Annotated in this window: 59 protein-coding genes and 1 tRNA gene (2 of these 60 running past the window's edge); 34 read left to right on the top strand and 26 right to left on the bottom strand. The window is 68.0% G+C overall.

Features of this window, described 5'->3' with window-relative positions; genetic code table 11:
• Window positions 1-305 carry the 5' portion of a 5'-deoxyadenosine deaminase gene (locus tag DEQ92_RS18720; RefSeq protein ID WP_050459838.1) on the bottom strand. 1009 nt of this gene lie to the left of the window's left edge, so 305 of the gene's 1314 nt are visible here — the first part of the coding sequence; its start codon is at window positions 303-305; its stop codon lies off the left edge, out of view.
• A gap of 300 nt (window positions 306-605) precedes the next feature.
• Between DEQ92_RS18720 and DEQ92_RS18715 the strand changes: the two genes are divergently transcribed.
• On the top strand, window positions 606-1325 hold the full coding sequence (locus DEQ92_RS18715; RefSeq protein ID WP_004974252.1) for a helix-turn-helix domain-containing protein: 720 nt from the start codon (window positions 606-608) through the stop codon (window positions 1323-1325).
• Between the two features lie 223 nt (window positions 1326-1548).
• Here the strand turns inward: DEQ92_RS18715 and DEQ92_RS18710 are convergent.
• From DEQ92_RS18710 to DEQ92_RS18685, 6 genes are all read right to left on the bottom strand, one after another.
• Window positions 1549-1623: transfer RNA gene (locus DEQ92_RS18710), tRNA-Glu, on the bottom strand.
• 84 nt (window positions 1624-1707) lie between these two features.
• Window positions 1708-2865 (bottom strand): amidohydrolase family protein, encoded by a 1158-nt coding sequence (locus DEQ92_RS18705; RefSeq protein WP_115804955.1) that lies wholly within the window; start codon window positions 2863-2865, stop codon window positions 1708-1710.
• Between the two features lie 102 nt (window positions 2866-2967).
• Window positions 2968-3849, bottom strand: a complete 882-nt coding sequence (locus DEQ92_RS18700) for an MOSC domain-containing protein (protein WP_115821234.1) — start codon at window positions 3847-3849, stop codon at window positions 2968-2970.
• Window positions 3850-4596, bottom strand: coding sequence for a proteasome subunit alpha (gene psmA2, locus DEQ92_RS18695; RefSeq protein ID WP_004974258.1), 747 nt, complete (start codon window positions 4594-4596; stop codon window positions 3850-3852).
• A gap of 158 nt (window positions 4597-4754) precedes the next feature.
• The gene (locus DEQ92_RS18690) at window positions 4755-4937 is read right to left on the bottom strand and encodes an HVO_2922 family protein (protein ID WP_004974266.1); all 183 of its coding nucleotides are present in this window, start codon (window positions 4935-4937) and stop codon (window positions 4755-4757) included.
• Window positions 4938-4999: 62 nt separating this feature from the next.
• A complete protein-coding gene (locus DEQ92_RS18685) occupies window positions 5000-5914 on the bottom strand; it encodes a hypothetical protein (RefSeq protein WP_115821232.1) in 915 nt (304 codons plus the stop codon).
• Between the two features lie 206 nt (window positions 5915-6120).
• On the opposite strand from DEQ92_RS18685, the gene DEQ92_RS18680 reads away from it, so the two are divergent.
• Window positions 6121-6606, top strand: coding sequence for a hypothetical protein (locus DEQ92_RS18680; protein ID WP_115821230.1), 486 nt, complete (start codon window positions 6121-6123; stop codon window positions 6604-6606).
• Window positions 6607-6636: 30 nt separating this feature from the next.
• Here DEQ92_RS18680 and DEQ92_RS18675 read toward each other — a convergent pair whose 3' ends face one another.
• The 3 genes from DEQ92_RS18675 to thyA are packed head-to-tail and all read right to left on the bottom strand — an operon-like array spanning window position 6637 to window position 8430.
• Window positions 6637-6840 carry a DUF4177 domain-containing protein gene (locus tag DEQ92_RS18675; RefSeq protein ID WP_115804959.1) on the bottom strand — a complete coding sequence of 68 codons (204 nt, stop codon included), beginning with the start codon at window positions 6838-6840 and terminating at the stop codon, window positions 6637-6639.
• On the bottom strand, window positions 6833-7435 hold the full coding sequence (locus DEQ92_RS18670; protein WP_115804960.1) for a dihydrofolate reductase: 603 nt from the start codon (window positions 7433-7435) through the stop codon (window positions 6833-6835). The genes DEQ92_RS18675 and DEQ92_RS18670 overlap by 8 nt, the downstream gene beginning before the upstream one ends.
• Entirely contained in the window at window positions 7432-8430 is a 999-nt protein-coding gene (gene thyA / locus DEQ92_RS18665; RefSeq protein ID WP_115804961.1) for a thymidylate synthase, read from the bottom strand. Before thyA ends, DEQ92_RS18670 begins: the two co-directional genes overlap by 4 nt.
• A gap of 108 nt (window positions 8431-8538) precedes the next feature.
• Between thyA and DEQ92_RS18660 the strand changes: the two genes are divergently transcribed.
• Entirely contained in the window at window positions 8539-9117 is a 579-nt protein-coding gene (locus tag DEQ92_RS18660) for an MBL fold metallo-hydrolase (RefSeq protein ID WP_115804962.1), read from the top strand.
• Between the two features lie 43 nt (window positions 9118-9160).
• Here the strand turns inward: DEQ92_RS18660 and DEQ92_RS18655 are convergent, their stop codons facing one another.
• Together DEQ92_RS18655 and DEQ92_RS18650 are read right to left on the bottom strand one after the other, a co-directional pair.
• A complete protein-coding gene (locus tag DEQ92_RS18655) occupies window positions 9161-9919 on the bottom strand; it encodes an SDR family oxidoreductase (RefSeq protein WP_115821228.1) in 759 nt (252 codons plus the stop codon).
• A 104-nt stretch (window positions 9920-10023) separates the two neighbouring features.
• Window positions 10024-10314 (bottom strand): DUF5827 family protein, encoded by a 291-nt coding sequence (locus tag DEQ92_RS18650; RefSeq protein ID WP_008094761.1) that lies wholly within the window; start codon window positions 10312-10314, stop codon window positions 10024-10026.
• A gap of 151 nt (window positions 10315-10465) precedes the next feature.
• On the opposite strand from DEQ92_RS18650, the gene DEQ92_RS18645 reads away from it, so the two are divergent.
• The gene (locus DEQ92_RS18645) at window positions 10466-10891 is read left to right on the top strand and encodes a hypothetical protein (RefSeq protein ID WP_115821226.1); all 426 of its coding nucleotides are present in this window, start codon (window positions 10466-10468) and stop codon (window positions 10889-10891) included.
• 106 nt (window positions 10892-10997) lie between these two features.
• Here the strand turns inward: DEQ92_RS18645 and sod are convergent, their stop codons facing one another.
• From sod to DEQ92_RS18630, 3 genes are all read right to left on the bottom strand, one after another.
• Window positions 10998-11597 (bottom strand): superoxide dismutase, encoded by a 600-nt coding sequence (sod, locus tag DEQ92_RS18640; protein WP_049967874.1) that lies wholly within the window; start codon window positions 11595-11597, stop codon window positions 10998-11000.
• A gap of 137 nt (window positions 11598-11734) precedes the next feature.
• Window positions 11735-12340 (bottom strand): DJ-1/PfpI family protein, encoded by a 606-nt coding sequence (locus DEQ92_RS18635; RefSeq protein WP_115821224.1) that lies wholly within the window; start codon window positions 12338-12340, stop codon window positions 11735-11737.
• A 99-nt stretch (window positions 12341-12439) separates the two neighbouring features.
• A complete protein-coding gene (locus DEQ92_RS18630; protein ID WP_115821222.1) occupies window positions 12440-13888 on the bottom strand; it encodes a deoxyribodipyrimidine photo-lyase in 1449 nt (482 codons plus the stop codon).
• A gap of 389 nt (window positions 13889-14277) precedes the next feature.
• Between DEQ92_RS18630 and DEQ92_RS18625 the strand changes: the two genes are divergently transcribed.
• The gene (locus DEQ92_RS18625) at window positions 14278-15045 is read left to right on the top strand and encodes a hypothetical protein (protein ID WP_082220696.1); all 768 of its coding nucleotides are present in this window, start codon (window positions 14278-14280) and stop codon (window positions 15043-15045) included.
• Between the two features lie 64 nt (window positions 15046-15109).
• On the opposite strand, the gene DEQ92_RS18620 is transcribed toward DEQ92_RS18625, so the two are convergent.
• Complete coding sequence (locus tag DEQ92_RS18620; protein ID WP_115804965.1) at window positions 15110-15793, bottom strand: 6-hydroxymethylpterin diphosphokinase MptE-like protein; 684 nt, start codon at window positions 15791-15793, stop codon at window positions 15110-15112.
• 188 nt (window positions 15794-15981) lie between these two features.
• Complete coding sequence (folP, locus tag DEQ92_RS18615; protein WP_115821220.1) at window positions 15982-17121, bottom strand: dihydropteroate synthase; 1140 nt, start codon at window positions 17119-17121, stop codon at window positions 15982-15984.
• Window positions 17122-17298: 177 nt separating this feature from the next.
• Between folP and DEQ92_RS18610 the strand changes: the two genes are divergently transcribed.
• Genes DEQ92_RS18610 through DEQ92_RS18590 form a run of 5 tightly spaced genes read left to right on the top strand, consistent with a single transcriptional unit; the run spans window position 17299 to window position 22401 of the window.
• On the top strand, window positions 17299-17868 hold the full coding sequence (locus DEQ92_RS18610) for a response regulator (RefSeq protein WP_050459828.1): 570 nt from the start codon (window positions 17299-17301) through the stop codon (window positions 17866-17868).
• A gap of 22 nt (window positions 17869-17890) precedes the next feature.
• Window positions 17891-19942: an ATP-binding protein gene (locus DEQ92_RS18605; RefSeq protein ID WP_115821218.1), complete on the top strand. Its 2052-nt coding sequence runs from the start codon at window positions 17891-17893 to the stop codon at window positions 19940-19942.
• A 55-nt stretch (window positions 19943-19997) separates the two neighbouring features.
• A complete protein-coding gene (locus DEQ92_RS18600; protein WP_050459952.1) occupies window positions 19998-20990 on the top strand; it encodes a PstS family phosphate ABC transporter substrate-binding protein in 993 nt (330 codons plus the stop codon).
• A gap of 44 nt (window positions 20991-21034) precedes the next feature.
• The gene (locus tag DEQ92_RS18595; protein WP_115821216.1) at window positions 21035-21625 is read left to right on the top strand and encodes a hypothetical protein; all 591 of its coding nucleotides are present in this window, start codon (window positions 21035-21037) and stop codon (window positions 21623-21625) included.
• Window positions 21622-22401, top strand: a complete 780-nt coding sequence (locus tag DEQ92_RS18590) for an RNA methyltransferase (RefSeq protein ID WP_004974300.1) — start codon at window positions 21622-21624, stop codon at window positions 22399-22401. The genes DEQ92_RS18595 and DEQ92_RS18590 overlap by 4 nt, the downstream gene beginning before the upstream one ends.
• A 38-nt stretch (window positions 22402-22439) precedes the next feature.
• On the opposite strand, the gene DEQ92_RS18585 is transcribed toward DEQ92_RS18590, so the two are convergent.
• A complete protein-coding gene (locus tag DEQ92_RS18585) occupies window positions 22440-22901 on the bottom strand; it encodes a MaoC family dehydratase (protein WP_004974302.1) in 462 nt (153 codons plus the stop codon).
• 173 nt (window positions 22902-23074) lie between these two features.
• On the opposite strand from DEQ92_RS18585, the gene DEQ92_RS18580 reads away from it, so the two are divergent.
• Together DEQ92_RS18580 and DEQ92_RS18575 are read left to right on the top strand one after the other, a co-directional pair.
• Window positions 23075-23995, top strand: coding sequence for a M48 family metallopeptidase (locus DEQ92_RS18580; RefSeq protein ID WP_050459951.1), 921 nt, complete (start codon window positions 23075-23077; stop codon window positions 23993-23995).
• A gap of 1 nt (window position 23996) precedes the next feature.
• A complete protein-coding gene (locus DEQ92_RS18575; protein ID WP_004974306.1) occupies window positions 23997-24524 on the top strand; it encodes a hypothetical protein in 528 nt (175 codons plus the stop codon).
• A gap of 33 nt (window positions 24525-24557) precedes the next feature.
• Here the strand turns inward: DEQ92_RS18575 and gatE are convergent, their stop codons facing one another.
• The 3 genes from gatE to DEQ92_RS18565 all read right to left on the bottom strand — a co-directional run bounded on the left by gatE (window position 24558) and on the right by DEQ92_RS18565 (window position 28290).
• The gene (gatE, locus tag DEQ92_RS18570) at window positions 24558-26432 is read right to left on the bottom strand and encodes a Glu-tRNA(Gln) amidotransferase subunit GatE (protein ID WP_004974308.1); all 1875 of its coding nucleotides are present in this window, start codon (window positions 26430-26432) and stop codon (window positions 24558-24560) included.
• Window positions 26433-26479: 47 nt separating this feature from the next.
• Window positions 26480-26644: an HVO_2901 family zinc finger protein gene (locus DEQ92_RS23970; RefSeq protein ID WP_191965854.1), complete on the bottom strand. Its 165-nt coding sequence runs from the start codon at window positions 26642-26644 to the stop codon at window positions 26480-26482.
• 236 nt (window positions 26645-26880) lie between these two features.
• Window positions 26881-28290 carry a class II fumarate hydratase gene (locus tag DEQ92_RS18565; RefSeq protein WP_004974311.1) on the bottom strand — a complete coding sequence of 470 codons (1410 nt, stop codon included), beginning with the start codon at window positions 28288-28290 and terminating at the stop codon, window positions 26881-26883.
• A 243-nt stretch (window positions 28291-28533) separates the two neighbouring features.
• Between DEQ92_RS18565 and DEQ92_RS18560 the strand changes: the two genes are divergently transcribed.
• The 4 genes from DEQ92_RS18560 (at window position 28534) to DEQ92_RS18545 (ending at window position 33185) form a co-directional block, all read left to right on the top strand.
• Window positions 28534-29904: an extracellular solute-binding protein gene (locus tag DEQ92_RS18560; RefSeq protein ID WP_050459825.1), complete on the top strand. Its 1371-nt coding sequence runs from the start codon at window positions 28534-28536 to the stop codon at window positions 29902-29904.
• 24 nt (window positions 29905-29928) lie between these two features.
• The gene (locus DEQ92_RS18555; protein WP_004974315.1) at window positions 29929-30999 is read left to right on the top strand and encodes a carbohydrate ABC transporter permease; all 1071 of its coding nucleotides are present in this window, start codon (window positions 29929-29931) and stop codon (window positions 30997-30999) included.
• Complete coding sequence (locus DEQ92_RS18550) at window positions 30996-31955, top strand: carbohydrate ABC transporter permease (protein ID WP_004974317.1); 960 nt, start codon at window positions 30996-30998, stop codon at window positions 31953-31955. The genes DEQ92_RS18555 and DEQ92_RS18550 overlap by 4 nt, the downstream gene beginning before the upstream one ends.
• A gap of 90 nt (window positions 31956-32045) precedes the next feature.
• Window positions 32046-33185 carry an ABC transporter ATP-binding protein gene (locus DEQ92_RS18545; protein WP_004974319.1) on the top strand — a complete coding sequence of 380 codons (1140 nt, stop codon included), beginning with the start codon at window positions 32046-32048 and terminating at the stop codon, window positions 33183-33185.
• 119 nt (window positions 33186-33304) lie between these two features.
• Here the strand turns inward: DEQ92_RS18545 and DEQ92_RS18540 are convergent, their stop codons facing one another.
• Window positions 33305-33568 (bottom strand): BolA family protein, encoded by a 264-nt coding sequence (locus DEQ92_RS18540; protein WP_004974320.1) that lies wholly within the window; start codon window positions 33566-33568, stop codon window positions 33305-33307.
• Between the two features lie 93 nt (window positions 33569-33661).
• Here DEQ92_RS18540 and DEQ92_RS18535 point away from each other — a divergent pair, with 93 nt between their 5' ends.
• Entirely contained in the window at window positions 33662-34099 is a 438-nt protein-coding gene (locus tag DEQ92_RS18535; RefSeq protein WP_115804969.1) for a hypothetical protein, read from the top strand.
• Window positions 34100-34181: 82 nt separating this feature from the next.
• Here the strand turns inward: DEQ92_RS18535 and DEQ92_RS18530 are convergent, their stop codons facing one another.
• A complete protein-coding gene (locus tag DEQ92_RS18530; protein ID WP_004969267.1) occupies window positions 34182-34505 on the bottom strand; it encodes a hypothetical protein in 324 nt (107 codons plus the stop codon).
• Window positions 34506-34631: 126 nt separating this feature from the next.
• On the opposite strand from DEQ92_RS18530, the gene DEQ92_RS18525 reads away from it, so the two are divergent.
• The 4 genes from DEQ92_RS18525 to DEQ92_RS18510 all read left to right on the top strand — a co-directional run bounded on the left by DEQ92_RS18525 (window position 34632) and on the right by DEQ92_RS18510 (window position 38326).
• Entirely contained in the window at window positions 34632-35552 is a 921-nt protein-coding gene (locus DEQ92_RS18525) for a hypothetical protein (RefSeq protein ID WP_115821214.1), read from the top strand.
• 51 nt (window positions 35553-35603) lie between these two features.
• On the top strand, window positions 35604-36521 hold the full coding sequence (locus DEQ92_RS18520) for an A/G-specific adenine glycosylase (protein WP_115821213.1): 918 nt from the start codon (window positions 35604-35606) through the stop codon (window positions 36519-36521).
• Between the two features lie 122 nt (window positions 36522-36643).
• Entirely contained in the window at window positions 36644-37648 is a 1005-nt protein-coding gene (locus DEQ92_RS18515) for an alpha/beta fold hydrolase (protein ID WP_115821211.1), read from the top strand.
• 33 nt (window positions 37649-37681) lie between these two features.
• Entirely contained in the window at window positions 37682-38326 is a 645-nt protein-coding gene (locus tag DEQ92_RS18510) for a helix-turn-helix domain-containing protein (protein ID WP_004974336.1), read from the top strand.
• Between the two features lie 13 nt (window positions 38327-38339).
• Here DEQ92_RS18510 and DEQ92_RS18505 read toward each other — a convergent pair whose 3' ends face one another.
• Window positions 38340-38681 (bottom strand): DsrE family protein, encoded by a 342-nt coding sequence (locus DEQ92_RS18505; protein WP_004974337.1) that lies wholly within the window; start codon window positions 38679-38681, stop codon window positions 38340-38342.
• A gap of 98 nt (window positions 38682-38779) precedes the next feature.
• On the opposite strand from DEQ92_RS18505, the gene DEQ92_RS18500 reads away from it, so the two are divergent.
• The 6 genes from DEQ92_RS18500 to DEQ92_RS18475 all read left to right on the top strand — a co-directional run bounded on the left by DEQ92_RS18500 (window position 38780) and on the right by DEQ92_RS18475 (window position 46114).
• Window positions 38780-39358 (top strand): NADPH-dependent FMN reductase, encoded by a 579-nt coding sequence (locus DEQ92_RS18500; RefSeq protein WP_004974340.1) that lies wholly within the window; start codon window positions 38780-38782, stop codon window positions 39356-39358.
• Window positions 39359-39476: 118 nt separating this feature from the next.
• Entirely contained in the window at window positions 39477-40064 is a 588-nt protein-coding gene (locus DEQ92_RS18495) for a thymidine kinase (RefSeq protein WP_004061202.1), read from the top strand.
• A gap of 83 nt (window positions 40065-40147) precedes the next feature.
• Window positions 40148-40675: a YIP1 family protein gene (locus tag DEQ92_RS18490; protein WP_081605193.1), complete on the top strand. Its 528-nt coding sequence runs from the start codon at window positions 40148-40150 to the stop codon at window positions 40673-40675.
• Window positions 40676-40801: 126 nt separating this feature from the next.
• Entirely contained in the window at window positions 40802-43015 is a 2214-nt protein-coding gene (locus tag DEQ92_RS18485; protein WP_004974346.1) for a DHH family phosphoesterase, read from the top strand.
• A gap of 129 nt (window positions 43016-43144) precedes the next feature.
• On the top strand, window positions 43145-44803 hold the full coding sequence (locus DEQ92_RS18480) for a tRNA uridine(34) 5-carboxymethylaminomethyl modification radical SAM/GNAT enzyme Elp3 (protein ID WP_115821209.1): 1659 nt from the start codon (window positions 43145-43147) through the stop codon (window positions 44801-44803).
• Window positions 44804-44890: 87 nt separating this feature from the next.
• A complete protein-coding gene (locus tag DEQ92_RS18475) occupies window positions 44891-46114 on the top strand; it encodes a mechanosensitive ion channel family protein (RefSeq protein ID WP_115804974.1) in 1224 nt (407 codons plus the stop codon).
• A 9-nt stretch (window positions 46115-46123) separates the two neighbouring features.
• Here the strand turns inward: DEQ92_RS18475 and DEQ92_RS18470 are convergent, their stop codons facing one another.
• Complete coding sequence (locus tag DEQ92_RS18470) at window positions 46124-46567, bottom strand: GNAT family N-acetyltransferase (RefSeq protein WP_004974354.1); 444 nt, start codon at window positions 46565-46567, stop codon at window positions 46124-46126.
• A 74-nt stretch (window positions 46568-46641) separates the two neighbouring features.
• Between DEQ92_RS18470 and DEQ92_RS18465 the strand changes: the two genes are divergently transcribed.
• Entirely contained in the window at window positions 46642-47058 is a 417-nt protein-coding gene (locus DEQ92_RS18465) for a hypothetical protein (RefSeq protein ID WP_004974355.1), read from the top strand.
• Here the strand turns inward: DEQ92_RS18465 and DEQ92_RS18460 are convergent.
• A complete protein-coding gene (locus DEQ92_RS18460) occupies window positions 47025-48374 on the bottom strand; it encodes a hypothetical protein (RefSeq protein ID WP_115804975.1) in 1350 nt (449 codons plus the stop codon). The two genes, DEQ92_RS18465 and DEQ92_RS18460, sit on opposite strands and share 34 nt — an antisense overlap.
• 108 nt (window positions 48375-48482) lie before the next feature.
• Here DEQ92_RS18460 and rqcH point away from each other — a divergent pair, with 108 nt between their 5' ends.
• The 6 genes from rqcH to DEQ92_RS18430 all read left to right on the top strand — a co-directional run.
• Window positions 48483-50591 carry a ribosome rescue protein RqcH gene (gene rqcH, locus DEQ92_RS18455; protein ID WP_115804976.1) on the top strand — a complete coding sequence of 703 codons (2109 nt, stop codon included), beginning with the start codon at window positions 48483-48485 and terminating at the stop codon, window positions 50589-50591.
• Between the two features lie 186 nt (window positions 50592-50777).
• Entirely contained in the window at window positions 50778-51485 is a 708-nt protein-coding gene (locus DEQ92_RS18450; protein ID WP_115804977.1) for a DUF4013 domain-containing protein, read from the top strand.
• A gap of 67 nt (window positions 51486-51552) precedes the next feature.
• Window positions 51553-52257 carry a DUF4013 domain-containing protein gene (locus DEQ92_RS18445; RefSeq protein WP_115804978.1) on the top strand — a complete coding sequence of 235 codons (705 nt, stop codon included), beginning with the start codon at window positions 51553-51555 and terminating at the stop codon, window positions 52255-52257.
• 107 nt (window positions 52258-52364) lie between these two features.
• A complete protein-coding gene (locus DEQ92_RS18440; protein ID WP_004974363.1) occupies window positions 52365-53435 on the top strand; it encodes an mRNA surveillance protein pelota in 1071 nt (356 codons plus the stop codon).
• A 62-nt stretch (window positions 53436-53497) separates the two neighbouring features.
• Window positions 53498-53929, top strand: coding sequence for a hypothetical protein (locus tag DEQ92_RS18435; protein ID WP_115821207.1), 432 nt, complete (start codon window positions 53498-53500; stop codon window positions 53927-53929).
• Window positions 53930-54096: 167 nt separating this feature from the next.
• Window positions 54097-54412 carry the 5' portion of a hypothetical protein gene (locus tag DEQ92_RS18430; protein WP_004974365.1) on the top strand. Its footprint extends 236 nt past the window's final position, so only the first 316 of its 552 coding nucleotides appear in the window; it begins with the start codon at window positions 54097-54099; the stop codon falls past the right edge of the window.

Here is a 54412-nt window from a genome sequence, read left to right as displayed (position 1 = left end):
AGCTCGGCGGCGACGCGCATCCCCGCCGCGTCGAGGCCGGCTTCCATCGGAAGCACGTGGTCGAAGAGCCAGTCGAGAAGCGACGTGTCGTCGGCGATACCTCGTCCGAGCGACTGTACCGAGTGGACGTGCCCGCCGACCAGCCCCGGCGCGATGACGTCGAACTCGCGTCGCTCGTGGTCCGGATACCGCTCTGTCAGGGTAGCGCGCCCTCCGACCGCGACGATGCGGTCGTCGTCGACGACTACGGCTCCCTCTTCGATGATAGTGGACGCGTCGGCGACCACGGTTCCCGCGAGTAACATCCTCGTGCGGGTAGACGACCGGGCGTGAAATAGGTGGTGACCCGGTCGCCGTCCGAGGTTGGTTGGAGTGAGCTTGCGGTCGGTGGCGGTGTGGGTGGTCGGGACCGGTTCTCGCGAGGCGAACGGACCCCGCGTCACTCCGACTCTTGTTCCGCCCGCAACTCCCTCACAATTTCGCTAGTATATGCTAACCAGTTCCGACCCGAGCGGTATCGCTCCAGAAATACTCGGAGAGAACCCCGAACACGCACGGGCGTGATTAGTACATGCTAAGTCAGTTCGCGACAGAGCGGAGACCGAATGCGCGAGTTCGAATTCGTCGTTCGCTTTTCCGAGGGCACCGACGAGCTGATGGACCTGTTTTACGAGTATCCGAGTTTGCGGTCCCGTTCGTCGGTCTGTTCGTCCACCGAGGACGTGATGTGGCGGGTCGACCACGTCGTCGGCACGCCGGAGGCGCTGTCGGCGTTCGAGGGGGTGTTCCTCGACGAGACGCGGTGCAACGAGTGTCTCGACGCGCCCGACTGCCACACCCACCGCGACTACCACGTCCTCGACCGGTCGGACAACTCGATGACCGTCTACACCTACCGCGAGGAGGTGAGTAACTGCCACTCGATTCCGCGGTACGTCCTCGAACACGTCGGACCGGGCGTCATCTTCGAATCGTCCCGCCGTGCGGGCGCGTACCGCTGGCGCATCCTCTACCCCGGCGACCACCCGCTCGGCGAACTGTACGAGACCATCGAGGCGCAACTCAGGGAGGGGCTGCAGCTGGACGTCGAACACCTCACGAGCGCGGGCAACTGGGACGCCGAAGCGCGTATCGCGGCCGACCTCTCGTCGGCCCACTGGGAGGCGCTCGAAACCGCCGTCGAACACGGCTACTACGAGCGACCGCGAAAGGTGACCGTCGAGGACCTCAGCGAGGTGCTCGACGTGCCGCGCTCGACAGTTCAGTACCGTCTGCGAACCGCCGAGGACCTCGTGATGTCGAAACTCGGCGACCGAAATCGGTAAGGAATCGACGACGCTCGGAAGCGGACGCTCGCTGCTCGAACCGTCATCGTATTTCGAACCGAACACGCTCGCTGTCGCTCGCGGTTCGAGAGTTGAGAGAAGTGCTCCGTCAGGGATTCGAACTCACTCGCAACGCGCTGCGTTGCTCGCTGCTCGAACCCTTCTGTTGCACCTCGGACTCGAACACGCTCGCTGTCGCTCGCGGTTCGAGAGTTGGGAGAAGTGCTCCGTCAGGGATTCGAACCCTGGTCATCACCGTGAGAGGGTGATATGATTGGCCGGACTACACCAACAGAGCACGTTGGTACATCCTTTCGTATTGCTCGTGATTGTAAAAGGCTGTCGCTTCAAATCGGGTATGATACCGACTGCCGTGTTGCGATTAGACGACCTGCTCGCCCTCGCGATACACCTGCTCGACCGTCCGCCACGCGCCCGCGTCCTCGCTCGGGTCGGCGTCGAGGACGACGAGGTCCGCGACGTAGCCCTCGGCGACCTTCCCCACGTCGTCCAGTCCGAGCAGGTCTGCGCCGCCGACGGTCGCGGCTTCGAGGGCCTCGGCGGGCGACAGGCCGTACTCGACGAGCAGTTCCATCTCGCGGAGCGCGTTCTGGCCGTGGTCGTTGAACGGCGTGCCCGCGTCGGTTCCCATGGCGATTTTCACGCCGGCGTCGAGCGCGTGTTCCCACGCGCCTTCGAAGCGCTCGACGGCGTCTTCGGCCTTCGCGACCGCCTCGGGCGGGATGCCGGCCTCGACGCCCGCCTCGACGATTTCCCGAACCGCCGAGGCCGTCGGGACCCAGTACGTGCCGTGGTCGACCATGAGCGCCGCGGCCTCCTCGTCCATGAACATCCCGTGTTCGACGCTCGAAATTCCCGCGCGGACGGCGTTCTTGATACCTTCCTCGCCGTGGGCGTGGGCCGCGGTCGGGACGCCCTTCGCGCTCGCGGCGTCGACGAGGGCGCGAATCTCAGCCTCCGTGAACTCGGGCGCGCCCGTGACCGCGCCGGTGGTGAGGACGCCGCCGGTCGCCATGCACTTCACCACGTCGGCGCCGCGTTTCAGTTGTTCTCGGGCGGCCTTGCGGACCTCGTTCGGGCCGTCGGCCTCCCGGCCGAACCAGTGGCCGTGGCCGCCGGTCATGGTGATGTTCTCCCCGGCGGCGAGGACGCGCGGCCCGTCGAGTTCGCCGTCGGCGACCGCGGCCTTCGCGCTCGTCGCGAGGTCGCCGGAGCTCCCGAGGTCGCGGACGGTCGTGACGCCCGCTTCCAGCGTCTTCCGGAGGTTGGCCGCGGCTCGGTAGCAGGCGCGTTCGACCGGCTCAGACTGGTAGGCCGCCACGTCGGGGCGGCCGTCCATCATGAGGTGGACGTGGGCGTCGACGAGCCCCGGCGCGACGACCGCGCCCGGGAGGTCCCGCGTCTCGCCGTCGGTCTCGTCGCCGACGGACGCGATGCGCCCGGTCGACTCGTCTATCACCACGTTCGCCTCGCGGGCCCCGTCGGCGTCGACGACCCGCACGCCGGTCAGCGTGAACATGGGTCTCTCAACCGAGCCGGACGACGTAAATCCGCGGGTGTCGGCGAGGTGGAACCGCCCGACAGCGAGACGGTCGACCAGTACGCGAAAAAACGGACCGACTCACTCGGGAACGACGTCGCCGACAGTGACCGCGTCGCCGACGGACAGCGTCTCGCCCCACGACGACTCCGGGACGGCGGTGTTGACCATGAGCCGGAAGTCGTGGTCGAACCAGTCGCCGCCGGACCACTCGGGGAGCGTCTCGCGGCGCTTCGTCATGAACGTCGTTCGGAAGTCGGGCGTCTCTTCGCCCGTGTCGGGGTCCCGGCTCGGGACGACACAGCGCTGGCAGGGGTTGACGCCCTCGAAGGCCGCGGCACCGATAGCGAACTCGACGACCGTCCCGCGCCGGTCGAACAGGTGGTCCTCCCAGAACGGCTCGGTCGCGTCTACGACGAGGTTCGGCCGGAGGCGACGGCGCATCTCGTCGGCGTCGACGCCGTCGAACCACGAGGCGACCGCTTCGAGCGTTCCCGTCGAGATGACCGTCGGCCCGCTGGCCTCGGTGTCGTCGGGGAACCCGCCGGCCGGGTCGCGCCGGAGTTCGACCGGGTAGCCGAAGTACGCCGAGAGCCAGTCGTCGGCCTCGGCTATCGGCCCGTCGTAGTCGGCCATCTCGGGGGCCGAGAGTTCGACCGTGCCGTCGTCGAGCGAGACGGAACTCCGGATGCGGTGGACCGCCCGCTCGCGCTTCCCGTTGACGTACTCGCCGTCCTCGTCGAAGATGGCGTACTCGCGGTCGCCGCGGAGCCCGCCGTTCTCGACGATATCGGCGGCGTCGACGAACTCGGCGTCGAGCGACTTCACGGGGTAGACCGCGATGCGGTCGAGCGTCACGGCCGCCGCTCCGGCGGTCGCGCCCGCTGCCGAATCCGTGGTCGCGTTCGCTCCCGTCTCGGCCGTCGCCGAGGTGCTATCGTCGTTCGGGCTCCCGTCCGTCATCTACTCCTCGGCTTCGTCCGCGTCGTCGTCCTCGCCTTCGGTCGCGTCGGCGAACAGCTCGGCGATGGTCTCCTCGTCGACGATTTCGTAGCCCGCCTCGGAGACGGTGACGAGATTCAGCTCGTCGCTCTCGATTTCGTCGTCGGCCGCGACGAGCGCCTGGACGGCGAGCGCGAGGCCGTCTTCGAGCGACAGGTCCTCGGCGTACCCGTCTTCGAGGGCGGCCTGCACGTCTTCGCGGTGGCCGCCGATGGCGACCGCCTTCCACTCTTGGGGCGTCCCCGACGGGTCGGTCGCAAAGAGGCGACCCGAGCCGTTCTCGACGCCGCCGATGAGGAGCGACGCGCCGTACGGGCGGGTGCCGCCGGACTGCGTGCTCTCCTGGATGTTGTCGGTGATGGTCTTCGTGAGCGTCTCGACGCCGATGGGCTCGCCGTAGCGCAGGTGCTCGCGCTGGGCGGTCGTCCGCGCGAAGTCGACGAGCTTCCGCGCGTCGGCGACGTGGCCGGCCGTGGCCGCGCCGAGCGCGTCGTCGAGCTTGTGGAGCTTCTCGATGCTTTCGGCTTCCATGAGTTCCGACGGAGTCGACCGGAGGGCCGCCAGAACGACGCCGTCGGCGGTGCGGACGCCGAGGACCGGCGCGCCGCGCTTGACGGCCTCGCGGGCGTACTCGACCTGATAGATGCGTCCGTCGGGGGAGAAAAGCGACGTACCGCGGTCGTAGGCCTGCTTGTCGTTTCGGTTCATCGTGCGACCTCCTCGCTCGCGTCGGCGACGTTCGTCATTACTCCGTGGTCAGTTCCGGAGGCGGAAAAAGCCTCCACACCCGGCATCGGTGTGGGGTTCACGTTCGAATCGCCGGGAAATCCGCGTTTTCAGACGAATCGAGGGCTGGAAGCCCCGAACTACGCTTCGACCACGTCCGCGTCGGGAGCGTTCCGCTTCACGCTCTCGATGCCCTGTTTCGCCTTCTGTTTCGACGCGTAGCCCTCGCCGGAGTCGGCGAGGATGTTCCCGTTGTCGTGGACGAGTCGCCACCGGTACTTGTCCGCCGCGTCGACGAACACCTCGAAGTGCGCTTTGCTCATACTCGGATACTGTTGTCAGCAAACAAAAGTGTACCCGCCAACGACGGGATTCGAACGCAGACCTACGCCGCCTCGGGTTCGAGCGCGTCGGCGTCGACCTCCAACAGTCGTTCCTCGCAGTCGTCACAGCGGACGACGAACACCTCCCACGAGCGGCAGCACGACTCGGCCGTCTCGGAGCCGAATCGAACGTCCCCGCCGCAGGCCGGACAGCGGTCGAGGTAGATGCGGAGCCCTCTCGCCAGCGCGCTCCGCTGTTCGCCCGTCAGGCGGTCCCAGTCGTCGAAGCGGTCGCCGAGGGCGGCGTCGGCGGCCACGTCCGCGACGAGCGCGGCGCGCGACTCCCACGTCCCGATGGTGGTGCCGTCGACGACCGCGACGAACCACCGGTTCCGAGACCGGGATTCCAGCGAGATGTCGTCGGCGTCGAGGTCGGTGAGGTCGGCGAGTCGCCGTCGAATCGTCGCGTCGTCGGTGCGCTCGATTTCGTCGTTCCACGCCGACTCGAACGCGGGGTCGAGGCGTAGTTCGTCGCCGCTTTCGTCCCAGTCGAGCGCGCCGGCCTCCAGGAGCGACGCCTCCACGTCCAACTCCTCGGCGGACTCGCCGCCCTCGTCTAACTGCCCCGCCTCGACCTGGTCACTCGTCGATTCGGCGTCAGCGTCGTTCTCCGTCGCCGGCGCGGCCGGCGCGGACCTGACGCGGGTCGGCGTCGGTTCCTTGTCGAACCATCGGAGGACCCGGTCGGGGAAGTACGTCTTCGTGAGCGTCGGCGTGCCGGGAATCAGGTAGCCGCGGAAGTAGATGGCTCCCGCGAAGACGGCAAACGAGACGAGCGCGAGCGGCGGCCACGCGACGCCGAGCAACAGACTCAGCGCGGCGGCGATGACGACGTTCACGACGGTACACGGCGTACACCGGTTCTCGCCGGTGTACTCGGGCTGACGGAGTCGGTCTGCGAGTGTCGAGGCGGTCATAGCGAGGGAAACTACGTTCCCTGTTATGAGGACTCACCCGTCAATAAACCTACCCGTCATCTGCCACGAATCGCGCGGACACTCCGCGCCGCGGATGTCCCGCCGGTCTCACAGACGACTTGCAGACGAACGTGTCAGTCGGCGACGACCCTTCCGATAGCACGCGTCACGCACTCGCTTATCGCTCCGTGGCGCGTGTATCGAGTATGGCTTCGTACTCCGCTGTCGCCCTTCTCGCGGTGTTCTTCGTCGGGCTCGTCGTCGGTGCCGGCGTCGTCGTCTACTCGCTTCCGACGGAGACGACGACCTCGCCGACCAGTTCGATGACCACCGCGACCGGCTGTCTGCTCGCCGACGAGACCGCGCCCAGTTCGTGGGTCGGTCGGATGCCCGCCGGCGAGCAGACGACCGTCGCGTTCAACCGAACCTTCACGCACGACGCGCCGAGCGTCGTCGTCCGCGGCGAACTCGACACGGCCGAAGACGGCGTCTACGTCTACCGAATCACGACCGCACCCGACGAAGACGGCGAGAAGGAGCCGTCAGACGACTGCGTGCCGCGCACGACCCTCGACGCCGTGGTCTCGGTCCCGAGCGACTTCGACTCGGTCACGGTCACCTTCGACGGTGAGGAGATGGTCCGCTTCGAGGCCGGTGACTCGTCACCGCTGTTCCGGACGCTCGAAGAATGAAGAGAGTAGGTACAACGGGAACGGCGAGTCTCAGCGCTTCGGTCGCTTGAACACGAGCGCCGTCTGTCCGCTGTTCGCGCCGGCACCGCGCGAGTCGGAAATCGTGTCCACGAGCTCCCAGCCGTCGCCGCCGAGGGAGTTGAGGGCGTCTTCCATCGGGGAGGTGTCGCCGCTGAACAGGCCGCCGTCGGCCGTGCGGACGATTTTGTACTCCCACTCGCCCGAGTCAGTCATCGGATTCCTCCGCGCCGCGGTCGGCCGCGTCGGGTTCCCGGTGTTCTCGGTGTCCCCGGCGCTCGTACGTGACGAACGAGAAGCCGTCTCGGTCGTCGCGGTCGGTCTCGACCCACCCGCCGCGGTCCCACTGGGGGAACCGCGTGTCGCCCTCGTGGGTCTCGTCGAGTTCGGTGCGAACTAGCCCCGCGGCGCGGGCGAGGAACTGCTCGTAGACGGTCGCGCCGCCGACGACGTACACGGTCTCGACGCCCATCTCGTCGGCCGCGTTCTCGGCTGCGGCGACCGCGGAGTCGACCGAATCGACCGCCTCAGCCCCCTCGGGGAGGTCGAGGTCGCGGGTCGTCAGGACGACGCTGTGGCGGTCCGGAAGCGGGCCGCCGAGCTGGCGGGCGATGCTCTCGTAGGTCTTGCGGCCCATCACGACCGGATGGCCGGTCGTCGTCCGCTTGAAGTGCTTCAGGTCCTCGGGAATATGCCACGGCATGTCGCCGTCGCGACCGATGACGCGGTTGTCGGCGACGGCGGCGACGAGGACGAACCGGACCGCGACGTCGCCCCCGGTTCCGGACCCAGCGGGCTCCTCGCCGCTCATTCGGCCACCGCGAAGCGAATCCCGTCGGCGGGGTCGTAGTCCCGGAGGACGATGTCCTCGAACGAGAGGTCTTCGAGCGGCACGTCGGCCACGTCGAGCGTGGGGCGCTCGCGGGGTTCGCGCGAGGCCTGCAGGAGCAGTCCGGGAACGTGGTCGTAGTCCTCCTCGCCCTCGGCCTCCTCGGGTGCCACGTCGAGGAGCCACTCGCGCACGTCGAGGTACCCTTCGGGGGAGTCCACGTCGGCGAGACGGGACTGGAGTTCGTCGAGGTGGTCGCCGTACCACGCGCCGCGCTCGCCGGTGCCGCAGTAGACGTGGGCGTCCACGATGGTGTGGGCGAACGACCCGAGTTCGAAGCCGGCGCGCTGGGCGACGACCTGCGCGAGGATGGCGTACGCCGCGAGGTTGAACGGGACGCCGAGCGCGATGTCGCCGGAGCGCTGGGTCAGATGGAGGTTGAGTTCGTCGCCCTGCACGTTGAAGACGAAGGTGTAGTGACACGGCGGGAGCGTCGAGACGGCCGCGTTCGCGGGGTGCCACGCGTTGATGACCAGCCGGCGGGAGTTCGGGTTCTCGTCGAGCGTGTCGAGGACGTACGCGAGCTGGTCGAACGTCCCCTCGTCGTTCATCCAGCGGTGGTCGTCCTCGGGCCACGCCTCGCCTGCAAGCCCCTCCTCGGGGACCGGATAGCGCCGCCAGAACCGGCCGTAGGCCGTGTCGAGATGGCCGTCGTCGTCGGCCCACGCGTCCCAGATGCCTGTTTCCTCGCGCAGGGTGCGGATGTGTTCCTCGCCGGAGAGGTACCAGAGGAGTTCGTGGATGAGGGAGTTCCACCGGAAGCCCGAGAGGTCCTTCGTCGTGAGGAGCGGAAAGCCCTCCTGCAGGTCGACGGTGTAGTGCTTCGAGAAGCCCGAGATGGTGTCTACCCCGGTTCGGTTGGGTTTGTGTTGTCCGGTGCCGAGAACGTCTGTCACGAGGTCGAGATATTGGCGCATGAGAGGTGGCCTGGTTGGGTGTTGCTCTCGGTTGCGAGTTCTTTCGCTTTTCGGCTCAGCTCCGCAGCACCCACAACACGGAATAGCCCGCTTTTCGTACCTGTGCCCATGATTCGCAACCTCGCGCAGGGAATCCGGGTCTTCACGAGCAACGCCTTTCTCGTCGACGGCGAGACCACCGCGCTCGTCGACGCCGGCGCGAACTTCGACGTGGTGCCGAAGGTCCGCGAGTTCACGGAGTCGCTCGACGCGGTGTACCTCACGCACACGCACCCCGACCACATCGGAAACGTCGACGCCGTCCGCGACGCGTTCGACGTGCAGACGTGGGGTTACGACACCGGCAACCTCGCCGTGGACAAGCGCATCGACGACGGCGAGCGCATCCAAATCGGCGACGACGTGTACGAGGCGGTCCACACGCCGGGGCACAAGGACGACCACCTGTGCTTTTTCTCCCGCGGGTCGGGCGTCTGCTTCGCGGGCGACCTCGTCTTCGCCAACGGCGGCTTCGGCCGGACCGACCTCCCCGAGGGCGACCGCGGCGCGCTCGTCGAGAGCATCGACCGCCTGCGCGAGGTCGTCGGCGACGACCTGACCGAACTCCACACCGGCCACGGGCCGAGCGTCACGACTCGCCCGAGCGAGGACCTCGAACTCGCGGCGAAAGCGGCGCGGACGAGGTAATCCCACCGTAGCGACCGCTTCACTGTCGCACTTTCTGTGTGTGCTATCGGCTCGTGTAGCCGCCGTCGACGGTGAGCGCCTCGCCCGTCGTGAACGACGCGCCGTCGGAACAGAGCCAGACGACCGCGGAGGCGATTTCGTCCACGTCGCCGAGGCGGTTCATCGGGTGGAGCGACTCGATTCCCTTCCGCGCCTCGGGGTCGTCGAGGCCGCCCTCGCCGAGTAACGGCGTATCGACGAAGCCCGGACACACCGCGTTGACGCGGACGCCCTGTTCGGCGTACTCGATGGCCGCGCTCTTCGTCAGCCCGAGGACGCCGTGCTTCGCGGCGACGTAGTGGCTCGCGTTCGCGAAGCCGACCTTTCCGAGAATCGACGCCATGTTGACGACGACGCCCCCGCCGTTTTCGAGCATCGCGGGAACCTCGTGGCGCATCGACCGCCAGACGCCGTTGAGGTTCACGTCGATGACCTGCTGCCACTCGTCGAACGAGAGGTCGGCGGTCGGTTTCTGCGCGCCGCCGATGCCCGCGTTGTTGCAGGCGAAGTCGAGTCGGCCGTACTCGGAGACCGCCGTCTCGACCATCGCGGCGACGGCGTCGCCGTCTGTCACGTCGGTCTCGACGAACGTCGCCGTCCCGCCGGCCTCCTCGATTCGCGCGACGGTCTCCTCGCCGCCCTCGACGTCCACGTCGGAGACGACGACTCGCGCACCCTCCGCGGCGAACGCCTCCGCCACCGCGCGGCCGATTCCCGAGCCAGCACCAGTTACGACCGCGACTTCGGTGTCGAATTGAGCCATAGTACGCTATAGTCAACAACCACCTGACAGATAACCGTTTGTGCGACTCTCAGGTCGGGAGAACGTCGCGGGCGCCGACCAGTGTGGTGGGTGCGTGGCGGCGGTTACTCCTCGTCTTCTTCCGGGACGGCGTCCGGATGGAGGCCGAAGTAGCCCGGCTCGTCGCTCCGGGGGTCGTTGATGACGAAGTCCTCCTGGTTGGCGACGATCCACGGGATGGTCCACTGAACGATGCGGTTTTCGGTCTCCTCGCTGAGGTCGTCCTGCGGGGACAGCCCCTGCATCAGGCGGGCGATTTCGCCCACGGTGTACATGTAATCGGGGTCGAGGATGTCGGCGGGTTCGTACAGGAGATACCCGTAGAGGGTTTCGAACTCGTCTTTCGGCTTGGGCATACTCACGCTTCTCGGTCGACGGGCAAAACCCCGACGACCGCGGGCAGCGAGCGGCCGGCGGCGTGCTGGTCGACGGCGGGCGTCCGTCGCCCGTGCGACCGCCAGCGACCTCATGAGTAGGCTTATCAGGCGCGACGCGAGACCCGAAGCGATGAGCGACGCCGCTGCACGACTGGTTGAGACCTTCCGAGACTTCGGTGGGGACGACCTCCGAGACCTCTGGGTCTTCGACCATCACGGGTACGAACACCTCTATCTGAGAGAGGACGTGTCCGACGCCATCGGATGCGTCGACATCTCCCGATTCATCGACAACGAACGGTTCGGCTACATCACGAGAGACACCTACGAGACGCTGTACTACGCCGACTACGGCTACACCGTCCGCGGATTCGACTCGTTCGAGCAGTTCCGAACGTTCCTCGGCGACCGTCCCGTCGGCATCTTGGCCAGCTTCGACCGCGGCACCGACGGCCGGGATTTCGCCGCCCTGAACGACCGAGTCTGCGAGCTGAACGAGGCGTTCGACGGAGCGGAACTGTTCGATGACGCGGCCGCCGGCGACCGACAGTCCTGAGAAGGCGACCGTACCCGCGAGAGACGACCCTCAGCACTTGGTTCGACGCGGAGAGCGCCGCCGCTGGCGACGTCGCGTCCGAAAGAAAAGTCGGGATGTACCGGGTCTACTCGAAGAGTTCGACGGCCTGGTCGTAGCGGGCGGCGGGTTCGTCCCAGTCGACGACCTCGAAGAACGCGGAGACGAAGTCGCCGCGGGCCGGGCCGTAGTCGTGGTAGTAGGAGTGTTCCCAGACGTCGAGCGCGAGGATGGGGTGGGAGCCCCAGAGCGCACCCTGGTCGTGCTTGTCGACGACGACGTTCCGAAGCTGGTTCGAGAACGAGTCGTAGACGAGAAGCGCCCAGCCGCCGGCCGCGCCGGCCGCCGCTTCGAATTCACCCTTCCAGGCTTCGTAGGAGCCGAAGTCCTCCGCGATGCGCTCTGCGAGCGCGCCCTCAGGCTCATCGCCGCCTTCCGGCGACATGTTCTGCCAGAACAGGTCGTGCAGGATGTGTCCCGAGCCGTTGTGGGTGACGTTACGAAGCGCGCCGGCAGACGAGCCGAACTCGCCTGCTTCGCGGTTGTCGGCGAGGGTCTCCTCGGCCGCATTCCAGCCGTTGACGTAGCCCTGATGGTGGGTGTCGTGATGCCACGTCAGCACCTGCTCGGAGATGTGCGGTTCAAGGGCGTCGTACTCGTACGGAAGCGGGTCGAGTTCGTAGCTCATAATGTGTAACCTCCATATCACGGGTCGGGCGGAATCCTGTTAAAACTTGAGGAGAGGTATGCTAGCACAAACCACGACGTGCGGGTCGCTGTCGGTCGATTTCTCCGATTCGAGAAACTCCGCTTCGCGCGAGCGTGTCAGCCGTCGAACGGGTCCGTTCGGCGCTCGTACTCGATTTCGGTCGAGACGGCGTCGGCGATGTCCGACCCGAACTCCCGTTCGACGACGTGCAACGACAGGTCCAGTCCGGAGGTGACGCCGCCCGCGGTGAGCACGTCGCCGTCGTCGACGACGCGGGCGGAGACGACTTCCGCGGCCGTCTCGCGGAGGTCCGAGAGCGCGCCGCCGTGGGTGACCGCGGGGCGGCCGTCGAGGATGCCGGCGCGGGCGAGGAGCATGCCGCCGGTACAGACGCCGGCGACGGTGGTTCCGGCCTCGTGGAGCGCCGCGATGGCGTCCGGAATCTCGCCTTTCTCGGCTTCGGCCCACGCGCTCTGTGCGGCCCGGGAGTTCCAGCCGCCGCCGGGGACGACGAGGAGGTCCGGGCGGTCGGTCTCGGGGTCGAGGACGCCGTCGACGCCGACGCGCATCCCGTGGCTCGCCGTCACGAACTCGCGGTCGTCGAGCGCGACGAGTTCGGCCTCGCAGTCGGCCCCGGCCGCGCCGGCGTTCTGGAACACTTCGAACGGCGCGACGGCGTCGAGTTCGTCGAAGCCGTCGTAGAGGATGATAGCGACCTGCATGCTTGCGGAGTCGGTTTCCGGGGAGAAAGTCGTTCGCGCCGCGGCGACCGAGGGCGGAGAACGGAAGCGGCGGTCGAGAGCCGCCGTTGCGGCCGTCGGTCAGTCGTCGCCGCGGGCGGCCTCGAACATCGAAATCGCCCGTTCGCGGCGCTCGGAGTGGTCCACGATGGGCTCCGGGTAGTCGGGCGCGAGGCGCTCGCGTTCGAGGTCGGTCAGCTCGTGCCACTCGTGGATGGTGTTGGCCGTCACGTCCGATAGCTCGGGGACGTACCGCTTGATGTACTCGCCGTCGGGGTCGTAGCGCTCGCCCTGCGTCATCGGGTTGAAGATGCGGAAGTACGGTTGGGCGTCGGTCCCGGTCGAGGCGGCCCACTGCCAGCCGCCGTTGTCGTTTGCGGTGTCGTGGTCCGCGAGGTGCTCGCGGAAGTGCGCGTAGCCGTGTCGCCAGTCGCACAGGAGGTCCTTCGTGAGGAACGACGCGACGATCATCCGGACGCGGTTGTGCATGTACGCCTCCTCGCGGAGCTGTCGCATCCCGGCGTCGACGATGGGGTAGCCGGTCTTCCCCTCCTTCCACGCCGCGAGTTCCTCGGCGTCGTCGCGCCACGCGATGTCGTTTTCGTACTCCTTGTAGTTCTCCGTGACGACGTTCGGATGCTCCCGGAGGACGTGGGCGTAGAACTCCCGCCACGCCAACTGCGACTGGAACTCCTCGACCGACTCGTCTCGCTCCCCGCCGACGCCCTCCCGGGCCGCCGCGGTCGCCGCGTACACCTCGCGGATGCCGATGGTCCCGAACTTGAGGTCCGTCGAGAGCCGCGACGTGGCGTCCCGCGTCGGGTAGTCGCGGTCGTCGGCGTAGCGGTAGATGGCGTCCGCACAGAACGCCGAGAGGCGCTCGCGGGCCGCTTCGGTCCCCGCCGACTGGACCGCGGCCGACGGCTCCTCGAAGCCGAGGTCCGACATGGTCGGTAGGTCGCCGGCGGCGACGTCGAACTCGGCGTCACCGAGCGCTTCCACCGCGGTTTCGAGCGTGTTGGCGTCGGCGAGGTCGTCGGCGTCCGGTTCCGGATAGGGCTCGGGCTTGTCGCGGTCGCGCCACTTCTTCCAGAAGTAGGTGTAGACGGAGTAGGTGTCGCCCGCGTTTGTCGTAATGCTCCCCGGCGGGTGGAAGATGGCGTCGTGGACCGGCTCGCGGCCGACGCCGGCGTCGTCGAGGGCGAGTCGCACGTCGGCGTCGCGCTCGCGGGCGAGTCCGGAGTAATCGATTCCCCAAGTGGCTTGCTCGGCGTCGAGCGCCGCCGCGACCGCCGGGACGACGGCTCGGGGGTCGCCGCGGGCGACGAGCAGGTCGCTCCCGCGCTCTCGGTACGCGCCGCGGAGTTCGGCGAGCGCGTCGAGTAAGTACCTGACGCGGGGCGCGCCGGCGTGGTCGAGCACGTCCCGGTCGAAGACGAAAAGCGGGGCGACGGGGCCCGCCTCGGCGGCCGTCGCGAGGCCGCGGTTGTCCGCGACTCGCAGGTCCCGGCGGTGCCAGTGCAGTTGCATAGCCGCGCCTCAGGACGGCGGCTATGTCAATGTAGCGGCAGTCCGACCCCGACGCGAGAGCGAAGCCGCCTAACCCGTCCGTTCGAACGAACTTAATCGGCCTACGGCTCGGGAAACGGCATCCTACCGCGCCTAACGGCCGTCACTGCCCCGTTTTCGGACGCCTGCTGGCATGGATATGGTACGGTGGCCGACCCTCGCGGCGGCGCGACTGTCTCGGGTAATATGATGTTATCGACCGAATTCCGGGACGAGAGCACGTTTACGTTCTTGCTATCTGGTGTACCCGGTTCATACCTATACCGCGTCGTAGCCACGGTTCTGGTATGTCCGGGCATCGCTTCCTTCCTGACTCCGCGGTCCGACAGCCGCGTCTCCGCTCCCCACTCGTGTTTCCGCTCCTCCTCTTGACGTTCGTCTGCGGAACGCTCGGGTGGCTCGTCTGGGTCCCCTACGGCGTGTTCCTCGGCGTGCTTCCACCCCTGGTCGTCTTCGGCTTCGCGTTCGCCGAACTCTCGTCGACCTCGCCGTCGCCGCCGATGCTCCCGTCGGCGCGTCCCTCGCCGCCGCTCTCGCTCGACGGCCGCGTCGACCTCGCCGCCGCGCTACACGGCGCGGGCGTCTTCGCGACCGACGCGGACGACAACCTCTCGCTGTCGCCGCGGTTCGCCGAGGACTGGCGCGCCCGCATGCTCGACACCGACGGTCGGGACCGCGACCGCGAGGCGCTCGCGGCGCTCCTCGGCGTCGCCCCGGAGCGGGTCGAGATGGGGTGGAACGAGCGGGGACTGTTCGCGCGACTCGACCGCGGCACCGTCGGGCAGTGGACCTCCCGGGCCGCGTTCGTCGCCGACCTCACGGCCGTCGCGACGTTCCGCCGGTACTACCCCGAGTGGTGGCGATTGCCGACGGCGGACCGGAACCGCGTCCTCGGCGCTCTTCGGTTGTGTCTCCGAACGTGCCCGACCTGCGACGGTGCAGTCGCGGTCGAGAGCGAACAAGTGGCACGGCCCGACAGCGAGCGGGCGAAGCGACGCGTCTCGGCGACCTGTCGGGGGTGCGATTCGGTCCTGTTCGACGGCGTCGTCGAGCAGTCGGCGGGCGAGCCGTCCGGGTCCGACGAGGGGGCCGGCGTTCACCCGCAGAACACGCGCTGAGCGCGCCGCTCCGCCCGACTGAGCCGCGACGGCGAGGGCTCGGATTCGCGGCGGACCGCCGCTCTCAGGGCAGCGGGTCGATGCCGTCGCGCCGGCCGTCGAGAACGGAAAAACGCTCTCCGCGGCGTCGTTCGAGCCACCGGAGCAGGCGCTCGGCCCACCGGAGCTTCTGCGCTTTCATCGCCCCCACGCTCGGGTCGTCGAAGTCCCAGCCGACGAAGACGAGCCGTCCCGCGCCGAGTTCGTCGGCGATGAAGGCCGCTCGGTCGCCGTCGGTGAAGCCGCCCCAGTTGACGACGGGGCCGACCGGGGCCGCCTGCGTCGTCCCGAGGACGTTGTCGGCGTCGAACCGCGGCACCCACTCGCGGACCGCGGGGAGGTTGTCGCCGTGGGCGTGGGCCGCGACGGGCACGCCGGATTCCGTTAGCTCGACCGCCGTCTCGGGGTTCTTGTCGAGGTCGGTCACCATCAGGTCGAGGTCGAACCCGGCGGCTCGGACCGCGTCGGCGGCGGTGGAGGCGGCGACGACCACGTCCACGTCGGGGGCGTCGAGCCTGTCGAGTTCGTCGTCGAGCGTCGGTGCCGCCCCGCAGACGGCGACGGTCGCGTCCGCCCAGTCCAGTCGGTCGCGGTCGAAGGGGCTCACGAGGTCGGCGAGCGCGTCTCTGGCGCGCTCGTCGCCGGTTCGGTCGAAGCCGAAATCGTCGAGAATCCGTCCGTAGACGGGTTCCCACGTGGTGAAATCCATGGTGTAGCTGTCGCTCAGAATGTAACTGTATGGGCCGGAATGGCACTCGTGTACCCCTACCCGCGTGCCCTTCCGGCGTCCACAGGACCGTTTTAGGGTCGGATGGTATAAGTTTTCTCTTAGTAGAACGATCAACGTCTGCCGAACGTCAGACGAATAGACGGGTCTGGCACGAGATAGCGTACCAGTCAGTTCGTCGCCCGCTCGACGGTCTCTAACGCGGCTTCGAGGGCATCTGAGGCGTCCGTGACGAGCGTCGGAAGCCGGGCGAGCGCGGCGGGACTTCCGACCAGAAGCGCACCGGTGTCGCCGGCGGCCAAGACGGCTCCCGCGTCGCCGGCGGCGGCGGCGAGAGATTCCCGGTCGTCGGCCCCGAGCCCTTCCAGTTCGAAGACGCGCGTGACGCTCTCGGCGGCGACCTCGCGGTTCGCGCCGACGCGGTCGAGGTGCCTCGCGGCCTCGCCGGGCGTCGTCACGTCGAGTTCTTCGACCGACACGTCGCCGGGTTCGCGGACGCGGCGGCGCTTGAACTCGTGGCCGATGAGGGCGGCGTCGCGGGTCTCTTTCACGTCGTGGGTCCGGACGACGTGCGCGCCGCGTTCGACCGCCATCGACGTGGCGGCGAGGCTGACGGGCAGCGCCTCGTCGGTCGAGCGACCGGTCACGTCGCGGAGGAAGTTCTTGCGGTTGATGGAGACCAGGATGGGGTGTCCGTAGCCGCGGAACTCCCGCAGGCGGTCGAACGTCTCGCGGTCGTGTTCGAGCGTCTTCGCCTCCGACCAGCCGCCGAAAGCGGGGTCGACGATGGTCTTATCGGTGAAGCCGTTCAGTTCGAGGGCGTCGTAGATGTCGTCGACCTCCTCGACCGCACCGGGGCGAGTCAGGTCCGGCGGGCTGGCCATCTTGGCGACCGCGGCGTCGTACTCCTCGCAGACGCGGGGCATCTCCGGGTCGGCGAAGCCGCAGATGTCGTTGACCATGTCGAAGCCGCCGTCGAGCGCCGCCTCGGCGACCTCGTGGTAGCGCGTCTCGATGGAGAAGACGGCGTCGCCGGAGACGCTGTCGAGGACCGAAAGCGCCGTGTCGAGCCTGTCGAGTTCGTCTTCGGCCGACAGCACGTCGAGGCGCTTGTTCGCCGATTCGAGGCCGACGTCGACGATGTCGGCCCCCTCGTCGATGAGTTCGCGGTCGACGTACTCGGCGGCCTCGCTCGGGTCGTTGAACACGCTCGGCTTGTACGGGGACTCCTTGGAGACGTTCAGCACACCCATGATTCGCGGCGGGTGGTCGTCGCCGATTTCGAGTCCTGCCGCATCGACGGTTCGCATACCCGCCGGTTGGACCACACGAACATATGCCGACCGGTCGCGGAAGGTGGGACGAAAGCCGAGTTCGAATCCCCGAAACACGGGAATTGAGCCCTATTGAGCCCTCATAGCAACCGCTTAATAGCGCTCTTTGGACGTTACATCCAACCGGGCTCCAACCGGGCGCACCCACCGATTATGACTGGCGACGGACTCCCGACGATACTCGCCGTTGACGACGAACCGTCCCTGACGACGCTGTACGAGGCGTGGCTCGCAGACGACTTCCGCGTCAGGACGGCGTCGAGCGCCGAGGAGGCTCTCGAACTCGTCACCGGCGAGTCGTTCGACGCCGCGATGCTCGACAGGCACATGCCCGGCGGCACCGGCGACGAGGTGCTGTCCGAACTCCGGGCGCGCGACCACGACTTCCCGGTCGTGATGGTGACGGGCGTCGAACCCGACACCGACATCGTCGAGATGCCGTTCGACGACTACCTCGTCAAACCGGTGGGAAAGCGGGAGGTCCAGCGGACCGTCCGCTCGCTCGTGGTTCGCGGGTCGTACAACGACCACCTCCGGGAGTACTTCGCGCTCGCCCGCAAGCGGGCCGTGTTGGAGGCCTCCTGCGACCGCGAGGCGCTCGAAAACTCGGCGTCGTACCGCGAACTCACCGCCGCCGTCGACGACGCGGAGACCCGCGCCGACGCGGCCCGTGCGGAACTGCTCGAAGACGGCTTCGAGGGGACGACTCCCGACCTCGGATGACAGACGGGAGGTTCGCTCGACCGTGACGAGACGCCTCCTGCCGCGGTTCGTCAGGAAGCGGTACGCGGTGAAGTTCGCACTCGCGCTCGGACTCGTCACGCTCGCCATCGCGGCCGTCGGCGGCTACTCGTACCTCCACGCCAACGAGGTCATCGGCGAGGAGACGCGCGACGGCCTCGTGACGAACGCCGAGATTCAGGCGCAAAACCTCGACGAGTGGCTCACCCGGATGGAGGTGCAGATGCGGTCGATATCGGAGTCCGCGGCGTTCCAGTCCGGCGACGACCGCGACATCAACCTCTATCTGTGGTCGGTGGTCGAACGCGACCGCGACATCGACGCCGCGTACTACATCGACACGAGAAACGAGACGGTCCTCACGAGCACGGGGAGCGCCAGCGTCGCCTCGGCCGAGTCGGTGACGACGTATTACGGCCGACAGGAGTTCACCGCGCTCGCCCAGCAGTCCCACGGCGACGTGGTCATCTCCGACCCGTTTCGCCCCTCGGAGGGGGCCGCACCGGTCCTCCTCTTCGCGACGACGATACCCGAGCGGCCGAACCGGGCCGTCATCGCCGTGGCGAACCTCCGCGATATCTCTGAGACACACCTCCACGACATCAACGCCGGTCGGTTCGTCGTCGTCGACGCGGCGGGCACCGTCGTCCTCGCGGAGGACGAGTCGCGGCTGTTGGAGACCGACGCGCTCGAAACGACCCGGTACGACTCGGCGTCCGGGTTCGTCCCCGGCCAGTCGCTCGGCGACTCGAAGACCGAGGTCGGGTTCGCCCGAATGGAGGCCCACGACTGGGTCGTCACCTCGCGCGTCCCCACGGGGGAGGCGTACGCCCTCCGGACGGACATCCTCACCCAGATACTCGCGACCCTGTTCGTCGTCGGCGCTGGAGCGGCCCTGCTGGCGGCCACCATCGGACGGGACACCGTCGACGCGGTTCGGACCCTCGGGTCGAGCGCGCGGGAACTCACCGACGGCAACCTCGACGTGGCGATCGACCGCGACCGCGAAGACGAGTTCGGCGACCTCTACGAGGCGTTCGACGTGATGCGAGTTTCCCTGCGCGACCAGATTCTCGACGCCGAGCGCGCCCGCGAGGAGGCTGAGTCGGCGAGACGGGAGGCGTGGGACGAAAAGGAGGCCTCGGAGCGCCGCCGCCGCCACCTCGAACGGACTGCGGAGGCCTACGGCGAGGTGATGCGGGCCTGCGCCGACGGCGACCTCGCGGAGCGAATCGACCCCGACGAGGAGAGCGAGGCGATGGCCGAGGTCGCTCGGTCGTTCAACGAGATGATGGCCGACGTCCAAGAGCGGAACGAACAGCTTCGAACCGTCTCGAACGTGCTCTCGCACGACCTCAGAAACCCCCTCAACGTCGCGGTCGGCCGGGCGGAACTCCTCGCCGACGAGACCGAAAGCGACCACGTCGAACCGCTCGTCGAATCGCTCGACCGCATCGACGCCATCATCGACGACGCGCTCGTGTTGGCGCTCCAGCGGCGGGTCGAAGACACGCTCCCGGTCGCGTTGTCCGACGTGGCGCGTCGGTCGTGGACGCACGTGGACACCGGGGACGCGACGCTCGTCGTCGACGAGAACCCCCGGTTCGCCGCCGACCCCGACCTCGCGGCCCACGTCTTCGAGAACCTCTTTCGGAACTCGGTGGAACACGGTTCCACGGGCAGTCGGATTCCATCCGACGACGCTGTAGAACATGGTTCTACAGGCAACCGGACTGTGTCCGACGACGCCGTCGAGCACGGCGACGACGGAGTGACCGTCACCGTCGGCGCGCTCGGGGACGCCCGCGGGTTCTACGTCGAAGACGACGGCCCCGGCATCCCGGAGTCCGAGCGAGCGAGCGTGCTCGAACCGGGCTACACGACGAACCGCGCCGGCGGCGGGACCGGCTTCGGCCTCCCGATCGTCCTGCAGGTCGCCGACGCCCACGGCTGGGACCTCACGCTCTGCGAGTCGGCGTCCGGCGGGGCGCGATTCGAACTCAGCGACGTCGAGCGCGTCGGCCGCGACACCGACGACGCGGCCTCCCTCGTGTGACTATATATCGCACTTAGCAACCACCATGACCGGACGCGAGAAACGACTGACCGTAATGCCACCTTGTCGGGACGACGAACCGAGTCGGCGTGCGCTTCTCGGCGCGCTCGGGGCGACGGGAGCGGTCGGGCTGGCCGGCTGTCTCGGGAGCGTCGGGTCAACACCGACCCGGACCGCGGCCACGACGACCGACGACGACGCGCTCTCGGGGCGTATCGCCATCGCCGGCAGTAGCACGGTCTACCCGCTGACGCTCTCGCTCGGAAAGTCGTTTTCGGACGCGCACCCGGACGTGACGGTGTCCGTCACCTCGACGGGCACCGGCGGGGGGTTCGCCGACTTCTTCTGTGCGGGCCGAACCGTCGTGAACGACGCGAGCAGGGCCATCGAGACGGACGAGCGCGACGCCTGCGCAGCCGCCGGTGTCGAGCCGGTGGAGTTCCGCATCGGCACCGACGCCATCTCCGTCGTCGTCAATCCCGACGCCGACTGGGTCGATTGCCTCACGCTCTCCGAACTCGCCGAGATATGGCGCGTCGACGGGGCCTCGTCGTGGAGCGACGTGCGACCCGAGTGGCCCGACGAGCCGATTCGCCTCGCCGGCCCGACCACGGCCTCGGGCACGTTCGACTACTTCTCGGCGGCTGTTCTCCCGAGCGCGGTCCAGCGCACGGACCACCTCACGACGGAACAGGACACGGCCATCGCCAAGACCGTCCGCGAATCGCCGTACGCGATGGGCTACTTCGGCCTCGCGTACTACCTTCAGAATCGCGACGCCGTCCGGGCGGTCCCGATTTCCGAGCCCGACGGGTGCGCTCTCCCGTCGCCAGCGAACGCCAAGAACGGGAGCTACGACACGCTCTCGCGGCCCCTCTATATCTACGTCGCTCGCGAGGCGCTGTCGCGCCCGGAGGTCGCCGCGTTCGTCCGGTACTACCTCGAACGGTCCACGTCGGAGCCTGCGGTCGTCGGCTACGTGCCCGTCACGGCGGAGACGGCGTCGGCCAATCTCGACCGGCTGGACGCGCTCCTCGCGGACGGCTGACCGGCATCACGCCATTTTTATCCGCCGCTCGGCTACCTCGGCCCATGGCGAAGGTCAGCGTCGGACTCCGCGGATGGCGGTTCGAAGAGTCCGAGATATTCACCGACGAGGGCGAGTTCAAACCGCTCGACGAGATTCCCGAGGACCCGCGGGAGCGACTCATGCGCCTCGTCTCGCTCGTCGAGGAACCGTGCGACGCCTGCTATCTGGTCCACGGCGACGAGGACATACAGCAGTGCCGACAGGCGTCCATCGTCTACGGCGAGCCCCGCGAGGAGGTGCTCCTCTGTGACCACCACGAGCCGGACTTCCTCTACTGGTTCCGCGAGGAGGACGGCCGCGACTTCGTCGGCGACGCGGTGTTCGCCGACGCCTTCCACGAGTGGTTCGCGGACGGCGGTCGCGCTCCCGACGGCTACGGCGGACTGGACTACGTCGACACCGACCCCGACGAACTCCCGTCGCCGCCGGACGCCAACGAGATTCAGCGCCGGCTGGAGGAGAACTTCGTCGAGGGCGAGCGCATCAACCTCCGCGACTACGGCCCCGGCGCGGACGACGACGAGGACGCGACGCCCCTGACCGAAGACGACCTCGACGCTGTCGACCTCGACACGGACTACCCGACGAAATGAGCGGCGACCGAGACGCCGGTACGGGCGGGGGCCGCGAGTTCGTCGTCGTCGTCGTCGAACCCGAGACGCCCGGCAACGTCGGCACCATCGCGCGGGCGATGAAGAACTTCGGCATCTACGACCTCCGCCTCGTCGACCCGCCGGAGCTGGACCCCGACGGCGAGGCGTACGGCTTCGCCGGCCACGCCCGCGAGGACGTGCTCCCGAACGCCACCGAGACGACCTTGGAGGAGGTCGTCGAGGAGTTCCACACCATCGGGACGACCGCGGTCTCCCACGAGGACTCCACCCGGCACATCCGCTACCCGTTCAAGACGCCGGTCGAAATCGCCGACTCGCTGGAGTCGGTGGAGACGAAGACCGCGCTCGTCTTCGGCCGCGAGGGGACCGGCCTCGACAACGAGGAGTTGGCGATGCTCGACGAGGTCTGTTGCATCCCCGCCGACGACCGCTACCCCGTGCTCAACCTCGGACAGGCGGCGACGATTCTCATGTACGAGCTTCGCCGCTTCACCGTCGAGGAGACGCAACTCCCCGACGTGGAGCGCGAGCGCGCCTCCGAGGCCGAAATCGAGGTCGTCTACCGCTTCTTCGACGAGTTGCTCGACGCCGTGGACTACCGCGAGCACAAGCGGACCAAAACCTCGCGGATGATGCGCCGACTGCTCGGCCGCGCTCACCCGACCGAGCGCGAGGCCGCGACGCTGACGGGCGTGTTCCGTCGCGCCGCCGAGGCCGTCCGCGACCCGGACCGCTTCCGCGACGACGAGAACTGACGCGACCCGTCTCTACTCCTCGCCGCCGGCGCGCCGCGCTACTCGTCACCGCCGCTCCGGCGGGCGAACATCACGTAGCTCACGAACGAACAGACGTCCTCGACTTCTCCGGACTCGCGCTCGGCGCGGGTCGTCGTCCGAATCTCCACGAGCCCGCGGTCGTCGGTCTCGGCGGTCGTCTCCAGCACTTCGGTTTCCACGACGAGCGTGTCGCCCGGGTACACCGGTTTCCACCAGCGGAGTTCGTCGACGCCCTTCGCGCCGAGGGACGCCGAGTCGGCGAGGAAGCCGTCCACGAGCAGGCGCATCGTCATCGCCGTGGTGTGCCAGCCGCTGGCGATGACGCCGCCGTACATCGACTCGGCCTCGGCGCGTTCGGGCTCGGTGTGGAACCACTGCGGGTCGTACCGCCCGGCGAACTCCAGAATCTCCGATTCGGTCACGTCGTACTCGCCGAACTCGTGGGTGTCGCCGACGGCGAAATCCTCGAAGAACTGCATGACCCCTCTTCGGCCGCCCCCGTGGAGAAAGTAGCGGTGCCGGTGGTCCGGGCGGCGGGGTCGCTCGACCGCGTTCGACGACTCCGTTCCTCCGGCGCGCCAGACAGCTTTTGCGACCCGACGCCGTATCCTCACGCGAGATGGCATCGCCCCCGCGCCGCTCTCGCCTCCCGATGGTCGTCGTCGGCGTCGTCGTCCTCGCGTTCTACCTCTCGCTCAGCGCGCTCAGCGCGTTCGCGGTGGTGACGCTGTGGCGGCTTCGCCCGGACCCCCTGACCGCCGCCGTCGTCGGCGTCGTCGTCGCCGTCGTCCTCGGCTACCTGAGCTTCCGCTTCGGCACGGTGCGACTGCTCAGCCAACTCGACGCGCGGGACATGTCGCCCGGGGAGTCGCCGTCGGTCCACCGCCTGCGCGACCGCCTCGCCGAGCGGATGGACCTCGACCCGCCGACGCTGAAGCTCGCGCGTTTCTCCGCGCCGAACGCGATGGCGCTCGACCCGATGGGTCGCGACGTGGTCGTCCTCGACGCCGCGCTGTTTCGCCTCCTCGACGCCGACGAGTTCGAGGCGCTGCTCGCGCACGAACTCGCGCACCTCGAACGGAAAGACGGGCTGGTCCAGTCGCTCGTGGCGAGCGTCCTCCAGACGGTCGTCGGCGTCGGTTACCTGTTCGTCTCGCCGGTGACGTTCCTGACGACGGGCGTCGCCCTCGGCTCGGCGTGGATGCGCGGCCGGCCGGGGTCGTGGCACGAGACGCTCGCCGGGCGGCTCCGACTCCGACTGGACGAGTTCGTCGGCCTGTTCGGCTTCGGCCTCACCGTGTTCGTCCGGTCGCAGTCGCGAAAGCGGGAGTTCGCGGCCGACGCGCGGGCCGCCGAGGTGACGGGCAAGCCGATGGCGCTCGCGTCGGCCCTGCGGAAGTTAGAGCGGGCCGCTCGGCCGGGGTTCGGCCTGTCGCCGCTGTGGGTGTACGGCGAGGTCGAGGTCGAAGACCCGGTGTCGGACCTGCTTTCGACCCACCCCTCGACCGACGAGCGCGTCGAGCGACTGGCCGCGATGGCCGACGAGTCGATGACGCGAATCGAGGTGCGGTGAGATGCCCGGCTCACCCGACCCGGTGCTCGGTAATTGGCTTCTCACCCACGTCGTCGCCGTCGCCGCCGCGCTCACGACCGTCGGCGTCGTCTACGCGACTCGCGCTCGGAGCGCCCGCGGCTCCCTGATACCCGCGCTCCTCGGCGGCGGCTACGCCGTCGCCACGCTCGCCGTCTGGACCGCGGCGCGACTCGCCACCGACGCGTTCCCCTCGGGCTTCGTCGAGGACTCGCTGGCCGCGGCGGGCTTCGTCGGGTTCTCGTTCCTCTTGCTCGCCGGGTTCGTCGTCGTCGCGGCCCTGCTGTTCGCTCGCCGGGGACTGGTCGCGCCGCTCGTCGGCCTGTTCGGCGTCACGGAACTCGTCTGGTGGGCGTTCCTCCACGTCCGCGGCGAGACGGACGCGCTCGGGATGTTCCTCATCGTCGGGCCGGCGCTGTTGGCGCTTCTCCTCGTCGCGGCCGGCGTCGAGTACGCGGGCCGGTGGGGCTGGCGGCGGTTCGTCCGCGGTGGCGGGCGCTCGACGACGTGAGAACGGAGAAAAACCGGGTGCGGTCTGACGGCTTCAGGCCCGCTTTTGAATCTCCTCGCGGAGCACGTCGCTGACGATTTCGCCGTCGGCCTTGCCGCGGAGCGCGCCCATCGCCTCGCCCATGAGCGCGGAGAACGCGCCCATGCCCTGTTCTTCGACCTGGTCGGCGTTGCGCTCGACGACCTCCGCGATGGCCTCGCGGACCTCGTCCTCGGAGACACCGGAGAGTCCGGCCTCCTCGACGGCCTCCTCGGCCGTGAGGCTCGGGTCCTCGGCGATGGTGGCGAGCACGTCGTTGACGCCCTCTTTGGCGAGGTCGCCGTCCTCGACGAGGTGCATGACCGCGAGCAGGTGGTCGTCTGTGAGCCCCGCGACGGCCACGTCGTCGCGGCGGAGTTCGGTCAGCGTCGATTCGAGCAGGCCCGCCGCGAACGTCGCGTCGATGCCGGCGTCCACCGCCTCCTCGAACAGGGGCATCTTCCGGCCGTAGGCGACCTGTTCCGCGAGGCCGGCGTCGAGGCCGAACTCGTCTTGGTAGCGGTCGACCTTCTCGGTCAGGAGTTCGGGCGTCTCAACGTCGCTCGGGTCGAGGTCGACGGTGAGCACGTCCGTCTCGGGGTACATCCGGGCCGCGCCGGGGAGCGGGCGGAGGTAGCGCGTCGTCCCGTCGTCGTTAGCGCCGCGGGTCTCCTCGGGGACCTCCTCGATGGCGACGGCGGCGCGCTCGGCGACCGCGTCGATGGCGAGGTCGGCCGTCTCGGGGTCGTCGGCGACGATGGCGACCGCGTCCTCGGGACCGGCGTCGACGGCGTCGCGGAGCGCTTCGACCTCGGCCTCGGTGACGCCGTAGGCCGGGAGTTCGTCGGTGTGGAAGATGCCGCCCGCGCCGTGGCGCTTAGCGTGGTCGGAGAGTTCGGTACCGAGGCGGCGGTCGGGCTGGAGTTCGCGGCCGACGAGGCCGTCGAAGCCGTACAGGGGGACGGCCGTGACCTTTCCGCCCGCGTCCAGCGCGCCGCGGATGACGCCCGAATCGCTGTCCTCGAACACGTCGGTCGCGTCGGCCACGTCGCCGACCGAGGCGTCCCGCGACTGGAGTTCGTCGCGAATCTCGACCAGTTCGGCCTGTCGGCCGACCTCGAAGCGGACGATTTCGTCGATTTGGTCGAGCGCCTGCACGCCCTTGATTTCGACGCGCGCGCCGTCGGCGATGGAGACGTTCACGTCCTGCCGGATGGTGCCGAGGCCGCGTTTGACCGTGCCCGTCGAGCGCAGGAGCATGCCGATGGTCTGGGCCGCCTCGCGCGCCTGCTCGGGCGAGGAGATGTCCGGCCCGGTGCCGATTTCGACGAGCGGGATGCCGAGGCGGTCGAGGCTGTAGAGGACGCCGTCGTCGCGCTCTTCGACCCGCTGGGCGGACTCCTCTTCGAGCATGAGGTCGACGACGGAGACGGGGCCCTCGCTGGTTTGAATCTCGCCTTCCTGCGCGATGAGCGACGAGCGCTGGAAGCCCGAGGTGTTCGAGCCGTCGATGACGAGCTTGCGCATCACGTGCGCCTCGTCGACGACGTTCATGTCGAGCAGTTCGGCGATCTGCATGGCGACCGTGCGCGCCTCGTGGTCGAGTTCGTGCGGCGGCTCGTCGTCCTCTTCGACCAGACAGGTCGAGTCGTAGGCGAGGTACTCGAACTCGCGTTCGACGCGGCTCTCTTCGAGCGCGGCGTCGTCGAGTTCGCCCAGTTCGCTCTTGGTCGGGTGGAGGAAGCGCGTGAACGTGCGCGCCGCCTCGTCGGGCTCGCGGAGGTCGGTCGGACACCCGCAGAACAGCTTCGTCTCGGTGTCGAGTTGCTGGTGAATCTCCAGTCCAGCCACGAGGCCGAGGTCCTCGTAGTCGTAGTCGTAGTCGGTCATTGCTACTCCCTGCGTTCGGGGGGAGTAAAAAAGGATTCAGTCTGCCGTCAGAGGCGACGAAGCCCCTCGCCGATACCTTCGACCTGTTCACACTCGGGACAGACGTACGTCCACCCGTCGTTCGTCGCTCGTCCCTCCGGGAATACGGCCCCACAACCTCGACACTCCAACATGTCTCGCCCGCGGGCCCGCTGCTCTTGCAGTCCGGCCATACTGGTATAATCGTCAAAATCAGGCTTCAAAATACCGATTTTCGAGATTTCGTGACAGTTCTTCACTCGGGGGTGACTGTCACGGCGGTGCCGGAGTGCGATTGCTACCGCGAGCCGAGTAAATATAACCGTCTCTACGACTGAACCGACTGAAATCGTCGAGCGCGCGACTCGAATCGGGACGTCCACCCGCTCGCCCCGACGTATCAAAAAGTGGACTGCTTTTCCGGCCGGGCTCAGTCGTCGCCGAGGATGCCGCGATGGGTCATCTTCTCGGGGTCGAGCACCTCGTCGGCCTCCGCCTCGGTGAGGTAGCCCTCGTCGACGGCGACCTGCCGGACGCTCTTGCCGTCCGCGAGCGCCTTCTTGGCGACCTTCGAGGCCTTGTCGTAGCCGATTGCGGGGTTGAGCGCCGTCGCCAGCGCCATCGACTGTTCGACCCGCGTCTCGCAGTGTTCCTCGTTGGCTTCGAGCTTGGCGACGAACCGCTCGGCGAACACCTCGGAGGAGTTCGCCAGCAGCTTCGCCGATTCGAGGAAGTTGTGCGCGAGGACGGGCTTGTAGAGGTTGAGGTCGATTTGGCCCTCGGCGGCGCCGGCGGAGACGGCGGCGTCGTTGCCGACGACCTGCTTGTGGACCTGATTGACGGCCTCCGCGACGACCGGGTTGATTTTGCCGGGCATGATGGAGGAGCCGGGCTGGTTCTCCGGTTGTTCGAGTTCGCCGAGCCCGTTGCGCGGGCCGGACGCGAGCAGGCGGAGGTCGTTGGCGATTTTGTTGAGGGAGCCGGCGACCGTGCGGAGCGCGCCGTGGGCCTCGCTCATCGCGTCGTGGGCCGCCTGCGCCTCGAAGTGGTTGTCGGCCTCCCGGAACTCGACGCCGGTCTCCTCAGACATGTACTCCGCGGCCTTCGCCGGGAACTCGGGGTGCGTGTTCAGTCCCGTGCCGACCGCGGTGCCGCCGAGCGCGAGTTCGCCGAGGTGTTCGCGGACGTTCTCGACGCGGCGGACGCCCTTTTCGACCTGCGTGCGGTAGCCGCCGAACTCCTGTCCGAGGCGGACGGGCGTGGCGTCCTGCAGGTGAGTGCGACCGGTTTTGACGACGCCGTCGAACTCGTCTTCCTTGTCGCCGAGCGCCTCGGCGAGCGTCTCCAGCGCGGGGAGGAGGTCCTTCTCGACGGCTTCGAGGGACGCGACGTGCATGGCCGTCGGAATCACGTCGTTCGAGGACTGACCGAAGTTGACGTGGTCGTTCGGGTGGACGACGCGGTCGCCGATGCCCTCGCCCATAATCTCCGCGGCGCGGTTGGCGATGACCTCGTTGGCGTTCATGTTCGAGGAGGTCCCGGAGCCGGTCTGGAACACGTCGACGGGGAACTGGTCGTCGAGTTCGCCGGCGATGACCTCGTCGGCGGCCTCGACGATGGCGGCCGCGACGTCCTCGTCTATCATGCCGAGGTCGCGGTTGGCCTGCGCGGCGGCCTTCTTCACCACGCCGAGCGCGCGGACGAAGCGCCGCCCGAAGGTGATACCGGAGATGGGGAAGTTCTCGACCGCCCGCTGGGTCTGTGCGCCCCAGTAGGCGTCGACAGGAACTTCCATCTCGCCGAGACTGTCCCGCTCGATTCGATAATCATCGTCGCTCATGGCTCGGGGGTCGTTTTGGCAGGGGGTAAAATCCATTGGTCCGTGCGCCCGCCCCTCGTTCATGAAAATTTACTCATGTTTGAATAGTTATTAATTTGTACCGTATGTAAACGCAGTCTAGCGATTCTGACCAACCAGTTTTCTGATGACAAAAAAATTTACTCGATTTCGAATTGTTGATTTGGAAAGTCTTAAGTAAATCGTGTAAAATTCATTGTCTGGACTTGTCACGGACCAACAATCATGACTGACACACCTGATTCGGACGACGTTTCTCGACGCACGTATCTCAAACTGGCCGGTGGTGCCGGAACCGCGACGTTCCTCGCGGGCTGTACCGGCGGCGGCGGAGAGTCGACGACGGAGTCCACGGAGAGTTCCGGCGACTCCGAGAGCACCGAGGAGACGAGCGGTGACGACTCCGACTCTTCGACGGAGTACAACGCGCTCGAAGTGCAGCACTGGTGGACCGGCGGCGACGGCGGCGCGGCGGTGCAGGCGCTGTTCGAGGGCTTCGAAGAGCAGCACCCCGACATCGAACTCACGGAGAACCCAGTCGCGGGCGGCGCGGGACAGAACCTCCGCGCGGTCATCAAAAAGCGCATCCTGAACAACGACCCGCCGAGCTCGTGGCAGGCGTGGCCCGGCGCGAACCTCCAGCCCTTCACGGACGCCGACAAGCTGGAGGACATCGAGGAGTCCGTCTGGGACCACAACGACATGAAGAACACCTACCTCGACGGCCCCCAGGAGGCGGCGCAACCGGCGGGTAACTACGTTTCGGTCCCGCTGAACATCCACCGCCTCAACAACCTCTTTTACAACGTCGAGGTCGTCGAGGACGCGGGCGTCGACCCCGCGAGCATCGACTCGCCGAGCGCCCTCGTGGACGCGATGGCGACCGTCGACGAGGCGGGCTACGTCGGGATGGCCCAGCAGACGAACTCCGCGTGGTCGACCGGTCAGCTCTGGGCGCAGGTGCTCCTCGGCGAGTACGGCGCGGACGTGTACGCCGACGTGACCGCGGGTAACGTCGAGGCCAACGCGGACGCCGTCCGCGACTCGCTCGACATCGTCAAGCAGTACTCCGAGTACTACCCGAACGACGCCGGCTCCATCTCGTGGCAGGACGCCAACTCGAAGATTATCGAGGGCGACGCGGCGTTCTTCCACCAGGGCGACTGGGCCGCGGGCATGTACCGCGGGCAGGACGGCTTCGAGTACGAGTCCAACTGGGACCACGTCCCGTTCCCGGGTACCGAGGGACTCTACTCGCTCAACATGGACTCGTTCCCGATGCCGACGAACAACCCGTCGCCCGAGGCGACGAAAGCGTTCCTCCGCTACGTCGGCTCGGTCGACGCCCAAGAGCGGTTCAACCCCAAGAAGGGCTCCATCCCGCCGCGCACCGACGTGCCGCAGGACGCCTTCGGACCGTTCCTCCAGAACCAGATGGACGACTTCTCCAACTCCGAGGCCCAGCCGCTTTCGATTCAGCACGGCCTCGCGGTCGCCCCCGACGCGCTCACCGCGTTCGAGGACGCGATGGCCTCGTTCATCTCCAACTACGACGTGGAGGCGGCCTACAGCGCCGTGCAGTCGGCGTTCCAGTAAGGGAACACTCCCCCATTTCCGATTATGTCAACTCACATCCTCAAGCGACTCCTGGACCGTCTGCGAGACGGCGGTTCGCCGGTTCGAACCGACGGCGGGACGGCCGCCGCGGGGAGCGAAACGGCCGGGGGCGACTCCGACCTCGGGTCGGCGCTGTCGTCGCTCCGCGAGAGCGACGCGGTCCGCTCCGCGCCGTTTTGGCTCCCGCCGTTCCTGCTGATGGGCTTTTTCGTCTACGGCGCTATCAGCTGGAACATCGTCATCTCCCTCACCGACTTCGGCGGGCTCACGCTGCCGACGTACGACCCCTCGACGTTCGACCTGGAGATGTACCGGCGGGCCTTCTCGGACGGCCAGTTCTGGATCGCCACCCGGAACACGTTCGTGCTCCTCATCTCGTTTACCGGCCTCTCGCTGGCCGGGGGGCTCGGCCTCGCCATCCTCGTCGACCGCGGCATCCGGTTCGAAAACTGGTTCCGCACCGTCTACCTCCTGCCGTTCAGCCTGTCGTTCGTCGTGACGGCGGTGTTCTGGCGGTGGATGTACAACTTCGACTCGGGGCTCATCAACGCGTTCCTGCGGGGAATCGGCCTCGACTTCGTCGCGTCGAAGTGGCTCACCGGCAGCATCGACACGGGCGCGCTCGGGGCGATACCGCTCGTCCCCGACACGTTCTACTTCAAGCTGTTCGCCGTCATCTTCGCGCTGCTCTGGCAGTTCAGCGGCTACGCGATGGTCGTCTACCTCGCCGGTCTGCGCGCGATTCCGAACGACCAGTACGAGGCCGCGCGGGTCGACGGCGCGTCCATCCTCCGGATGTACCGGCGGGTCATCCTGCCGCAGCTCCGCGCCTCGACGGTGAGCGCCGCGGTCGTCCTCATGGTGTTCGCGCTCAAGGCGTTCGACTTCCTGTACGTCCTGTTCGGGAGCAACCCGGGCCCGACGGCGGACATCCTCTCGACGATGATGTACCGACAGGCCTTCTCGGCCAACGAGTGGGCCTACGGCTCCGCCATCGCCGTGGTGCTCTTCGTCGTCGCGCTGACCGTGGTCGCGCCGTACCTCTACGGCGAGTACCGGCGGGGTGAACTATGAGCGTCCGCGACGACCTCGCGGAGCGCGTCGGCGTCGACCTCGAAGCCGTCGACCCGCTTCGCGTCGCCCTCTACGCGACGCTCGTCGGGCTGGTGGCGTTCTACCTGTCGCCCCTCGAATCGGGGCTGATGACCGCGCTGAAGACCGAAGCCGAGTTCGCCACGTCGCCGCCGTTCGTGCCGCCGACGGTCGAGGGCTTCACGCTCGAACCGTTCGGCGTCGCTATCGACACGCTGTCGTCGGCCATCCTCAACAGCATCATGCTGGCCGTGCCGGCGACGGTGCTGTCGGCGCTGTTCGGCAGCTTCGCGGCGTACGGCCTCACGAACTTCGAGTGGCGCGGCCAACTCGGCGTCGTCGCGCTGTTCATCGCGGGCATCTTCATCCCGTACCAGGCGGTGCTCATCCCGCTGTCGCGGCTCTGGGCCATCGTGGACACGCAGTCGTTGCTCGCGCCGGTTCTCGACATCACGGTGTTCTCGGCGCAGGTGCCCGTCCTCGGGACGGTCGAACTCGCCACCCACCCGCACTACGCGAGCATCATCAACCTCATCATCACCCACACGGCGTACGGGATTCCCATCACGACGCTGCTGTTCCGAGGCTACTACAAGAAGCTCTCGACGGAGATGCTGGAGGCCGCTCGCCTCGACGGCGCGGGCGCGTTCACCGTCTACCGCCGCATCGTGCTCCCGCTTTCGATGCCGATGTTCGCGGTGACGCTCATCTACCAGTTCACGCAGGTCTGGAACGACCTGCTGTTCGCGCTCATCATCATCCCCTCGGGGTCCGGCCCCGCGGCGGTGGCGACTATCGCGCTCAACGAACTGACCGGCGGCATCATCCAGACGTTCAACACGCAGATGGCCGGCGCGTTCGTCGCCGCCCTGCCGACGTTGCTCGTCTACGTCCTGTTCGGGGACAAGTTCGCGAAGGGGGTCGCGGGCGGCACATGAGCCGACTCGCACGCGGCGCGGTCGGCTTCCGCCGCTCCCGTACCTCCCTCGTCGCATCGCAGACGACCACCACGACACGCACACAGACCCATGGCTGACCTCACGCTCGACCACGTATCGAAGTTCTTCGACGACGGCGGCTCCAAAGTCGTCGCCGTCGACGACGCCTCCGTGACCATCGAGGACGGCGAGTTCCTCGTCCTCGTCGGTCCCTCGGGGTGCGGGAAATCGACCACGCTCCGCATGATTGCGGGGTTAGAGACCGTCTCCGAGGGCGAGATTCGCCTCGGCGACGACCGGATGGACAACCGCCCGCCGCGCGACCGGGACATCGCGATGGTGTTCCAGTCGTACGCGCTGTACCCGCACATGACCGTCCGCGGGAACATGCGCTTCGGGCTGGAGGAGTCGACCGACATGGCCGACGCCGACATCGACGAACTGGTCGAGGAGACGTCGTCCATGCTCGGTATCGCCGACCTGCTCGACCGCAAGCCCGGCGAACTCTCCGGCGGCCAGCAACAGCGGGTCGCGCTCGGGCGCGCAATCGTTCGCGACCCCGAGGTGTTCCTGATGGACGAGCCGCTGTCCAACCTGGACGCCAAGCTCCGCTCGCAGATGCGGACGGAGCTCCAGCGCCTGCAGGAGGACCTCGGCGTCACCACCGTCTACGTCACGCACGACCAGACGGAGGCGATGACGATGGGCGACCGAATCGCCATCCTCAACGACGGCGAACTCCAGCAGGTCGCCACGCCGCTGGAGGCGTACCACCGCCCGGCGAACCGCTTCGTCGCGGGCTTCATCGGCGAGCCGTCGATGAACTTCTTCGAGATGGACGTGCAGGGCGACGAACTCGTCGGCGACGCGTTCTCCTACGAACTCTCGGCGAAGTCCGCGAACGCGGTCGAGGGCTCGGAGCGCGTCACCCTCGGTATCCGCCCCGAGGACGTCGAAGTCATCGACGACGCGGCCGCGGACCACGCCTACGAGACGACCGTCGACGTGGTCGAACCGATGGGCAACGAGAACGCGGTCTACCTCGAACTCGGCGGCGAGCGCCGCTTCGTCGCCACCGTCGGCGGGATGCGCCGAGTCGAAGCCGGCGAGTCGGTCGTCGCCCGCATCCCCGAGGACGCGGTTCACCTGTTCGACGCGACCACCGGCGAGACGCTCCAGAACAGGTCGTTAGAGTCGGCCGACCTCGACGCGCCGGAAGCGAACCTCTGAGCGGGCCGTTCGGGTTCAGTCGGGTTCAGCCGGATTCAGTCGAGTCGGTCTCTTTTCGGTCGGTTCGCCGTTCGCTCAGTACGTCGGTCGCGGCGGTTCGCTCACTCCTCCAGCGCCGTTCACTCCTCCAGCGCCGCGTACTCCTCGGGCGTGTACGTCTTCAGTTCCATCGCGTGGATGTCCGTCGTCATGTGGTCGCCGAGGGCGTCGTAGACGAGTTGATGCTGCTTGACCAGCGACTTCCCCTCGAAGGCGGGCGAGACGACGACAGCGGCGTAGTGGTCGTCCTCGTGGTTCTCGTCGACCGTTCGCGGCCGCGAGACCGTCGCGTCGGCGTCCTCGATGTGCGATTCGATGAGTTCCTCGATGGCGGCGAGTTCCATGTGCGTACTGGCGGCCCGCGCCGGCAAAAAGCGTCCGGGAAGTGACGGGCGTACTCGCGGAGCTTTTTATACGGTGACGACACACCTCGGTTCGTGACTGACGCGACACCCCACGCTGGACTCGCCGAGGAGGCCGCTCGCGTGCTCCGCGACGAACACGAGCGACTGTTGACCGTCGTCGGCCAGTGCGCCACCGCCGTCGCCGCCGAGTGGGACGGCGATTCGGTGGCGGACCGCGAGCGCGTCATGCCGCCGTTCAGGCGCGCGCTCGACGGCTCCGGCGCGCTCTCTCGACTGCCGCGAGCCCTCGCCGACGCGGTGACGGCCACCGGCAGACCGATGGCCGCGCCGCCCGTCGCGGCCCCGCCGTACGTGGTCGTCACCGGCGAGGGCGTCGTCCTCCGCGCCAACCTCGGCGAGGAACGACTGGTGGTGCTCCTCCGGGCGTTCGAGGTCGTCCGCGACGGCGACGACGGCTCCCACCGCTACCGCCGCATCGACGGCGTCGAAATCGAGGCCGAAATCGTCTGAGTCGAGTCGCCCCGTCTCGACCGCGGTTACATCTGGTAGCGGCGCACGTCGTCTGAGTCGGTTCGCCCCGTCTCGACCGCGGTTACATCTGGTAGCGGCGCACGTCGTCCCGCGGCGGGGCCTGCGACTGCCCGGTCATCTCCTCGTAGGTCATCCCCGCGAGGTACTCGTCGTAGGTCACGTCGTAGCCCTGCCGGAGGTGGAAGTCGAGCTGTCCGCGGTCGAGTTCCGACTGGAACAGCGCGTGGACCGCCCGGCGGACGAGTTCGTCGGCGTCGTCGGGGTCGAACAGAGCGACGAGCATGGCGAGTTCGTGTCGCGTCTCGCGGTCGAGCGACACGTCGAGGCTGTCGCCGAGGTCTCCGTAGGCCGCGTCAACGTCGTCTGTGAGTTCGTCGAGCGTCATCGCCCGGCGATGGGGTCGTCACGGGGATACGCGTTTCGACCGCGGTATCTGTCCGCCGTGCGTCCCGCCGCCCGGTCGACGGTTCCCGACAGAAGACACTTACTGGTAATCCGGCAATTTCCGTGCATGTCCTCGGAACTCTCCCGACGGTCCCTCCTCGGCGGGCTCGCGGCCGGTTCGGCCCTTCTCTCGGGCTGTCTCGGCGGGCTCCCCGGCAATAGCTGTCCCTCCAGCTACTCGCTCGAAGCGACGGCACTCTCCGACCCCGAACTGGTCGATACCGTGACTCAGGACTTCCACGAGCACGCTGAGACGGTGTCACGTCTCGTCGCAACTGCGGCCAGCGAGGGCGAGGCCACGTACAGTACGTACCGCCATCTCCCGCTCGATTCGGGCGACTACGTCGAACACGACGGCGCGTACTACCGCGTCGAACGCGAGCGAATCGAGACGCGAGAACGCACCGCCCGCGAAGTCGGAATCGAATACGACCGAAACGAGTCGCCGCCGACCGGGGCGACGGTCTTCGACTTCGACGAACTCCCGAAGGCCGACCGCGAGGCGTTCCTCGCCGCGTATCCGAGCGAGAATTTCGAGAACGGCGACGGTCCGCGAGGATTCTCGGTCGGCGGATACGCGTACGTCTATCCGGACGGTTCCGAGTCCCGACTCGTCGACGCCGGGACCGTCTGGATACGGTACGATGGGCGACCGTTCGAGGTCACCGTCGGAGAGACGCGAACCGTCACAGAAGAGACCAACAGATACACGCTCGAACAAGTCGGCGAAGACAGGGCGGCGTTCGTCGCGTTCGTTCACGAGGAACTCGTCGTTCCGCTCGACGACCTTTCGGACGCCGAACGCGCGGTGTTCGAGCGCGCAATCGACGGCGAGGTAGACGAGTGCGAACCGCTCTCCGACGACTTCGCCGCGCTCAAAGACCGGCTCGACGAGATATCGGAGAATACAGCGACCGGCTACGGTGCCCCGCTCGTCGAGTACGAGGGAACCACGTACGAAGTGGACCTGATAAACGCGGTCGTCTGATAACCGTTCGGCATCGCCACGGCTAAACGCGGGCCGTCCCAAGCCGGGGCGATGAGCGACGCGCCGTCCGAACTCCCCGCCGACCTCGACCGCGAAGCAGTCCAGTCCGCGCTCACCGAGTGGTACGAGGCCGACCACCGGGACTTCCCGTGGCGGCGCACCGACGACCCCTACGAGATTCTCGTCTCCGAGGTGATGAGCCAGCAGACCCAACTCGGCCGCGTGGTCGAGGCGTGGGAGGCGTTCCTCGACGAGTGGCCGACGACGGCCGACCTCGCGGCGGCCGACCGCGCCGACGTGGTGGGCTTCTGGACGAACCACCGACTGGGGTACAACAACCGCGCGAAGTACCTCCACGAGGCCGCCCGGCAGGTCGAAGAAGACCACGGCGGCGAGTTCCCACGGACGCCCGACGGCCTCTCGGAGCTGATGGGCGTCGGCCCCTACACCGCCAACGCGGTCGCCTCCTTCGCGTTCAACAACGGCGACGCGGTGGTCGATACCAACGTCAAGCGGGTCCTCCACCGCGCCTTCGCGGTCCCCGACGACGACGCGGCGTTCGAGGCCGCCGCCTCGGAACTCATGCCCGACGGCGAGTCCCGCGTCTGGAACAACGCCATCATGGAACTCGGCGGGGTCGCCTGCGGGAAGACGCCGACGTGTGACGAGTCCGGCTGTCCGTGGCGGCGGTTCTGTCACGCCTACGAGACGGGCGACTTCACCGCGCCCGACGTGCCGACACAGCCGAGTTTCGAAGGGAGCAGGCGGCAGTTCCGCGGTCGGGTCGTCAGGGTTCTCGGCGAGTACGACGAACTCGGCCTCTCGGAGTTGGGACCGCGAGTCCGCGTCGATTACGGCGGCGACACGGGGTCGGAGTGGCTTCGCGGCCTCGTGGACGACCTCGAATCCGACGGCCTCGTCGATGTCGCAGAAGGTGACGACGGCATCCGCGTCTCGCTGGCGAAGTAGTTCGCGCTCCGCCGGTGGTTCTCGCCGCGCTTGTCTCGTCGCGGTCGTCTCGCCGCTCGTATTTATCCCACCGCACTAGTCCGGCACCAGTCGCACCCCTCGGTTCCGACTACGTACACTCGATGCCAACACGCGACGCGTCGTCGTTCGACCCTCGCGAAGTCGCCGAATCCGCCGAATCGAAGACCCTCGCGCTGGAGGGTGGGAGGCGACTCGCATACGCCGAGTACGGCGATTCCGACGGAATCCCGGTCGTGTTTCTCCACGGTGCGCCGGGGTCGCATCTGCTCGGGGCACTGTTCGACGCGTCGGCCGAGGAACGCGGAATCAGAGTCCTCGCGCCCGATAGACCCGGCTACGGCTGTTCGTCGCCGCGCCCGACACCCGAAGAATCGGACGGCCCGAGCCAGCGACCCACGACACCTGCACCTGCGGAGTTCTTCGACGCGCTTCTCGACGACATCGGCGCGCAGTCGGCGGGGTTGGTCGCGTTCTCCGGCGGGAGCCGCGACGCGCTGGCTGTCGCGGCGGCGCGGCCGGACAGGGTTCGGCACGTGAGCGTCGTCGCGGGGGCGGTTCCACCGGAAGCGAGCGAGGAGACGCCCCGAACGCAACGGCTCCTGTCGTGGTTGGCGACGAACGCGCCGGCGGTCCTCAACTATCTCTTCCGCGGGCAGGCGTGGCTCGCCGGGAGGCTCGACCCCTCGCTCGTCGTCGCGCAGTACACGGCCGACGACGCGACCGGAGCGGTTCCAGACGGGGTCGCCGCGCTGGTCCGAGACGACTTCGTGGCGGCGGTCAGCCGGTCGCGCCGGGGCGTCCTCGACGATTTCCGAAGCGCGGCCGCGCCGTGGGGGATTCCCTTCGGCGACATCGAGGCCGGCGTGTCTCTGTGGCACGGCGACGCCGACACGAACGTCCCGATAGCCGACGCGAGACGCCTCGAATCGGAGGTTCCAGCGGCTCGGCTTCGAGAGGTGTGCGGCGCAGACCACCTCCGGACGCTCCTCCGGAGTGCCCCCGGCGTGCTGGACGAGCAGCGCCGCGCCGCGGGATCGCTCGACTCGGACGCTTCGGACGGCCCGCCGGGGTCGACCGCCGCCGCCGAATCGCACCACTGCGTTTGATATACCGGACCGAAAAACGGTCGGTCGAACGGAATGAAACACGCCCAGTTCTCGGTCGACTACCCGGACCGGCTGGTCCACCCGCTCCAGCGCGGGATGATGCGCGACTCGCCGGTCGACCGGGCGGAGCTGTTGATGTGGAGTCCGACGGCCGACGCGACGACGCTGTTCTGGTTCGACGGCGACCGAGACGCGGCCGACGCGCTCGTTTCGGGCGTCGATTCGCTCGTTCGGGCGCACTTCGTCGAGGGAGCGGAGGGGACCTACGGCTTCCTCCACCAGCGCGACTACGAGTTCGCGGACCCGCTTCTCGGGGTCGTCGCCGACGCTCGAGTGATATTCCTCCCGCCGGTGGTGTTCCACGCCACCGGCTCCGTCCGGTTCGAGGCTGTCGGCGAAGTGTCGGCGCTTAGCGCGTTTTACGACGACATCGCGGCGCTCGGCGACCTCACGGTCGAGCGCGTGAAGCCCTTCGACCGGCGGCGGTCCCCCTCGCAGCTCACCGACCGACAGCGGGCCGCGCTGGAGACCGCGGTGTCGGCCGGCTACTACGAAATCCCTCGCGAGGGGTCGGTCGCGGACGTGGCTGACGCGCTCGACTGCTCGACGAGCACGGCCGGCGAGCTACTCCGAAAGGCCGAGGCGACGGTGCTCCGGGAGTTCGTCGGTTCGAGGTGACGCGCGCCGATTCCTACGGCACCTTCAGGTAGGCGTCGCCCGCCGCCTGTCGCGCCACGAGCTCGCCGACGCCCGAGGGAACGACCTCGACGCCGTCGGCCAGTCGGTCGGCGTCGAACCCGCGGCCGTCGAGCGAGTTCCGACAGGCGCAACAGCGAACGCCGGCCTCGAACAGCGGGTCGAGGCGGTCGCGGACGGGCGAGTCGGCGAGGAAGAGGAGCGCCGCGTCGCCGTTGGCGAGGAGCGTGACCTCGCCCGTCTCGACCGTCTCGTCGTCGAGCAGGTTTCGGACGTTACGGATGGCGTGTCGCCAGTCGCCGAGGTCGGCGCTGGAGACGTGGAAGACGACGTTCACGGTTGGTTTTCGCGGTCCGGGTTCCTGTGTGTTGTGCCCGTCCGACACGCTCGACTGCGGCCGACGAGATTTTCACGGCGCTCTCGGAGATACAGGGTATGACGCAGCCACACGTGGTCGCCATCTGCGGCAGTCTCCGCGACCGCAGCTACACCCGATTGGCGCTCGAACACGCCCTCGCCGGCGCGTCGGCCGCCGGCGGTACGACGGAACTCGTGGACCTCCGCGAGTACGACCTCCCGCCGCTCGACGCCGATTACGACGAGCAGGGCGATTCGGCCGAACTCGTCCGCGTCGTCGACGGCGCGGACGCGGTCATCCTCGGCACGCCGGTCTACCACGGCTCGTACTCCGGCGTCCTCAAGAACGCCCTCGACTACTGCGGCTTCGACGAGTTCGGCGAGAAGACCGTGGGCCTCCTCGCCGTCGCCGGCGGGTCGTTTCCCGTGACCGCCCTCGAACACCTCCGGTCGGTCTGCCGGTCGCTGAACTCGTGGGTGCTCCCCCATCAGGTCGCCATCCCCCGCGTCTCCTCGTCGTTCGACGGCGACGACCTCGCGAGCGAGGACCTGCGCGAGCGGGTCGAGCGACTCGGCCGCGACGCGGTCGTCTACGCCAACATCGAGCCCGAGCCCCCGACGTTCGAAAGCGGCGAGAACGTCGGCGCGGACGACTGAGAAGTCGCCACGCGCCGTTTCGAACGCGGCGCGGGTTCGGTGGACCGACCCGTCTCGACTCCCGACCGTCGCGGCAGATGAACAATCGTTTTGACCCTCCTCGTCCCCCAGTCAGGATATGCACGCCATCACGCAGAGCGGATGGATAGAGGTCATCTCCGGCTCTATGTTCTCGGGGAAGACGGAGGAGCTCCTCCGACGCCTCCGCCGGGCCGAAATCGCGGGACAGGAGATTTCGGTGTTCAAGCCCCAGCTCGACGACCGCTACGGCGAGACGACGGTCGGCTCTCACGCCGGTCGTTCGTGGGAGGCGAGCGTCGTCCCCTCCGAGGGCGAGGGCGTCTGGCAAATCGCCGAGGAACTCAACGGCGAGGACGTGGTCGCAATCGACGAGGCGAACTTCTTCTCGGCCGAGCTGGTCGACGTGTGCGAGGCGCTGGCCGCCGACGGCAAGCGCGTCGTCGTCTCCGGGACCGACCAGACGTTCCGCGCCGAACCCTTCGACCCGCTTCCCCAACTGATGGCGCTCGCCGAGTACGTCGACAAGCTCCAGGCCATCTGCACCGTCTGCGGCGAGCCGGCCACACGGAACCAGCGACTCATCGACGGCGAGCCCGCGCACGTTGACGACCCCACCATCCTCGTCGGCGCGGAGGAGTCCTACGAGGCGCGGTGCCGGAACTGTCATACCCTCCGGCGGGACTAGAGGCTAGCGTGACTACTTGGGTCGAAACCCCACGCGAGGGCCGCGACCGCGGACCGACCGGCATCCTCCGCGCGTGGGTCGCCGTGGTCGTCCGCCCCCGCCAGTTCTTCCGGGACGGCGTCGCTCCCGGCGACCAAGCGCCCGGCCTCGTGTTCGCCATCGCGGTGGCGCTCGTCTATCAGGGCCTCGGGTTCGCCTTCGCGCCGGCGACGATTCCGGCCATCGAGGGCGGCCCGCTCGTCTCGGCGCTCGTCGCCCTGCTCGTCGTCGCGCTGTTCGTCGCGCCGGCGCTCCTCCACCTGACGGCGGCCATCCAGACGGCGCTTCTCATCCCGCTTTTGTCCCGCCGCGCGGGGGTGAGCGAGACGGTGCAGGTCATCGCCTACGCCGCCGCGCCGTGCGCTTTCGCCAGCCTCCCGATTCCCGGCGTCCGCGCGCTGTGCGCCGCCTACGGCGCGGTGCTCCTCGTCGTCGGCATCAGCGAGGTCCATCAGACGACGGTTCCGAAGGCGGCGCTCGCCGCGGCCGTCCCCGCCGGCGTGGTCTTCGGCTACGCCTTCGGCGGCTTCCGCGCCGTCTCGGAACTCGCCGCGGCGCTCGCGCTCGTCTGAGCCGAACCGCGCCTCGAATTCCCGCGTTTCGACCGACGGAGCGCCGTTTTTTCGCCCGCACACGCGCAAATCTCCCCTGAGCGTTTTTCGACAATCGTTTTAGTTAGGGGTTGTTTGCTCAACGCAATGGATTGGATTACGCACGAGGAGGACGTCTGGTTCGAATTCCGGGGCAATAGCCCCCACCAGCTCGTCCCCGGCCGATTTTACAGAGGCACCGTCGACGGGTACGCCGACTTCGGTGTCTTCGTCGACCTCGCTTCGAACGTGACCGGATTACTGCACCGCAGCGAACTCGACCGCCGCCTCGAATCCCTCGAATGGGAGCCGGGCGACGAGGTGTTCGTCCAGGTGAAGAACGTCCGCGACAACGGCAACATCGACCTCGGCTGGTCGATTCGCCAGTCCGACTCGGAGTTCCGCGGCGCTCGCATCCACGACCCCGACGGCGACGCCGACGGCCAGCCCGTCGAGAAGGAAGCCGAGAGCAGCGGTCCAGCGACCGTCAAGACGCGCCCGAAGACGGGCAAGACGACGAAGCCCGTCGGCGCGAGCACGTCGTCCGAGACGGTCGAAGCCGAGCCCGAGTCCGAACAGGAAACCGAGCCCGAGCCCGAACAGGACGCCGCGTCCGAGTCCGAGTCCGAGTCCGACGCCGGAGACGAGGACCGCGCGCCGACCGCCGGGGACGTCGTCGACGACATCGCCGTCAACGGCGAGTCCGAGCAGGACGTCGAAGCGGAACCCGAAAGCGAACCCGAGTCCGAGTCGGCGCCCGAGCAGGACGACACCGACGCCGAGCAGGAAGCCGAGACCGAGGCTGACGCCGACGCCGACGAGGCGGAGCGCGTGACCCTCGCCAGCATCGACGACCGCGTCGGCGACGTGATTCGCGTCGAGGGCGAAATCGCCAGCGTCCGCCAGACCGGCGGCCCGACGGTGTTCGAACTCCGCGACGAGACGGCCATCGCCGACTGCGCGGCCTTCGTCGAGGCCGGCGTCCGCGCGTACCCCGAAGTCGAAGTGGGCGACTACGTCCGCATCGACGGCGAGGTCGAGCGCCGCCGCGGCGAACTGCAGATAGAGACCGAGGAGCTGACGGTTCTCGACGGCGACGAGGCCGATACCGTGGCCCAGCGCCTCGCGGACGCCCTCTCGGACGAGGCCCGACCGGACGCCGTCGCGCCCCTCGCGGCCCACGAGCCGGTCGCCGCCGTCGGCAAGTCGCTGCTCGACGCCGCGGAGGCCATCCGCCGCGCCGTCCTCGAATCGCGACCCATCGTCGTCCGCCACACGGCCACCGCCGACGGCTACGTCGCCGGCGCCGCCGTCGAGCGCGCCGTGCTCCCGCTCATCCGCGAGGAGCACCCCCGCGACGACGCCGAGTACCACTACTTCACCCGTCGCCCGCTCGAGGAGGCCGTCTACGGCATGGACGCCGCCACGAACGACGTGACGCGGATGCTCGAAGACCGCGACCGCCACGACGAGAAGCTCCCGCTCGTGCTTCTCCTCGGTGCCGGCTCGACCGCCGAGTCCCTCGACGGCCTCGGCCTGCTCGGCGTCTACGGCTCCGAGCGCGTCGTCGTCGACGCCGCGCCCGCTGACGACGAGGTCGCCGAGGAAGTCGACGTGCTCGTCAACCCCGCCCGCGAGGGAGCCGACGCCCGCGACCTCTCGGTCGGCGCGCTCGCCTCCACGCTCTCGGTCGCCGTCAACGAGGACATCCGCGACGACGTGTCGCACCTCCCCGCCGTCAGCTACTGGGAGAACTGCCCGCAGCAGTACCTCGACCTCGCCGAGTCCCACGGCTTCGACGCCGACCGCGTCCGCGAACTCCGCGAGGCCGTCGCGCTGGAAGCCTACTACCAGTCCTATCAGGACAAGCGCGAACTCATCGCCGACCTGCTGTTCGACGCCGACGAGGGCCTCGCCGGCCACGTCTCCGAGCAGTTCCGCATCAAGCTCGAAGACGAAATCGAGACGGCGCAGGCGAACCTCGAACGCCGCGACGTCGGCGCAATCTCCGTGGCCGTCCTCGACTCGGACGCCTACAGTCACCGCTTCGACTTCCCGCCGACGGGCCTGCTCGTGGACGAACTCCACCGCCGCACCCGCGAGGGTGACGCCTTCGTGACCGTCGCGCTCGGCATGGACGAACTCTACCTGCGCTCGACGGGCGACCTCGACCTCCGCGCGGTCGTCGAGTCGGCCGCCGAGAAAGCGCCCGCCGCCGGCCTCGCCGCCGCGGGCATCCGCGAAGGTCGTATCGAGTTCCTGACCGGCGCGCGCGACGAGGCGCTCGAAGCCGTCCTCGACGCCGCCGCCGAGCAGTTCTAAGCCGCAATCCAGACTCCTCCTCGCGCGGTTCGACGGAGGGCTGTATTCCAGCCTCCCGAGCGACACGCTTATCCACGAAACGACCCGATTCGCGCCCATGAACCGCCACCGCGTCGCCGAACGGGAGGTGTGTCCGTGAGCGCCGAGACCGAGACGGAGTCCGAGGCGTTCGAACGGACCTGCGAGGCGCTCGTCGAGCGCATCCTCGCGGGCGACGTCGACCGCGACGGCCTCGAATCGGCAAAGCTCGACGCCTGTTCGGAACACTCCTCGCCGAAGGTCCCGAAGAACGCCGAGATTCTGCAGTACGCCCCGGAGGACCGCCGCGAGGAGGTCAAAGAGGTCGTCCAGCGCAAGCCCGTCCGGACCGCCTCCGGCGTCTCGCCGGTCGCCATCATGACCTCGCCGCACATGTGCCCCCACGGGAAGTGTCTCTACTGTCCCGGCGGGCCCGCCAGCGAGTTCTCCTCGTCGCAGTCGTACACGGGCCACGAGCCCGCGGCCGCCCGCGGCGTCCAGAACGACTACGACCCCTACGGGCAGGTCACGCTCCGACTCGAACAGCTTCGACACATCGGCCATCCCGTGGACAAGGTCGAACTCATCCTGATGGGCGGGACGATGACCGCCCGGAGCCACGACTACCAGGAGTGGTTCGTCAAGCGGGCGCTCGAAGCGATGAACGACTACGACCTCGACAAGGAGCCCGAACCGGCGGAAGATCGGTCGTTCAAGCCCGACCCCGAGGATGTCGAGTTCAGGTACATCGAGGACGTCATCGCGGAAAACGAGACGAACGACATCCGCAACATCGGGACGACCTTCGAGACGAAGCCGGATTGGTGCGACCCCGAGCAGATAGACCGGATGCTCGATTTGGGCGCGACGAAGGTCGAAGTCGGCGTCCAGACGACCTACGAGCGCATCAACCGCGAGATGCACCGCGGCCACGGCGTGCAGGCCTCTATCGACGCCAACCGCCGGCTCCGCGACTCGGCGTTCAAGGTCGGCTTCCACATGATGCCCGGCCAGCCGGGCATGACCAAGGAGATGTGTCTGGAGGACTTCCGTCAGCTGTTCGAAAACAGCGACTGGCGGCCCGACTACCTCAAAATCTACCCGACGCTCATCGTCCGCGACACCATCACCTACGACATGTGGCGGCGCGACGAGTACGAACCGCTGAACAACGAGGAGGCCGCCGACATCGTCGCGGAGGTCATGGGCATGATTCCGAAGTACACCCGCCTCCAGCGCGTCCAGCGGGACATCCCCGCGGACTTCATCGACGCCGGCGTCTGGAAGTCGAACCTCCGACAACTGGCCGCCCAGCGCGCCGAGGAACGAGGTATCGTCCAGCGGGACATCCGCGCCCGCGAGGTCGGCATGAACGAGGCCGACCCGGACCCAGAGCGCATCGAACTCGACGTGATGACCTACGAGGTCGCCGGCGGCACGGAGCACTTCATCTCGTTCGAGGACCCCGTCGAGGACCTGCTCGTCGGGTTCTGTCGCCTCCGGTTCCCCGGCAACCCGGTCCGCCGCGAACTGCAGGACGCGGCGCTCGTCCGCGAACTCCACGTCTACGGCTCCGAGGCGGGCATCGGTGCCGACGGCGACTGGCAGCACAAGGGCTACGGGAAGAAGCTCCTCGCGCACGCCGAAGAACTGTCCCGCGACGCCGGCTACGACAAGATTTCGGTCATCTCGGGCATCGGCGTCCGGCAGTACTACAAGGAGAAACTCGGCTACCACCAGGACGGTCCGTACGTGTCGAAGCGGCTGTAGCCGACGAAAACACCCTCATCGACCGATTCTCACCGCTGATTGTCGCTCCGCCACGTTTTTACTTTTCGGCCGACCGCAGTCGATAGAATGGCACCACAGGGGGGTGCGGCGGTTCAGGGGCAGGCGACGACGTGGCTTCAGGACCTCCGCTCGGCGCTCGCACAGTTCGTTTCGACCGAAGAACGGCTCGGCATCTCGGCGGCGCTCGTGGCGCTCGCGCTCGGAATCGCGGTCTTCCTCGCGCCGCGACTCGTCTCGCGGGCGACCGCCGAGTTCCGAACGCGAGTGTTGGACCACCCGCGGGTTCCCGACGCCGTCACCGACGCGGCGTGGCTGTTTCCCGCGACGGTCGTCGTCCGGACGCTCCAACTCGCGGTCTTCGTCGGCGCGGCGCTGTCACTGTTGCTCCTCTGGGGCTTTACGGGCCTCGCCGCGGATTTCGCCGAGGTGCTCGCCGTCGCGGTTCCGAACGCCGTCAAACTCGGGGCTACGGTCGCGCTGTTCGCCGGCGCGCTCGTCGGAACGAACGTCCTCGAAGAGCGATTGGAGTCGTACGCGACCGCCTCGGACAACATCAACGCCCACCAGCAGGGCATCGTCTTCCGCGTCCTCCAACTGGTCGTCCTCCTCGCGGTCGGGATGGCGGCGCTCACCGTCTGGCAGGTCCGAATCGGCGGCCTGCTCGTCGGCGCGGGCTTCCTCGGTATCGTGGTCGGGATGGCCGCGAGACAGACCCTCGGGTCGCTCATCGCGGGCTTCGTGCTGATGTTCTCCCGGCCGTTCGAACTCGGCGACTGGGTGGAGATAGACGACGCCGAGGGCATCGTCACCGACATCACCATCATCAACACCCGGCTGAGCAACGCCGACGGTGAGACGGTCGTCTTCCCCAACGACCGCGTGACGAACGCGAAGATAACCAACCGGACGAAGCGCAATCGCCTCCGACTCCGCCTCGACGTGGGCATCGACTACGAGGCCGACATCGAACACGCCGAGTCGGTAGCGGCGGAAGCGCTCACCGACCTCCAGTTCGTCGAGGACGTGCCGAAACCGCAGGTGATGCCGACGACGTTCGGCGACTCGTCAATCGGGCTCCAACTCCGCTTTTGGATTACGAACCCCTCGGCCCCGCGTCGGGCGCAGGCGAAAGCCGAGGTGCTTCGGAGCGTGAAACTCGCGTTCGACCGCGAGGGAATCAAGATACCCTACCCGCAGCGCGAACTGCTCGCCCGCGAGGAGTCCGACGGCTTCCAGCTCCGAGAGGCCCGTCGCAGTCGGCCGGTGGAGAAGTCGGTCTCGAAGGAGTAGGCGTCCCGGCTACAGCGATTTTCGCATCTCGACGTGCGGGATGCCGGCCTCGTCGAACTCGTCGCTCGTCGTCTCGTAGTCGAGGCCGTGGTAGAACCCCTCAGCGGTCGTCTGGCCGTGGAGCAGAAGCGAGTCGAACCCGCGCTCGCTCGCCTCGGCTTCGAGCGCGTCCATGAGCCGTCGCCCCCAGCCCTCGCCGCGGGCCGATTCGAGGACGGCGACGCGCTCGACCTTGCCGACGCCGGGTTCGTACTCGCGCAGGCGGGCCGCGCCCACCGGGTCGCCGCCGCGGTAGGCGACGAAGTGGACCGCCTCGGCGTCCGGGTCGTCGTGTTCGTCCCACTCCAGTTCCTCGTCGACGCCCTGTTCGTCCACGAAGACGGCCTTTCGGACGGCGAAGGCGTCGTCGCGCTCGCCCTCGGTGACCGCGACGCGGACCTCGGTTTCGCTCATGGGAGCAGTTCCGCGGGCGGCCACCTGACGATTGCGGAGCGGGTTTTATCGTGTCGTTCCACTGACTACCGTCCGTGAGTACGCTCGACAGGTTCTTCCTCGGACGCGAGGACGCCCCCGTTCGACAGCATCAACTGGGCGGCGTCGCCCTCTTCGCGCTCGTCTTCGCCACGCACCTCCCGCCGGACGCGGTCGGTCCGCTTTCGTACCCGTTCGGGCTCCGGCTGTGGCCCGTGGTCGCGCTCGGCCTCGGTGGCGGCGCGGTCGGTGCGCTCCGCGGCGACGGCGTCTTCGGGGCGCTCCCGCTCGGCGCCGGCCCGGTACTCGGCTTCTTCGCGGCGCTCGGCGCGGCCGAGTTGACGACGCCGAGCATGGGACTCTGGCAGGGAGTCGCGACCGGTCTCGTCGCCGGTGGGCTCCTCGCGAGCCTCGGATTCGCGCTCGGCTTCGTCGGGCGCTACGCCGTCGCTCGCGTACTGTCGTCGGCCTGACCCCGTTCGGACTCGCCGCCGAGCGCCCAGCCGAGTCGGTAGACGAGCGACCCGGTTGCGAGTGTCACCAGCACCCAAACGACGAGCAGAATCCCGAGAAAGAGGACGCCGTAGCCACCGAAGGGAACCAGCGGCAGCGCGAAGACCACGGGTGCGGCGACGATGGCGAGCGACAGCGGGCGCGTGCTTCCGTCACGTCGGGCCGCGTACCCGAGGGGAAGAAACAGCACGACGGCGGCCTCTAACGCGAGCGCGCTGACCGAGAACCACGGGTTCGGCCCCGGCATCGCAATCGCGGTGGCGACCGCGAGCGCGACCTGCGGCCCGACGGTCGCGGCGACGAGACGACGGAATCCGAGCGCTTTGGGGCGGACCGCCGAGACGACGCCGAGCGCGACGAGTTGGAGTGCGAGGAGCCACGCCATCGCGGCGACGCTCCCGGAGAACGCCCGGACGGCGAGGAGACAGAGGCCCCACAGGACGCCGAGTCCCGCGACGACGGGGCCGAACCGCCGCGCCCCCCGGTCGCCGTCGAACCGGCGGTCGAAGTGCCGGATGAGGAGGACGCCGACGGTGAGCACGAGCGTCGGGACGAACGCGACCCACGCGAGGTTCGTGAGGATACCGGGTCCCGAGTCGGCGGCGAGACTGGCGTAGGCCGCGGCCGTGGTCGCGAGTCCCGCGTCGGGGCCGAACGTGAGGTACGTCTGGCTTCCGACGCTGGACGGGTCCCCGTCGTCGGCGCTCCAGACGGCGGCCGTCTCGTTGGTCCGAGTCCCGGGGGGCGCGGTGAGGAGCGCCGACCCCTCGGGACCGCTCACGGCGAATCGGTCGGCGTCGACGTAGACGGTGCCTCTGACCCCGTCGACGTGGAAGTAGTCCACGACTAGCACGTCGCCGTAGCCGCGGTACGCCATCCCGGGCACCTCGAAAGTCACGACCGCGGTGTCGCCGTCCATCCGGGTTTCGAGGCGTCTGCGGTCGTCGGTGAACACGCGGTGTTCTTCGAAGGTCCGGCTGACGACGCGGTCGAGTCGGTCGGGGTTCTCGCGGAACGTCGCGGCCGACTCGTCGTCGAGTTCGACGCGGGCGGTCCACGTCCCGACGCCGTCGTCGTCGACGCGGACCCGGAGCGCGCTCGATTCGACGGTGAGCGGGACGCCCGCGGCGTCGGCCGTCTCCTCGAACGCCTCGCCGCAGACGCCGCAGACGGCTTCGGGCGGCGGTCGCGCCTCGGCGGGGACGCTCCCGACGGGGAGCGCGGCCAGCGCGACGAGGAGGGCGAGGGCGGCGAGAGCGAGGGTACGGGGGCGCATTCACCGAATACATTCCGGTTGGTTGATAAGTATCTTATCCCCGATCCGGGCGGCCGTCGCACCCGCGGAAACGACACCCCTTTTCGTTCGCCGCCAAAAAGCGAGTCCATGGACCCGAAGCGGGAACTCACGAGCGTCGACCTCGCGGCCCTCGTCACCGAGTTGAACCGGTACGAGGGCGCGAAGGTCGACAAGGCGTACCTCTACGGCGACGACCTGCTTCGCCTCAAGATGCGGGACTTCGACCGCGGTCGGCTCGAACTCCTCCTCGAGGTGGGCGAGATAAAGCGCGCGCACCTCGCCGCACAGGAGCACGTTCCGGACGCCCCCGGTCGGCCGCCGAACTTCGCGATGATGCTCAGAAACCGGCTCAACGGGGCCGACTTCGCGGGCGTCGAGCAGTACGAGTTCGACCGCATCCTCACGTTCACGTTCGAGCGCGGCGACGAGAACACGAAAATCGTCGTCGAACTGTTCGGACAGGGCAACATCGCGGTGCTCGACGAGACGGGCGAAGTCGTCCGCAGTCTGGAGACGGTGCGGCTCAAGTCGCGGACGGTCGCGCCTGGGTCGCAGTACGAGTACCCCGCCTCGCGGCTCGACCCCCTTACCGTCAGCCGCGACGCCCTCGGCCGGAACATGGAGCAGTCCGACACCGACGTGGTGCGGACGCTCGCCACTCAGTTGAACCTCGGCGGCCTCTACGCCGAAGAGCTGTGTACCCGCGCCGGCGTCGAGAAGACGCTCGATATCGCCGACGCGACCGCCGAGGACTACGACGCCGTCTACGACGCCATCGTCGACCTCCGCCAACAGGTGCGCTCCGGGGAGTTCGACCCGCGGCTCTACCTCGGCGACGACGGCGAGGTCGTGGACGTGACGCCCTTCCCGCTGCGCGAACACCAGAACGCCGGACTCGACGAGGAGGCCTACGACACGTTCAACGACGCGCTCGACGAGTACTTCTTCCGGCTCGATTTGACCGCCGACGAGCAGGAAGCCACGTCGAACCGGCCGGATTTCGAGGAGGAAATCGCCAAACAGCAGCGCATCATCGACCAGCAGGAGGGCGCGATAGAGGGCTTCGAACAGCAGGCCGAAGACGAGCGCGAGCGCGCCGAGCTGCTGTACGCCAACTACGACCTCGTCGACGACGTGCTGTCGACCGTCCGCGGCGCGCGCGAGGAGGGCGTCCCGTGGGACGACATCGCCGCGAGGCTTGAGGAGGGTGCCGAACAGGGCATCCCCGAGGCCGAGGCCGTCACGAACGTCGACGGCGCGAACGGCACGGTCACCATCGAACTCGACGACGCGACCGTCACCCTCGAGGTGTCGATGGGCGTCGAGAAGAACGCCGACCGCCTCTACACCGAGGCCAAGCGCATCGAGGAGAAAAAGGAGGGCGCGTTGGCCGCCATCGAGGACACCCGCGAGGAGCTCGCGGCGGTGAAGAAGCGCCGCGACGAGTGGGAGGCCGACGACGACGAGGACGACGAGGAAGACGAGGACGAAGAGCCGGAGGAGACCGACTGGCTCGCGCTCGATTCGGTCCCCGTCAAGTCCACGGAACACTGGTTCGAGCGGTTCCGCTGGTTCCACACTTCGAGCGGCTACCTCGTCGTCGGCGGCCGCAACGCCGACCAAAACGAGGAGCTGGTGAAGAAGTACATGAGCAAGCACGACCGCTTTTTCCACACGCAGGCCCACGGCGGGCCGGTCACGCTCCTGAAGGCGACGGGGCCGAGCGAGCCCGCGCAGGCGGTCGACTTCTCCGACGAGACGCTCCGCGAGGCCGCGCAGTTCGCCGTCTCGTACTCCTCCATCTGGAAGGAGGGCCGCTTCGCCGACGACGCCTACATGGTCGAGCCCTCGCAGGTGTCGAAGACGCCCGAGTCGGGCGAGTACATCGAGAAGGGGAGCTTCGTCATCCGCGGCGACCGCGAGTACTTCGAGGACGTGGCCGCGAAAGTCGCGGTCGGCATCCAGTGCGAGGACGAGACGCGCGCCATCGGCGGTCCGCCGTCGGCAATCGAGGCGCGCGCGGAGACGACGCTGACGCTCACGCCGGGGCAGTACGCCCAGAACGACGCCGCGAAACTGTGTTATCGCCGGCTCCGCGAGCGCTTCGCCGACAAGTCGTTCGTCAGAAAAATCGCATCACCCGACCAGATTCAGGAGTTCCTCCCGCCGGGCGGCAGCGACATCGTCGACGAGTGAACGTCGACGCCGTCCCTCGGTAATCAGACGCTAGACGGCTTAATATTCAATTATTCGGTCGCGTCGGGTACAAGATTATATACTTTCTCGTCGTAATGTTGCTTCGAGCGCGCGTGTCAACCCGCGAATCTCACATTCGGCCGAACGGCCGGTGGGTGGGTGGGTGGTGGCGCTCGGTGAATCCCAATGCTTTCAGAATCACTCAATTACCTTCGAAACGGCGAGGACTGGGTAAAGACGGTCCTCATCGGCGGCGTCCTCGGCCTGTTGAGCTTCCTCATCGTCCCGACGTTCCTCGTCATCGGCTATCTCCTTCGGGTCGTTCGCGCGACCATGAAGGGCGACGAGGTGCCCCCGGAGTTCGACGACTGGGGTGACATGGCGGTAGACGGCGTGAAAGGCTTCGCTATCGCGTTCGTCTACGCACTCGTCCCGGCCATCATCGCGGGCGTGTTCGGCTTCGCCGGCATCGTCGGCGCGGCGGCCGGCGGCTCCGACGCCGCGGGCGCGCTTGGCGGCATCGTGGCGCTCGTGGGCCTCCTGCTCGCGTTCGTCCTCGGCCTGCTCGCCGCGTACCTCATCCCGGCGGCGCTGTCGAACTACGCCGAGACCGACCGCATGGGCGCGGCGTTCGACTTCGGCACGCTCCGGCCCATCCTGACCTCGGGCAAGTACGCCACCGCGTGGCTCACGGCCTTCGCGGTGCTGTTCGCGTCGTCCATCGTGGTCGGCGTCCTCAACGTCATCCCGCTTCTCGGCTTCGTCGTCGGGGCGTTCGTGACGTTCTACGCGGCCGTCGCCGCCTACTACATCATCGGCAAGACGTGGGGCGAACTCCACGACATCGAGATGATGGACGAAGGCGAGACGCCGGGCGAACAGCCCGCCGTCTGAACTGTCAGCGAAAACCCGAATTTTCGACGGAATATCTAAGCCGCTAGCGGCGCGACACCCCAACGGTATGCTCTCCGACGCGCTGTGGTTTCTCAAGCGAAGCGACGACTGGGTTGCGACGACGATTATCGGCGGGGTTCTCTCGCTGCTTTCGGTTCTGGTACTCCCGGCGATTATCCTGCAGGGCTACTTCGTCAGGGCGATGCAGGCGGCCGCGAACGGCGAGCGGGCCGCTCCCTCGTTCACCGACTGGGGCGGCCTGTTCGTCGACGGCCTGAAACTGTTCGTGGTGACGTTCGTCTGGGCGTTGGTGGCGGTTATCCCGGCGATGCTCCTCTCGGTCATCATCGGCATCGGCACCTTCACCGTCTCCGAGGCGGCGACGGGGAGCGCTGCGGCGTCCTCCGCGGGCGGCGTCGGACTCGGCATCGTCTCGGTCGTCCTCGGGCTCCTCGTGTTCGCGCTCAGCCTGCTCGCGGCCTACCTCGCACCGGCCGCCGGGGCGAACTTCGCCATCGAGGGGAACCTCGGTGCCGGCTTCGACGTGCGCACGATTCTCTCGGGCGCGCTCACCGGCGAGTACGCCGTCGCGTGGTTGCTCGCGCTCGTCGTCGCGGTCGTGCTCGGCTTCATCGGCGGTCTTCTCTCGGCCATTGTCGTCGGGTTCTTCGTCCTGTTCTACGTGCAGGTGATGACGTACTACCTGTGGGCCCGCGGCTTCGCCGACGCCACCGGCAAGGGCCAACAGTCGACGCAGTCGACCGGATGGTAAGCGGCGCAGGGCGGTAGGCGGCGACCGCGCTGGCATCCGCGACGCCGACTCGCGCCGGGTGACCGCGATAGCAGGACTCTTTTCCGTTCCCCGACGACCGGACGTGTATGCGCATTTCGAGCCGCGGTCGCGGCGAGGAGGGGCGCGAGCGAATCACGCTCGTCCCCGAGAACGTCGACGACCTCTGGCACCTCTCGTACGTCCTCGAACCGGGTGACCTCGTCTCCGGCGACACCACCCGCCGCATCCAGCGCGACGACGAGCAGATGCGGGACACCGGCGGCGAGCGCGAGCACCTCAACGTCACCATCGAGGTCGACGACGTGGAGTTCGCGCGCTTCGCCAACCGCCTCCGCGTCGGCGGCGTCATCGTCTCCTGTTCCCGCGAGGACCAACTCGGCCACCACCACACGCTCAACGTCGAGGAGCGCGCCGAGATAACCATCGAGAAGCACTTCAAGGCCGACCAGATAGACCGCATCGAGACGGCCGAACAGGCCGCCGAGAACCCCGACGTCGCCATCGCGACCGTCGAGGAGGGCGCGGCCTACATCCACACCGTCGCCCAGTACGGCACCGACGAGTACGCCTCGCTCACGAAGCCGACGGGGAAAGGCGAGTACGCCCGCCCGCGGTCCGAACTGTTCGACGAACTCGGGTCCGCGCTGTCGCACCTCGACGTGGACGCCATCATCCTCGCCGGCCCGGGCTTCACGAAGAACGACGCGATGGACTACTTCGAGAACAACTTCCCCGAGGTCGCAGAGACAATCGTCACGACCGTCGACACCGCCGGCGTCGGCGACCGCGGCGTCCACGAGGTGCTCAAGCGCGGCGCGGTCGACGACGTGCAGAAACAGACCCGCATCGCCGAGGAGGCCAACCTCATCGACGAACTGATGGAGAACATCTCGACGGGCGCGAAGGCGGCCTACGGGGTCGAACAGGTCGCCGAGGCCGCCGACTTCGGCGCGGTCGAACATCTGCTTCTCCTCGACTCTCGGCTCCGCGCCGAGCGACAGGGCGACGGCGACTGGGACGTGGACGTGAACGACATCATCGACTCGGTCGAACAGAAGGGCGGCGAGGTCACCGTGTTCTCCGCGGAGTTCCAGCCCGGCGAGCAGTTGAAGAACCTCGGCGGCATCGCCGCGGTCCTCCGGTACCGACTCCAGTAGCCCGCCTTCGCCGCCACCGCCGGAGAAACCGTTTAGCCGCCGGAAACCAACGTCTAGTCGTGATGCGGAGGGGGCTCTCGGAGGCGACGAGGCGGGTCGACCGCTGGCTCGACCAGGTGTTTTTCGCCGCGTGGGAGGTGTCGGTACTGGCGATTCCGACGCTCTGGCTCCTGCTTTTCGCGACCCCGAGAGCCGCGGTGTCGCTGTCCGGTCTCACCGCCCTCGCGGTGAGCGCCGTCGCCGTCGGCACCTTCCGTGGCGGCTACGTCGGAACCGGGTCGTGGCCGCGGCCCGGCCACCTACCGACGCTCCCGATTCGCTCGGCGTACTACAGCCTCGCCGTCGGCGGTGCGGCGCTCCTCGGTGCCGCAGCACAGGTCCACACCGGGTGGTTCTGGGCGGGCATCGTCGTCCCCGTGTTCGCCGTCGGGGCGTTGGCGATGCTGCCGTCGGTCGTCGCCGCCGTCGAACAGACCGCACGACTGACGCTGTGATTCGATATCGACAGTGAGGCGACATTCACTCCGAATTTGGAAGAAACCCGGCACAGAGTGGTGTGAAATATCGAAAAACCACTATCTGCTTTCTCGTCCCTCGTTCACTCGAATCGTCGGGCCGGGCGCGGTCTCGCCCGACTCGTCGATTTCGAAGGAGAACGACTATGACGAACACAGAACATCGAGACGGCCCGACCCGTCGCCGGTTCCTCCGGGCGTCCGGACTGCTCGTGGGCGGACTCGCCCTCGGCGTCGGCGCGGCTGGAACCGCCGTAGCGGGAGTCTCGGTCGCAAACGGGTGGTACGAAGAAGAAGAGATATACTACGTCGCTCACGGGGTGGAGGAGGGAGTGACGGAACGCGGAGAAAACGACATCTACCTCATCGGCGGCGACAGGACGTTGCAGGCACAGGTCGTCGAGTTCATCCCCGGGGAGTCCGGGTACTCACCCCACTGGAACGCAAACCTCGTCAATACGG

The sequence above is a fragment of the Haloferax sp. Atlit-6N genome (assembly GCF_003383195.1).
In the GTDB taxonomy this organism is placed as follows: Archaea; Halobacteriota; Halobacteria; order Halobacteriales; family Haloferacaceae; genus Haloferax; species Haloferax gibbonsii.
The sequence above is the reverse complement of the archived record's forward strand: the minus strand, read 5'-3'. Positions and strand labels throughout refer to the sequence as shown.

Bases quoted from the DNA above. Each gene is read 5' to 3' on its own strand.
- DEQ92_RS18715 (WP_004974252.1), top strand. From the start codon at position 606: ATGCGCGAGTTCGAATTCGTCGTTCGCTTTTCCGAGGGCACCGACGAG.
- DEQ92_RS18705 (WP_115804955.1), bottom strand. From the start codon at position 2,865: ATGTTCACGCTGACCGGCGTGCGGGTCGTCGACGCCGACGGGGCCCGC.
- DEQ92_RS18700 (WP_115821234.1), bottom strand. From the start codon at position 3,849: ATGACGGACGGGAGCCCGAACGACGATAGCACCTCGGCGACGGCCGAG.
- psmA2 (WP_004974258.1), bottom strand. From the start codon at position 4,596: ATGAACCGAAACGACAAGCAGGCCTACGACCGCGGTACGTCGCTTTTC.
- DEQ92_RS18690 (WP_004974266.1), bottom strand. From the start codon at position 4,937: ATGAGCAAAGCGCACTTCGAGGTGTTCGTCGACGCGGCGGACAAGTAC.
- DEQ92_RS18685 (WP_115821232.1), bottom strand. From the start codon at position 5,914: ATGACCGCCTCGACACTCGCAGACCGACTCCGTCAGCCCGAGTACACC.
- DEQ92_RS18680 (WP_115821230.1), top strand. From the start codon at position 6,121: ATGGCTTCGTACTCCGCTGTCGCCCTTCTCGCGGTGTTCTTCGTCGGG.
- DEQ92_RS18675 (WP_115804959.1), bottom strand. From the start codon at position 6,840: ATGACTGACTCGGGCGAGTGGGAGTACAAAATCGTCCGCACGGCCGAC.
- DEQ92_RS18670 (WP_115804960.1), bottom strand. From the start codon at position 7,435: ATGAGCGGCGAGGAGCCCGCTGGGTCCGGAACCGGGGGCGACGTCGCG.
- thyA (WP_115804961.1), bottom strand. From the start codon at position 8,430: ATGCGCCAATATCTCGACCTCGTGACAGACGTTCTCGGCACCGGACAA.
- DEQ92_RS18660 (WP_115804962.1), top strand. From the start codon at position 8,539: ATGATTCGCAACCTCGCGCAGGGAATCCGGGTCTTCACGAGCAACGCC.
- DEQ92_RS18655 (WP_115821228.1), bottom strand. From the start codon at position 9,919: ATGGCTCAATTCGACACCGAAGTCGCGGTCGTAACTGGTGCTGGCTCG.
- DEQ92_RS18650 (WP_008094761.1), bottom strand. From the start codon at position 10,314: ATGCCCAAGCCGAAAGACGAGTTCGAAACCCTCTACGGGTATCTCCTG.
- DEQ92_RS18645 (WP_115821226.1), top strand. From the start codon at position 10,466: ATGAGCGACGCCGCTGCACGACTGGTTGAGACCTTCCGAGACTTCGGT.
- sod (WP_049967874.1), bottom strand. From the start codon at position 11,597: ATGAGCTACGAACTCGACCCGCTTCCGTACGAGTACGACGCCCTTGAA.
- DEQ92_RS18635 (WP_115821224.1), bottom strand. From the start codon at position 12,340: ATGCAGGTCGCTATCATCCTCTACGACGGCTTCGACGAACTCGACGCC.
- DEQ92_RS18630 (WP_115821222.1), bottom strand. From the start codon at position 13,888: ATGCAACTGCACTGGCACCGCCGGGACCTGCGAGTCGCGGACAACCGC.
- DEQ92_RS18620 (WP_115804965.1), bottom strand. From the start codon at position 15,793: ATGGATTTCACCACGTGGGAACCCGTCTACGGACGGATTCTCGACGAT.
- folP (WP_115821220.1), bottom strand. From the start codon at position 17,121: ATGCGAACCGTCGATGCGGCAGGACTCGAAATCGGCGACGACCACCCG.
- DEQ92_RS18610 (WP_050459828.1), top strand. From the start codon at position 17,299: ATGACTGGCGACGGACTCCCGACGATACTCGCCGTTGACGACGAACCG.
- DEQ92_RS18600 (WP_050459952.1), top strand. From the start codon at position 19,998: ATGCCACCTTGTCGGGACGACGAACCGAGTCGGCGTGCGCTTCTCGGC.
- DEQ92_RS18595 (WP_115821216.1), top strand. From the start codon at position 21,035: ATGGCGAAGGTCAGCGTCGGACTCCGCGGATGGCGGTTCGAAGAGTCC.
- DEQ92_RS18590 (WP_004974300.1), top strand. From the start codon at position 21,622: ATGAGCGGCGACCGAGACGCCGGTACGGGCGGGGGCCGCGAGTTCGTC.
- DEQ92_RS18585 (WP_004974302.1), bottom strand. From the start codon at position 22,901: ATGCAGTTCTTCGAGGATTTCGCCGTCGGCGACACCCACGAGTTCGGC.
- DEQ92_RS18580 (WP_050459951.1), top strand. From the start codon at position 23,075: ATGGTCGTCGTCGGCGTCGTCGTCCTCGCGTTCTACCTCTCGCTCAGC.
- DEQ92_RS18575 (WP_004974306.1), top strand. From the start codon at position 23,997: ATGCCCGGCTCACCCGACCCGGTGCTCGGTAATTGGCTTCTCACCCAC.
- gatE (WP_004974308.1), bottom strand. From the start codon at position 26,432: ATGACCGACTACGACTACGACTACGAGGACCTCGGCCTCGTGGCTGGA.
- DEQ92_RS23970 (WP_191965854.1), bottom strand. From the start codon at position 26,644: ATGGCCGGACTGCAAGAGCAGCGGGCCCGCGGGCGAGACATGTTGGAG.
- DEQ92_RS18565 (WP_004974311.1), bottom strand. From the start codon at position 28,290: ATGAGCGACGATGATTATCGAATCGAGCGGGACAGTCTCGGCGAGATG.
- DEQ92_RS18560 (WP_050459825.1), top strand. From the start codon at position 28,534: ATGACTGACACACCTGATTCGGACGACGTTTCTCGACGCACGTATCTC.
- DEQ92_RS18555 (WP_004974315.1), top strand. From the start codon at position 29,929: ATGTCAACTCACATCCTCAAGCGACTCCTGGACCGTCTGCGAGACGGC.
- DEQ92_RS18550 (WP_004974317.1), top strand. From the start codon at position 30,996: ATGAGCGTCCGCGACGACCTCGCGGAGCGCGTCGGCGTCGACCTCGAA.
- DEQ92_RS18545 (WP_004974319.1), top strand. From the start codon at position 32,046: ATGGCTGACCTCACGCTCGACCACGTATCGAAGTTCTTCGACGACGGC.
- DEQ92_RS18540 (WP_004974320.1), bottom strand. From the start codon at position 33,568: ATGGAACTCGCCGCCATCGAGGAACTCATCGAATCGCACATCGAGGAC.
- DEQ92_RS18530 (WP_004969267.1), bottom strand. From the start codon at position 34,505: ATGACGCTCGACGAACTCACAGACGACGTTGACGCGGCCTACGGAGAC.
- DEQ92_RS18525 (WP_115821214.1), top strand. From the start codon at position 34,632: ATGTCCTCGGAACTCTCCCGACGGTCCCTCCTCGGCGGGCTCGCGGCC.
- DEQ92_RS18520 (WP_115821213.1), top strand. From the start codon at position 35,604: ATGAGCGACGCGCCGTCCGAACTCCCCGCCGACCTCGACCGCGAAGCA.
- DEQ92_RS18515 (WP_115821211.1), top strand. From the start codon at position 36,644: ATGCCAACACGCGACGCGTCGTCGTTCGACCCTCGCGAAGTCGCCGAA.
- DEQ92_RS18510 (WP_004974336.1), top strand. From the start codon at position 37,682: ATGAAACACGCCCAGTTCTCGGTCGACTACCCGGACCGGCTGGTCCAC.
- DEQ92_RS18500 (WP_004974340.1), top strand. From the start codon at position 38,780: ATGACGCAGCCACACGTGGTCGCCATCTGCGGCAGTCTCCGCGACCGC.
- DEQ92_RS18495 (WP_004061202.1), top strand. From the start codon at position 39,477: ATGCACGCCATCACGCAGAGCGGATGGATAGAGGTCATCTCCGGCTCT.
- DEQ92_RS18485 (WP_004974346.1), top strand. From the start codon at position 40,802: ATGGATTGGATTACGCACGAGGAGGACGTCTGGTTCGAATTCCGGGGC.
- DEQ92_RS18475 (WP_115804974.1), top strand. From the start codon at position 44,891: ATGGCACCACAGGGGGGTGCGGCGGTTCAGGGGCAGGCGACGACGTGG.
- DEQ92_RS18470 (WP_004974354.1), bottom strand. From the start codon at position 46,567: ATGAGCGAAACCGAGGTCCGCGTCGCGGTCACCGAGGGCGAGCGCGAC.
- DEQ92_RS18460 (WP_115804975.1), bottom strand. From the start codon at position 48,374: ATGCGCCCCCGTACCCTCGCTCTCGCCGCCCTCGCCCTCCTCGTCGCG.
- rqcH (WP_115804976.1), top strand. From the start codon at position 48,483: ATGGACCCGAAGCGGGAACTCACGAGCGTCGACCTCGCGGCCCTCGTC.
- DEQ92_RS18450 (WP_115804977.1), top strand. From the start codon at position 50,778: ATGCTTTCAGAATCACTCAATTACCTTCGAAACGGCGAGGACTGGGTA.
- DEQ92_RS18445 (WP_115804978.1), top strand. From the start codon at position 51,553: ATGCTCTCCGACGCGCTGTGGTTTCTCAAGCGAAGCGACGACTGGGTT.
- DEQ92_RS18440 (WP_004974363.1), top strand. From the start codon at position 52,365: ATGCGCATTTCGAGCCGCGGTCGCGGCGAGGAGGGGCGCGAGCGAATC.
- DEQ92_RS18435 (WP_115821207.1), top strand. From the start codon at position 53,498: ATGCGGAGGGGGCTCTCGGAGGCGACGAGGCGGGTCGACCGCTGGCTC.